The 55,622-nt window shown below is 58.5% G+C and carries 58 protein-coding genes and 1 other RNA gene (2 of these 59 cut by a window edge); 38 read left to right on the top strand and 21 right to left on the bottom strand.

Annotated features, from left to right (window positions below):
- Nucleotides 1-107 carry the 5' end (the start) of an A/G-specific adenine glycosylase gene (gene mutY, locus ACJBF3_RS11355; protein ID WP_173860535.1) on the bottom strand. It extends 946 nt beyond the left edge of the window, so 107 of the gene's 1,053 nt are visible here — the first part of the coding sequence; the start codon lies at nt 105-107; the stop codon falls past the left edge of the window.
- A 144-nt stretch (nt 108-251) separates the two neighbouring features.
- Between mutY and trmB the strand changes: the two genes are divergently transcribed.
- From trmB to ACJBF3_RS11340, 3 genes are read left to right on the top strand one after another with little or no spacing between them, the layout of a single operon-like run.
- Entirely contained in the window at nt 252-971 is a 720-nt protein-coding gene (gene trmB, locus ACJBF3_RS11350; protein WP_045329297.1) for a tRNA (guanosine(46)-N7)-methyltransferase TrmB, read from the top strand.
- Nucleotides 971-1,297: a YggL family protein gene (locus ACJBF3_RS11345; RefSeq protein ID WP_045329295.1), complete on the top strand. Its 327-nt coding sequence runs from the start codon at nt 971-973 to the stop codon at nt 1,295-1,297. Before trmB ends, ACJBF3_RS11345 begins: the two co-directional genes overlap by 1 nt.
- A gap of 56 nt (nt 1,298-1,353) precedes the next feature.
- Entirely contained in the window at nt 1,354-2,070 is a 717-nt protein-coding gene (locus ACJBF3_RS11340) for a DUF2884 domain-containing protein (protein WP_045329292.1), read from the top strand.
- Nucleotides 2,071-2,309: 239 nt separating this feature from the next.
- On the opposite strand, the gene hemW is transcribed toward ACJBF3_RS11340, so the two are convergent.
- From hemW to ACJBF3_RS11315, 5 genes are read right to left on the bottom strand one after another with little or no spacing between them, the layout of a single operon-like run.
- Complete coding sequence (hemW, locus tag ACJBF3_RS11335) at nt 2,310-3,452, bottom strand: radical SAM family heme chaperone HemW (protein ID WP_045329291.1); 1,143 nt, start codon at nt 3,450-3,452, stop codon at nt 2,310-2,312.
- A complete protein-coding gene (locus tag ACJBF3_RS11330; RefSeq protein WP_045329290.1) occupies nt 3,445-4,038 on the bottom strand; it encodes an XTP/dITP diphosphatase in 594 nt (197 codons plus the stop codon). The genes hemW and ACJBF3_RS11330 overlap by 8 nt, the downstream gene beginning before the upstream one ends.
- A 3-nt stretch (nt 4,039-4,041) precedes the next feature.
- Entirely contained in the window at nt 4,042-4,338 is a 297-nt protein-coding gene (yggU, locus tag ACJBF3_RS11325; protein ID WP_032643337.1) for a DUF167 family protein YggU, read from the bottom strand.
- On the bottom strand, nt 4,335-4,901 hold the full coding sequence (locus ACJBF3_RS11320; RefSeq protein ID WP_045329288.1) for a YggT family protein: 567 nt from the start codon (nt 4,899-4,901) through the stop codon (nt 4,335-4,337). The genes yggU and ACJBF3_RS11320 overlap by 4 nt, the downstream gene beginning before the upstream one ends.
- Before the next feature lie 21 nt (nt 4,902-4,922).
- A complete protein-coding gene (locus ACJBF3_RS11315; protein ID WP_045329287.1) occupies nt 4,923-5,624 on the bottom strand; it encodes a YggS family pyridoxal phosphate-dependent enzyme in 702 nt (233 codons plus the stop codon).
- Nucleotides 5,625-5,641: 17 nt separating this feature from the next.
- Between ACJBF3_RS11315 and ACJBF3_RS11310 the strand changes: the two genes are divergently transcribed.
- Complete coding sequence (locus ACJBF3_RS11310; protein ID WP_045329286.1) at nt 5,642-6,622, top strand: type IV pilus twitching motility protein PilT; 981 nt, start codon at nt 5,642-5,644, stop codon at nt 6,620-6,622.
- A 10-nt stretch (nt 6,623-6,632) separates the two neighbouring features.
- On the opposite strand, the gene ruvX is transcribed toward ACJBF3_RS11310, so the two are convergent.
- The 8 genes from ruvX to metK form a co-directional block, all read right to left on the bottom strand.
- On the bottom strand, nt 6,633-7,049 hold the full coding sequence (gene ruvX / locus ACJBF3_RS11305; RefSeq protein WP_021242076.1) for a Holliday junction resolvase RuvX: 417 nt from the start codon (nt 7,047-7,049) through the stop codon (nt 6,633-6,635).
- Nucleotides 7,049-7,609, bottom strand: a complete 561-nt coding sequence (locus ACJBF3_RS11300; protein WP_045329285.1) for a YqgE/AlgH family protein — start codon at nt 7,607-7,609, stop codon at nt 7,049-7,051. The genes ruvX and ACJBF3_RS11300 overlap by 1 nt, the downstream gene beginning before the upstream one ends.
- 89 nt (nt 7,610-7,698) lie before the next feature.
- Entirely contained in the window at nt 7,699-8,646 is a 948-nt protein-coding gene (gene gshB / locus ACJBF3_RS11295) for a glutathione synthase (RefSeq protein ID WP_045329321.1), read from the bottom strand.
- 19 nt (nt 8,647-8,665) lie between these two features.
- Complete coding sequence (gene rsmE / locus ACJBF3_RS11290; protein ID WP_032643329.1) at nt 8,666-9,397, bottom strand: 16S rRNA (uracil(1498)-N(3))-methyltransferase; 732 nt, start codon at nt 9,395-9,397, stop codon at nt 8,666-8,668.
- A 51-nt stretch (nt 9,398-9,448) separates the two neighbouring features.
- Nucleotides 9,449-10,156, bottom strand: coding sequence for a deoxyribonuclease I (gene endA / locus ACJBF3_RS11285; RefSeq protein ID WP_032643327.1), 708 nt, complete (start codon nt 10,154-10,156; stop codon nt 9,449-9,451).
- Nucleotides 10,157-10,250: 94 nt separating this feature from the next.
- Nucleotides 10,251-10,748, bottom strand: coding sequence for a SprT family zinc-dependent metalloprotease (locus tag ACJBF3_RS11280; protein ID WP_045329283.1), 498 nt, complete (start codon nt 10,746-10,748; stop codon nt 10,251-10,253).
- A 58-nt stretch (nt 10,749-10,806) separates the two neighbouring features.
- Nucleotides 10,807-12,204 (bottom strand): galactose/proton symporter, encoded by a 1,398-nt coding sequence (galP, locus tag ACJBF3_RS11275; protein WP_045329281.1) that lies wholly within the window; start codon nt 12,202-12,204, stop codon nt 10,807-10,809.
- Nucleotides 12,205-12,622: 418 nt separating this feature from the next.
- Nucleotides 12,623-13,777: a methionine adenosyltransferase gene (gene metK / locus ACJBF3_RS11270; protein WP_008499745.1), complete on the bottom strand. Its 1,155-nt coding sequence runs from the start codon at nt 13,775-13,777 to the stop codon at nt 12,623-12,625.
- Nucleotides 13,778-13,915: 138 nt separating this feature from the next.
- Between metK and ACJBF3_RS11265 the strand changes: the two genes are divergently transcribed.
- The 4 genes from ACJBF3_RS11265 (at nt 13,916) to speB (ending at nt 17,708) form a co-directional block, all read left to right on the top strand.
- Entirely contained in the window at nt 13,916-14,134 is a 219-nt protein-coding gene (locus ACJBF3_RS11265) for a hypothetical protein (RefSeq protein ID WP_139156891.1), read from the top strand.
- A gap of 306 nt (nt 14,135-14,440) precedes the next feature.
- Complete coding sequence (yqgB, locus tag ACJBF3_RS11260; RefSeq protein WP_127312443.1) at nt 14,441-14,572, top strand: acid stress response protein YqgB; 132 nt, start codon at nt 14,441-14,443, stop codon at nt 14,570-14,572.
- 8 nt (nt 14,573-14,580) lie between these two features.
- Nucleotides 14,581-16,557, top strand: a complete 1,977-nt coding sequence (gene speA / locus ACJBF3_RS11255; protein ID WP_008499744.1) for a biosynthetic arginine decarboxylase — start codon at nt 14,581-14,583, stop codon at nt 16,555-16,557.
- Between the two features lie 230 nt (nt 16,558-16,787).
- Entirely contained in the window at nt 16,788-17,708 is a 921-nt protein-coding gene (speB, locus tag ACJBF3_RS11250) for an agmatinase (RefSeq protein ID WP_014071686.1), read from the top strand.
- 3 nt (nt 17,709-17,711) lie between these two features.
- On the opposite strand, the gene ACJBF3_RS11245 is transcribed toward speB, so the two are convergent.
- Nucleotides 17,712-18,923, bottom strand: coding sequence for an MFS transporter (locus tag ACJBF3_RS11245; RefSeq protein WP_045329275.1), 1,212 nt, complete (start codon nt 18,921-18,923; stop codon nt 17,712-17,714).
- Between the two features lie 414 nt (nt 18,924-19,337).
- Here ACJBF3_RS11245 and ACJBF3_RS11240 point away from each other — a divergent pair, with 414 nt between their 5' ends.
- From ACJBF3_RS11240 to ACJBF3_RS11175, 14 genes are all read left to right on the top strand, one after another.
- Entirely contained in the window at nt 19,338-19,661 is a 324-nt protein-coding gene (locus ACJBF3_RS11240; RefSeq protein WP_003860044.1) for a non-heme iron oxygenase ferredoxin subunit, read from the top strand.
- On the top strand, nt 19,658-19,966 hold the full coding sequence (locus ACJBF3_RS11235; RefSeq protein ID WP_045329274.1) for a recombinase-like helix-turn-helix domain-containing protein: 309 nt from the start codon (nt 19,658-19,660) through the stop codon (nt 19,964-19,966). The genes ACJBF3_RS11240 and ACJBF3_RS11235 overlap by 4 nt, the downstream gene beginning before the upstream one ends.
- Nucleotides 19,967-19,976: 10 nt before the next feature.
- Nucleotides 19,977-20,999, top strand: coding sequence for an aromatic ring-hydroxylating dioxygenase subunit alpha (locus tag ACJBF3_RS11230; protein ID WP_045329272.1), 1,023 nt, complete (start codon nt 19,977-19,979; stop codon nt 20,997-20,999).
- Nucleotides 20,999-21,748: an SDR family oxidoreductase gene (locus ACJBF3_RS11225; RefSeq protein WP_045329270.1), complete on the top strand. Its 750-nt coding sequence runs from the start codon at nt 20,999-21,001 to the stop codon at nt 21,746-21,748. Before ACJBF3_RS11230 ends, ACJBF3_RS11225 begins: the two co-directional genes overlap by 1 nt.
- Nucleotides 21,749-21,760: 12 nt before the next feature.
- Nucleotides 21,761-22,549, top strand: coding sequence for an IclR family transcriptional regulator (locus ACJBF3_RS11220; protein WP_045329267.1), 789 nt, complete (start codon nt 21,761-21,763; stop codon nt 22,547-22,549).
- Between the two features lie 78 nt (nt 22,550-22,627).
- Nucleotides 22,628-23,554, top strand: a complete 927-nt coding sequence (locus tag ACJBF3_RS11215; protein WP_047717595.1) for a VOC family protein — start codon at nt 22,628-22,630, stop codon at nt 23,552-23,554.
- Nucleotides 23,551-24,738, top strand: a complete 1,188-nt coding sequence (locus ACJBF3_RS11210; RefSeq protein ID WP_045329264.1) for an NAD(P)/FAD-dependent oxidoreductase — start codon at nt 23,551-23,553, stop codon at nt 24,736-24,738. The genes ACJBF3_RS11215 and ACJBF3_RS11210 overlap by 4 nt, the downstream gene beginning before the upstream one ends.
- A 25-nt stretch (nt 24,739-24,763) precedes the next feature.
- A complete protein-coding gene (locus ACJBF3_RS11205; RefSeq protein ID WP_047717600.1) occupies nt 24,764-26,020 on the top strand; it encodes an MFS transporter in 1,257 nt (418 codons plus the stop codon).
- Nucleotides 26,021-26,030: 10 nt separating this feature from the next.
- Entirely contained in the window at nt 26,031-26,561 is a 531-nt protein-coding gene (locus ACJBF3_RS11200) for a cupin domain-containing protein (protein ID WP_045329260.1), read from the top strand.
- A 9-nt stretch (nt 26,562-26,570) separates the two neighbouring features.
- Nucleotides 26,571-27,341 (top strand): alpha/beta fold hydrolase, encoded by a 771-nt coding sequence (locus ACJBF3_RS11195; RefSeq protein WP_045329258.1) that lies wholly within the window; start codon nt 26,571-26,573, stop codon nt 27,339-27,341.
- Entirely contained in the window at nt 27,325-28,119 is a 795-nt protein-coding gene (locus ACJBF3_RS11190; RefSeq protein WP_045329256.1) for an SDR family oxidoreductase, read from the top strand. The genes ACJBF3_RS11195 and ACJBF3_RS11190 overlap by 17 nt, the downstream gene beginning before the upstream one ends.
- Before the next feature lie 9 nt (nt 28,120-28,128).
- The gene (locus tag ACJBF3_RS11185; protein WP_045329255.1) at nt 28,129-28,899 is read left to right on the top strand and encodes an aspartate dehydrogenase; all 771 of its coding nucleotides are present in this window, start codon (nt 28,129-28,131) and stop codon (nt 28,897-28,899) included.
- 9 nt (nt 28,900-28,908) lie between these two features.
- On the top strand, nt 28,909-30,378 hold the full coding sequence (locus tag ACJBF3_RS11180; RefSeq protein WP_045329252.1) for an aldehyde dehydrogenase: 1,470 nt from the start codon (nt 28,909-28,911) through the stop codon (nt 30,376-30,378).
- 13 nt (nt 30,379-30,391) lie between these two features.
- Nucleotides 30,392-32,032: a thiamine pyrophosphate-binding protein gene (locus ACJBF3_RS11175; RefSeq protein WP_045329250.1), complete on the top strand. Its 1,641-nt coding sequence runs from the start codon at nt 30,392-30,394 to the stop codon at nt 32,030-32,032.
- Between the two features lie 113 nt (nt 32,033-32,145).
- Here the strand turns inward: ACJBF3_RS11175 and ACJBF3_RS11170 are convergent, their stop codons facing one another.
- Nucleotides 32,146-33,414, bottom strand: a complete 1,269-nt coding sequence (locus tag ACJBF3_RS11170; RefSeq protein WP_047723570.1) for an OprD family outer membrane porin — start codon at nt 33,412-33,414, stop codon at nt 32,146-32,148.
- 210 nt (nt 33,415-33,624) lie between these two features.
- Nucleotides 33,625-34,383, bottom strand: a complete 759-nt coding sequence (locus ACJBF3_RS11165; protein WP_045329245.1) for a M48 family metallopeptidase — start codon at nt 34,381-34,383, stop codon at nt 33,625-33,627.
- Nucleotides 34,384-34,655: 272 nt separating this feature from the next.
- On the opposite strand from ACJBF3_RS11165, the gene tkt reads away from it, so the two are divergent.
- The 7 genes from tkt (at nt 34,656) to ACJBF3_RS11130 (ending at nt 43,026) form a co-directional block, all read left to right on the top strand.
- Entirely contained in the window at nt 34,656-36,647 is a 1,992-nt protein-coding gene (gene tkt, locus ACJBF3_RS11160) for a transketolase (protein WP_045329244.1), read from the top strand.
- Between the two features lie 326 nt (nt 36,648-36,973).
- The gene (gene epd, locus ACJBF3_RS11155; RefSeq protein ID WP_045329242.1) at nt 36,974-37,993 is read left to right on the top strand and encodes an erythrose-4-phosphate dehydrogenase; all 1,020 of its coding nucleotides are present in this window, start codon (nt 36,974-36,976) and stop codon (nt 37,991-37,993) included.
- Nucleotides 37,994-38,042: 49 nt separating this feature from the next.
- On the top strand, nt 38,043-39,206 hold the full coding sequence (gene pgk / locus ACJBF3_RS11150; protein WP_045329241.1) for a phosphoglycerate kinase: 1,164 nt from the start codon (nt 38,043-38,045) through the stop codon (nt 39,204-39,206).
- A gap of 92 nt (nt 39,207-39,298) precedes the next feature.
- Nucleotides 39,299-40,378, top strand: a complete 1,080-nt coding sequence (gene fbaA / locus ACJBF3_RS11145; protein ID WP_014885155.1) for a class II fructose-bisphosphate aldolase — start codon at nt 39,299-39,301, stop codon at nt 40,376-40,378.
- A gap of 186 nt (nt 40,379-40,564) precedes the next feature.
- Complete coding sequence (mscS, locus tag ACJBF3_RS11140) at nt 40,565-41,419, top strand: small-conductance mechanosensitive channel MscS (RefSeq protein ID WP_045329240.1); 855 nt, start codon at nt 40,565-40,567, stop codon at nt 41,417-41,419.
- Between the two features lie 148 nt (nt 41,420-41,567).
- The gene (gene argO / locus ACJBF3_RS11135) at nt 41,568-42,203 is read left to right on the top strand and encodes an arginine exporter ArgO (RefSeq protein ID WP_045329238.1); all 636 of its coding nucleotides are present in this window, start codon (nt 41,568-41,570) and stop codon (nt 42,201-42,203) included.
- 91 nt (nt 42,204-42,294) lie between these two features.
- Entirely contained in the window at nt 42,295-43,026 is a 732-nt protein-coding gene (locus tag ACJBF3_RS11130) for an oxidative stress defense protein (protein ID WP_045329236.1), read from the top strand.
- 44 nt (nt 43,027-43,070) lie between these two features.
- Here the strand turns inward: ACJBF3_RS11130 and argP are convergent, their stop codons facing one another.
- Nucleotides 43,071-43,964: a DNA-binding transcriptional regulator ArgP gene (argP, locus tag ACJBF3_RS11125; protein WP_008499727.1), complete on the bottom strand. Its 894-nt coding sequence runs from the start codon at nt 43,962-43,964 to the stop codon at nt 43,071-43,073.
- 127 nt (nt 43,965-44,091) lie between these two features.
- Here argP and rpiA point away from each other — a divergent pair, with 127 nt between their 5' ends.
- On the top strand, nt 44,092-44,751 hold the full coding sequence (rpiA, locus tag ACJBF3_RS11120; RefSeq protein WP_010435366.1) for a ribose-5-phosphate isomerase RpiA: 660 nt from the start codon (nt 44,092-44,094) through the stop codon (nt 44,749-44,751).
- A gap of 265 nt (nt 44,752-45,016) precedes the next feature.
- Nucleotides 45,017-46,249: a phosphoglycerate dehydrogenase gene (serA, locus tag ACJBF3_RS11115; RefSeq protein WP_045329234.1), complete on the top strand. Its 1,233-nt coding sequence runs from the start codon at nt 45,017-45,019 to the stop codon at nt 46,247-46,249.
- 96 nt (nt 46,250-46,345) lie between these two features.
- Here the strand turns inward: serA and ACJBF3_RS11110 are convergent, their stop codons facing one another.
- From ACJBF3_RS11110 to zapA, 3 genes are all read right to left on the bottom strand, one after another.
- The gene (locus ACJBF3_RS11110) at nt 46,346-46,942 is read right to left on the bottom strand and encodes a 5-formyltetrahydrofolate cyclo-ligase (RefSeq protein WP_045329233.1); all 597 of its coding nucleotides are present in this window, start codon (nt 46,940-46,942) and stop codon (nt 46,346-46,348) included.
- A gap of 24 nt (nt 46,943-46,966) precedes the next feature.
- Nucleotides 46,967-47,150: non-coding RNA, 6S RNA (gene ssrS, locus ACJBF3_RS11105), on the bottom strand.
- Between the two features lie 41 nt (nt 47,151-47,191).
- Nucleotides 47,192-47,521 carry a cell division protein ZapA gene (gene zapA / locus ACJBF3_RS11100; RefSeq protein ID WP_006811891.1) on the bottom strand — a complete coding sequence of 110 codons (330 nt, stop codon included), beginning with the start codon at nt 47,519-47,521 and terminating at the stop codon, nt 47,192-47,194.
- A gap of 168 nt (nt 47,522-47,689) precedes the next feature.
- Here zapA and ACJBF3_RS11095 point away from each other — a divergent pair, with 168 nt between their 5' ends.
- From ACJBF3_RS11095 to gcvP, 7 genes are all read left to right on the top strand, one after another.
- Nucleotides 47,690-48,268, top strand: coding sequence for a YecA family protein (locus tag ACJBF3_RS11095; RefSeq protein ID WP_072265689.1), 579 nt, complete (start codon nt 47,690-47,692; stop codon nt 48,266-48,268).
- Nucleotides 48,269-48,299: 31 nt separating this feature from the next.
- Entirely contained in the window at nt 48,300-49,613 is a 1,314-nt protein-coding gene (gene pepP, locus ACJBF3_RS11090; RefSeq protein ID WP_088475389.1) for a Xaa-Pro aminopeptidase, read from the top strand.
- Nucleotides 49,610-50,788, top strand: a complete 1,179-nt coding sequence (ubiH, locus tag ACJBF3_RS11085; protein ID WP_045329229.1) for a 2-octaprenyl-6-methoxyphenyl hydroxylase — start codon at nt 49,610-49,612, stop codon at nt 50,786-50,788. The genes pepP and ubiH overlap by 4 nt, the downstream gene beginning before the upstream one ends.
- A 12-nt stretch (nt 50,789-50,800) precedes the next feature.
- Nucleotides 50,801-52,003 carry an FAD-dependent 2-octaprenylphenol hydroxylase gene (ubiI, locus tag ACJBF3_RS11080; RefSeq protein WP_045329227.1) on the top strand — a complete coding sequence of 401 codons (1,203 nt, stop codon included), beginning with the start codon at nt 50,801-50,803 and terminating at the stop codon, nt 52,001-52,003.
- Between the two features lie 397 nt (nt 52,004-52,400).
- Nucleotides 52,401-53,495: a glycine cleavage system aminomethyltransferase GcvT gene (gene gcvT / locus ACJBF3_RS11075; protein WP_045329225.1), complete on the top strand. Its 1,095-nt coding sequence runs from the start codon at nt 52,401-52,403 to the stop codon at nt 53,493-53,495.
- A 23-nt stretch (nt 53,496-53,518) separates the two neighbouring features.
- A complete protein-coding gene (gene gcvH / locus ACJBF3_RS11070; protein WP_014885143.1) occupies nt 53,519-53,908 on the top strand; it encodes a glycine cleavage system protein GcvH in 390 nt (129 codons plus the stop codon).
- Between the two features lie 127 nt (nt 53,909-54,035).
- Nucleotides 54,036-55,622, top strand: the 5' portion of a protein-coding gene (gcvP, locus tag ACJBF3_RS11065) for an aminomethyl-transferring glycine dehydrogenase (protein ID WP_045329223.1). It continues 1,287 nt past the right edge of the window; 1,587 of the gene's 2,874 nt are visible here — the first part of the coding sequence; its start codon is at nt 54,036-54,038; its stop codon lies off the right edge, out of view.

The raw sequence follows: 55,622 nt of genomic DNA, 5'->3' as shown, positions 1-55,622 counted from the left end.
GAGAGCCATACTTTGTACGGCGTTTTTTCAATTTGCCAGGGCAGGGTTTTGCGCCCGTATTTGTCGTACCAGTCCAGCACCTGGGCTGAAAATTGAGAGGCTTGCATGGTCATCGATTCGCATAATCAGGGACGCAGATTGCAGCACAGCGCCAATCTGCTGTAAACCGGATCTTTCCCATGCTTGCATAGACGCCTTAACTTTGGATAATGCCCGTTTCCCGAACATTCTCACAAGCAGACAACTCTTTTATGAAAAACGACGTCATTTCACCGGAATTTGATGAAAACGGTCGCCCGCTGCGCCGTATTCGCAGCTTTGTCCGCCGTCAGGGCCGCCTGACAAAAGGGCAGCAACACGCGCTGGACAGCTACTGGCCGGTGATGGGCGTTGAGTTCAGCGAGCAGCCTCTGGATTTTAGCGAGCTGTTTGGCCGCGACGCACCCGTCACGCTGGAGATCGGTTTCGGTATGGGCACCTCGCTGGTGGCCATGGCGAAAGCGCGACCGGAGCAGAACTTCCTCGGTATCGAAGTCCACTCCCCGGGCGTGGGTGCATGCCTGGCAACGGCCCATGAAGAGGGCGTTGAGAACCTGCGCGTGATGTGTCACGACGCGGTGGAAGTGCTGCACAAAATGATTCCTGACAATTCTTTAACCATGGTTCAGCTCTTTTTCCCTGACCCGTGGCACAAAGCGCGTCATAATAAACGCCGTATCGTTCAGGCGCCGTTTGCCGAGCTGGTAAAAAGCAAGCTGAAGCTGGGCGGTGTCTTCCATATGGCGACCGACTGGGAACCGTATGCGGAACATATGCTGGAAGTGATGTCGTCGCTGGACGGTTACAAAAACCAGTCGGAAAGCAACGACTATGTACCGCGTCCGGAATCGCGTCCGGTAACGAAATTTGAACAGCGTGGCCATCGTCTTGGTCACGGTGTATGGGACTTAATGTTCGAGAGGGTGAAATAATGGCAAAGAATCGTAGCCGTCGTCTGCGTAAAAAAATGCACATCGAAGAATTCCAGGAAGTGGGCTTCTCCGTTGCGTGGCGTTTCCCGGAAGGCACCAGCGTTGAGCAGATCGATCGGGACGTGGACGCGTTCATCAACGAGGTGATCGAGCCTAACAAGCTGGCCTTCGACGGTAGCGGCTACCTGGCCTGGGAAGGTCTGATCTGCACCCAGGAAGTGGGTAAATGCACCGAAGAACATCAGGCCCTGGTGCGTAAATGGCTTGAAGACCATAAGCTCGAAGATGTCCGCGTCAGCGAACTTTTCGACGTTTGGTGGGACTAATAAAGCAGTAAGGGGCCAGCATTAGCTGGCCCATTTTGTCTGAGGGAGTGTTTAAGATGCGCAAAACGTTGCTGGCTGTTGCTTTGATGGCAACCGGATTTACCGCCCATGCGGATTATCAATGTAGCGTCACCCCGCGTGATGACGTGGTGTTGAGCCCGCAAACCGTGCAGGTCAAAGGCGAGAACGGCAATCTGGTGATTACGCCGGAAGGAAACGTCACCTATAACGGCAAGCAGTACAACCTGACCGCCGCACAGCGTGAGCAGGCGAAAGATTATCAGGCCGATTTGCGTACCGCGCTGCCATGGATTAATGACGGCGCGCTGACGCGCGTCGAAAAGAGCCGCGTCGCGCTGGATAAGATCATCACCAAAGAGGTGGGTGAGAGCAGCAACATGCGCACCCGCCTGACCAGGCTGGACAAGCAGCTTAAAGAGCAGATGAACCGCATTATAGAGACGCGCACCGACGGCCTGACGTTCCACTACAAGGCGATCGATCAGGTGCGTGCTGACGGACAGCAGCTGGTGAACCAGGCGATGGGCGGCATCCTGCAGGACAGCATCAACGAGATGGGCGCCAAGGCGGTGCTGAAAGGCGGCGGTAACCCGCTGCAGGGCGTGCTGGGCAGTTTAGGCGGCCTGCAAACCTCCATTCAGAACGAGTGGAAGAACCAGGAAGATGATTTCCAGCAGTTCGGCAAAGACGTGTGTAAACGCGTGGTGTCGCTGGAAGATAGCCGGAAGGCGCTGGTGGGGACGCTGAAGTAAGATCTCTGCGCGCTGGGCCCCTCACCCTATCCCTCTCCCCAAAGGGGCGAGGGGATGGTTTGCTCCCTCTCAGGGGGTACGGTCCGGGGACATGGTAGACAGGTGTTCGGGGACATGGTGAACACTTTTTAACATCCTTTACCCATGGTCATCGGCTGTTTCTTCAGGTCGATCATCCCCGCACTCTGCCAGCCTTTCCCTCAGCCGGCAGAACGGGATGCAAAATCCTGAATCAGCCTTCAGGAATCTTCGGCGAGGAACAGCTCAAGAAGGGAGTTTAAAAACAGTTTGCCGTGCTCGGTGATCTGCCAGTATTCCTCGCTCTCGGTGAGATATCCCTGAGCCAGCGCCTCGTCGATCTGCGGGCGAATCACCGACTCCGGCAGCCCGGTGTAACGGGTAAACTCCGCGCGCGGCGCGGCTTCCAGCAGGCGGAAGCGGTTCATAAAGAACTCAAACGGCTTATCCGCCGCCTCGACGTCGTGCTGACGCTCCAGGTAGCGGCCTTCCATATACCCGCGCGGGTGACGGGTTTTGGCGGTGCGCAGAATGCGCCCGTCCGGGAAGGTCACCTTGCCGTGCGCGCCGCAGCCAATCCCCAGATAGTCGCCGAAGCGCCAGTAGTTCAGGTTGTGCTGGCACTGGTAGCCCGGCTTCGCATAGGCGGACGTCTCGTACTGCTGGTAACCTGCGGCGGTCAAAAGCCTATGGCCCTGCTCGAAGATATCCCACAGCGCGTCGTCGTCCGGCAGCACCGGCGGGCGCGAGCCAAACAGGGTGTTGGGCTCGATGGTGAGCTGATACCACGACAGGTGCGGCGGGTTCAGTTCAATTGCCTGGCGCAGATCGTCCAGCGCCTCTTCGAGCGACTGGTCCGGCAGGCCGTGCATCAGATCGAGGTTAAAGCTGCGAAGATTAAGCCCCGTCGCCAGGTGTGCCGCGCGCTTTGCCTCTTCCGGGCCGTGAATGCGCCCCAGGCGCTTTAGCTTCGGCTCGCTAAAGCTCTGCACGCCGATAGAGATACGGTTCACGCCCGCGCGCTGATAGTCGACAAAACGGTCGGCCTCAACGGTGCCGGGGTTAGCCTCCATCGTAATCTCCGCATCCGCCGCCAGGTTCAGGCGCGCGCGCACGCCGTCCAGCAGCGTTTGCATCGCCGGGCCTGACAGCAGGCTCGGCGTACCGCCACCAATGAAAATGGTCTTAACTTCACGTCCCTGTGCGTAAGGTACATCGGCGTCCAGGTCGGCCAGCAGATGCGCAACGTAGTCATCGTGCGGCACTTCGCCCTTCAGCGCGTGCGAGTTGAAATCGCAGTACGGGCACTTCTGCACGCACCACGGGATGTGAATATACAGACTCAGAGGCGGCAAATTAGCCATTACGCAGTGCTTCCAGTAACAGTTTCAGCGCGCGTCCACGGTGGGAAATCGCGCTTTTCTCTTCGCGGGTCAGTTCCGCAGCGGTTTTGCCCTCGGTCGGGACAAAGAAAATCGGGTCGTAGCCAAAGCCGCCGTTGCCGGCCGCTTCACGGGTAATCACGCCCGGCCAGCTGCCGTGGCAGACGATAGGGGTCGGGTCTTCCGCATGACGCAGATAGACCAGCACGCAGTGGAACTGCGCGGTGCGCTGATCGTCAGGCACGTCCTTCAGGGCGACAAGCAGCTTTTCCAGATTCTGCTGGTCGGTGGCGTCAACGCCGGAATAGCGCGCAGAGTAAATCCCCGGCGCGCCGCCGAGAAAATCCACTGCCAGGCCAGAGTCATCGGCAATCGCGGGCAGGCCGGTAATCTGCGCCGCGTGGCGCGCTTTCAGGATCGCGTTTTCGATAAACGTCAGACCCGTCTCTTCGGCGGACTCCACGCCAAGATCGGTTTGGGCGACCACGTCCAGCCCAAAATCATTTAATAGCGAGGCCAGCTCGCGCACTTTACCGGCGTTGCCGGTCGCGAGAACAACTTTCTGCATGGTTTAGTCCTGTTCTTTCAGAGCCGCGACTTCCGTCGGGATAGCTTGCGGATTGAGGATTTTTACCTGTTTATGTCGCCCAAGTTCACCTTTTTCAATGATGACCTGGCTTTTGGCGACGCGAAACTGTTTTGCCAGATATTTGGTCAGATGGGCGTTAGCCTGGCCGTCAACCGGCGGGGCGGTGATGGCGACCTTTAACTCGTCGCCATGCAGCCCAACAATACTGTCGCGGCTGGCTTTGGGCTGAATATACAGCCGCAAAACCAGCCCGTCAGCGCAGGTGCTTACTGCACTCATAGCGCCATCCACAGCCCCGGCAGCAGCATGTTGCCCGTAGACTGTAACAGTTCAGCGATCCCCATGTTGATCACATAGAGCAGCAGAACCAGGATCATCGGCGAAAAATCGATGCCGCCCATGGACGGAAGCAGATTACGGATCGGACGCAGCAGCGGCTCGGCCAGCTGAATCAGGGCGTACTCCACCGGGCTACGCCCCTGGCTCACCCAGCTCATGATCGCCATGACCAGCAGCACCCAGAAAATCAGCAGGCCGACGGTTTTGATCAGAATCAGGACGGCAGCAATCCAGATAATCGGCTGGAAGGTGATGACCATAAACAGCACGATGGCTTTGATCACGCTGAGAATAAACGCCACCAGCAGAGACGAACTGTCAATGGGGCCCATGGCCGGGATAATGCGGCGCAGCGGCCCGACAACGGGCTGCGTGATTTTCACGACAAACTGCGAGAACGGGTTGTAAAAGTCACAGCGGGCCCACTGCATCCAGACGCGCAGCAAAAGCGCCATCGTATACAGCTCAAGCACAGTTGAGAGCAGGAAAGTCAACGTCTTCATGGCGTTCCTCAGGTTTCCTTATTATTTTGAGTAGTCGCGCGCACCGAAAATAGCCGTGCCGATGCGCACCATAGTGCTGCCTGCCGCGATGGCGGCTTCCATATCATCCGACATGCCCAGAGAAAGCGTGTCTACCGTTTCATAGCGCGCTTTAAGCGCCTCAAATGCTACAGCCATTTGCTGTGCCACGGCAAACTGCCTTTCATAACTTGACTCAGGGGCCGGAATGGCCATCAGCCCGCGCAGGGTTAAGCGCGGCAGTTCGGCCACCTCTGCTGCAAGCGCGTCCAGCTCGCTCAGCGCAATGCCGGACTTGCTGTTCTCGTCGCTGATGTTGACCTGAATCAGCACGTTAAGCGCAGGCATCTCTGCCGGACGCTGGTCATTCAGACGGGTAGCAATACGCAGACGGTCAATGGTGTGGCACCAGTCGAAGTGCTCTGCCACCAGACGGCTTTTGTTCGACTGCAGGGGGCCAATAAAGTGCCACTGCAGATTCGTATTCCCCTGTTCCTGGAAGTGGCGAATTTTATCCACGCCTTCCTGAACGTAATTTTCACCAAACGCCCGCTGGCCTGCATTAATGGCTTCTGCGATGGCGCTCGCAGGCTTGGTTTTGCTGACTGCAAGCAGCGTAATTTCTTCTGAAGCCCGCCCGCAACGCGTTGCGGCGGCTGAGATTTTGTCCCGGACCTGTGCCAGGTTATGCGCAATGTCGTTCATTTTCCGAGGAGTAGTCTATGGATGTGGAAGAAATTGTGGCCCTTAGTGTAAAGCATAACGTCTCCGATCTACACCTGTGCAGTGATTCGCCACCGCGCTGGCGAAGAACGGGCCGGCTTGAGCCCGCTCCCTTTCCGCCTCCTGACGTGGGGGCATTATTAAAGACGTGGCTCAACGATGAGCAGCAGGGGATATGGTGGGCAAATGGGCAGGTGGATTTTGCCGTGACGGTGGCGGGAGGCCAGCGCCTGCGCGGCAGCGCCTTTAAGCAGATGCGCGGCGTTTCTGTGACGCTGCGGCTGTTGCCGCGTACCTGCCCGCAGCTCGCTTCGCTGGGGGCACCGCGGGCAGTCCCGGAACTGTTGTGCAGTGACGCCGGGCTGATTCTGGTCACGGGGGCGACCGGCAGCGGCAAGTCCACGACGCTGGCGGCGATGGTCGATTTTCTCAACCACCATACTGACGGGCATATCCTCACGCTTGAGGATCCGGTGGAGTTTATCTACCAGAGCGAACGTTGCCTGATCCAGCAGCGGGAGATAGGTCAGCACAGCCCGTCATTTGCCGACGCGCTGCGCAGTGCGTTGCGCGAGGATCCGGACGTGATTCTGCTTGGGGAGCTGCGCGACAGCGAAACGATCCGCCTGGCGCTCACGGCGGCGGAAACCGGGCATCTGGTGCTGGCGACGCTACACACGCGCGGGGCATCGCAGGCGATCGAGCGGCTGGTGGATACGTTTCCGGCGCAGGAGAAAGACCCGGTGCGTAACCAGCTGGCCGGCAGCCTGCGGGCGGTGCTGGCGCAGAGGCTGCTTCCCGATCTCCAGGGCGGGCGCGTCGCGCTGTATGAACTGCTGGTGAACACCGGCGCGGCGGCGAATCTTATTCGTGAAGGAAAAACGTGGCAGCTGCCCGGCATTATTCAAACCGGTCAGCAGGCGGGAATGCAGAATTTTGACCAGAGCCTGGCGGAGAGGCGGGCGCAGGGGCGGCTGTAGGCCCCTGTGCTTAAAAGCCCTGCTCGAAATAGCTTTCGAGGATGATGACGGCTGAAGCGGAGTCCACGCTGCCTTTGTTGAGCGCCCGGAATCCACCGTGCTCGAACAGACCCGCACGCGCTTCGACGGTGCTGAGACGCTCGTCGTGCAGCTTCACGGAGACGCCAAAGCGGCCATGGATTTTATTGGCGAACTTACGCGCCCGGGCGGTCAGCGGCTGTTCCGTGCCGTCCATGTTGAGCGGTAACCCGACAATCACGTCATCCGGCTGCCATTCTTTGAGCAGACGTTCGATAAGGTTCCAGTCCGGCGTACCGTCGTTGGCCTTGAGGGCCGTAAGCGGACGCGCGGTGCCGGTGATGCGCTGCCCCACGGCGACGCCAATGCTTTTGGTGCCAAAATCAAAGGCCAGAAGCGTTCCGCTCATCAGGCGTGCCCCGCTACGCCAGGCATGGTCAGGATATCAATGCCAATCAGCTTCGCCGCGTCACGCCAGCGATCGGCAATAGGGGTTTTAAACAGGATATTCATGTCCGCAGGCGCGGTCAGCCAGGCGTTATCGAGGATCTCTTGCTCAAGCTGGCCTTTCTCCCACGACGAATAGCCCAGCGCCACCAGCACTTCAGAAGGCTGTTCTGCGGTGCCCAGCGTTTCGAGCACGTCGCGCGAGGTGGTAATGACGGTGTTGTCCGAAATGCGAATGCTGGAAGAGAACACCGGCGGCGTATGCAGGATAAAGCCGCGATCTTCTGCAAGAGGTCCACCCAGCATCACGGGTTTATCGAGCCGGATTTCCGGCAGTCGCGCGTCCGCCGGGATTTTCAGCTTGTCCAGAATGCCTTCAACCTGAAGATTTTCGAGCGGTTTATTGATGATAATGCCCATCGCGCCGTCTTCGTTGTATTCACAGATATAAACCACGGCGCGGCGAAAAATCGGGTCCTGGAGAGCAGGCATGGCAATAAGAAAGTGATGCTGTAAATTCATTGTCAGAGGTACTGTTTCCTGGTTTAAAAAGCGACAGCGCCCAGTATGGGGACAAACTCAGGCGCTGTCACTAATAGAGTATTGTAAGGTTATTTCTGTAAGCGTTTTTCGATAGCGTCCATCAGCATTCCGGTGATCGAGATCGGGAATTCCGCTTCAATTTCGCGAATGCAGGTTGGGCTGGTGACGTTCACTTCGGTCAGACGATCGCCGATGATGTCCAGACCGACGAAGATCAGGCCTTTGGCTTTCAGCGTCGGGCCAACGCGGCGGGCAATTTCCCAGTCGCTTTCGGTCAGCGGGCGCGGCTCGCCGCGGCCACCGGCCGCCAGGTTACCACGGGTCTCGCCACCCTGCGGGATACGCGCCAGGCAGTAAGGAACCGGTTCGCCATCTACTACCAGCACGCGCTTATCGCCGTCTTTGATCGCCGGAATATAGTTCTGCGCCATGCAGTAACGGGTGCCCAACTCGGTCAGCGTTTCGGCAATCACGCCAATGTTCGGGTCGCCTTCCTTCACGCGGAAAATCGACGCGCCGCCCATGCCGTCCAGCGGCTTCATGATAATGTCGCCGTGCTTCTGCCAGAATTCTTTCAGCTGCGCCTTGCTGCGGGTCACCAGCGTTTCCGGCGTCAGGTCAGAGAACCAGGCGGTGTAGAGCTTCTCGTTGCAGTCGCGCAGGCTCTGCGGCTTGTTGACGATCAGCGTGCCTTTCTCTTCGGCACGTTCAAGAATATAGGTGCAGTAGATGTATTCGGTGTCGAACGGCGGATCTTTACGCATCAGGATGACGTTGAGATCGGCAAGCGCAATGTCCTGCTCGGTGCCGAATTCGTACCATTTGTCGTAGTTCTGCTCGACGTTAACGATACGGGTGCGCGCGCGGGCTTCACCGTTGATCAGGTAAAGATCGTTCATCTCCATATAGTGGAGTTCATAGCCGCGACGCTGCGCTTCCAGCAGCATGGCGAAGCTGGAATCTTTCTTGATGTTAATGTTTGCGATGGGGTCCATCACGATGCCGAGCTTGATCATGTTCTTCTCCGTTAATGCTTCAACCCAGATCGCCAAACCGTACCTGTAGCGCGGTAATGGCCGTGAGTGCCGTTGTCTCAGTGCGCAGAACGCGAGGTCCCAAAAGAATATCAGTAAACTGGTAACGTGCCGTCATTGCAATTTCATCCGCCGACAGGCCGCCTTCGGGGCCAATCAGCAGGCGTACGCGCTCAACGGGCAGCGGCAGCGTATTGATGCTGGCGCTGGCGCGCGGATGAAGGTTGAGCTTCAGCCCACTGTCCTCTTCTGCGCACCAGTCCTCCAGATCCATCGCCGGGCGGATCTCCGGAATACGGTTGCGGCCGCTCTGCTCGCACGCCGCAATGGCAATTTTTTGCCACTGCTGGATCTTTTTGTTCAGACGTTCCGCATCCAGTTTAACGCCACAGCGCTCAGAAAAAAGTGGCGTAATGAGGCTTACACCCAGTTCAATGGATTTCTGGATCGTGAACTCCATTTTCTCGCCGCGCGACATCACCTGCCCCAGATGGATGTGCAGCGGTGATTCACGATCGTCCACTTCACCACGCAGGACGTTAACGTGGACGCTTTTTTTATCAGACCGCGTGATTTCCGCGTCAAAAACCTGGTTCGAGCCGTCGAACAGCTGTATGGCCTGACCGGCCCCCATCCGCAGCACGCGGCCAACGTGGTTAGCGGCGTCATCAGACAGGGCGATTTCGCGGCCTGCGGTAATCGGTTCAGGATGGTAGATGCGGGGAATGCGCATAGTCAGAAATTCCATGTGTCATGCGAGATAAGCGAATTGCCGTAGTGTAGGTTAGCTCTTTTGCGCCTGGCAAGCCCGCTGGACGTAAGGGTTGTGATTCCCCTGGACCCTGGCGATACGTTCGTCGCGCTGGCATTCCCACTCCGTCACCGGGTACTGCTTGTCCCAGGCGTTGAACAGCTGCGTCTGCTGACGGGAGAGGTTGAGGTCGTAACGGTCACGCATATAGAAGTAGGTGCGGGCGATACTGCCGCGCGCGCGGGCAGGAGGCTCGGCGACTTTCTCTTTAAAATCAACCTTCATACCGCACTGGCCGTACTGGCCTTCGCCACCGTTCCACTGGCCATACATGAAATTACCCCGGTCGCCGTTCACTTCACCCACGGCGGGCTGCAGGTTATGCATATCGCTTTCCATCTGGCGATAAACCGGATCTTTGGCGCAGTTTTTACGTCCACCATCCTGCCAGCACTGGCGCTGGTGGCCGAACTGCCATGCCGGAACGACATGCTCCCATTCGATGCGGCTGGCGCGGTTTTCGTTTTTACGCACCTTATAGCCGCAGGACTCAAGGTCAACCACCCCTTTTTTACCCTGCCAGTTAATTTTACAGCCGCAGTAGAAATCGCCCGGCACGTCGGCGTTCACCTTCACGCCAGCCGCCTTGGCCTGGGAAAAACTGTTGATACCGTCGGCCAGCGCGTGGCCGGAAAGCGCCGTCGTCAGAAAGGCGACCGCGAGAGAAATATTACGGGACATCTTACACTCCGTGTCAAAACGAGCCCGCAACGTAACGAATGTTGTTCCTGTATGCAATCAGTCAGATCAGGAAAGTTCCTGAAAGTTCAGATGATTATTCCGCCACCAGCGGCTCGCCGCATTTGACGCAGCGGTAGGTGGCCTCGCCGCGCACCACGCGATTATGGCGGCGGACGGTAAGCTGGTGCTGCTGACACTGGCAGCGATAGGGGAAGGTATTGCGGCGCACCGATTCCAGCTCAAACTGATGGGTCCGGCGTGCCGGTACGCCGAGCACCGCTTCCATCATCCACTTCCACTCTTTTCCGTGGGGGGCGACGCGTCCGAAGTGTTTCCACACCAGCAGATGGGCCAGCTCGTGCGGCACCACTTCCTCAATAAACGCCTGCTGGTTTTCCATCATCAGCACCGGGTTCAGGCGGATCTCGTACGATTCCAGCCAGGCGGTGCCCGCCGCGGTGCCGCGCTGTTGATAAACAACCTTAGGTTCAGGGTAACTGCGGCCGAGCTTCAGGTCCGCCTGGGCGAGCTTTTCCCGCAGGCTGCGCATAACGGCCTGCTGAAGGGCGATGGGGAGACGGGGTGCTTTCATAGGGGCAGAGCATAAAGCGCGAAGCGGGGAGGCGCAAGCGGCGCCTCCCGCATGAGGATCAGTCGTGGGCGCCGATTTCGCGCAGCGGACGACCTTTCATCAGGTTACGTTCAATATGTTCCAGCGAAACGTGCTTGGTTTCTGGAACCAGCCAGATGGTCAGCACAATAAAGAAGATGTTCAGACCGGCGTAGACCCAGAAGGTGTTCGCGTTGCCCAGGGTGTTGAGCATGGTCAGGAACGTTGCGCCGACGATCATGTTGGCAATCCAGTTGGTTGCGGTAGAGCAGGTGATACCAAAATCACGCCCCTTCAGCGGCTGGATCTCAGAGCACAGTACCCAAATCAGCGGACCGGCGCTCATTGCAAACCCGACGATAAACATCAGCAGCATGCCAACGGCAAAGTACTGGGCGGTTGGTGAGTGAATGCCCACATGCATCATGGTCCCGAGCACGCCCATACCGGCCGCCATCACCAGGAAGCCCAGCGTCAGGGTAGGCTTGCGTCCCCAGCGGTCCACCAGGCCGATAGCGATAAAGGTCGCCAGCACGTTGGTCAGGCCGACGATAACGGTGCCCCACATCTGCTCGGTGGTGTTGGTATAGCCCGCCAGCTCAAAGATTTTCGGCGCGTAGTACATGATGACGTTCATCCCGGTGAACTGCTGCATCACCTGAAGCAGCACGCCGAGGAACACCGCGCGGCGGAAGTTGCTGTTCTCTTTAAAAAGCGCCCAGCCGGACTGCTTCACCTTCAGGCTTTCGCGGATCTCTTCCAGCTCGTTTTTCGCTTCCGCGCTGGTGTCGCGCAGGCGCATCAGGACGCGCTCGGCATCGTGGAATCGGCGTTTGGCGGCAAACCAGCGCGGGCTGTCCGGCAGGAAGAAGACGCCAATCAGCAGCAGAATAGCCGGGATGATGATCACGCCAAGCATCCAGCGCCATGCGCCGCTGTAGCTGAACGCGGTGTCGGAAAGGTACGCGCCCAAAATACCGATGGTGATCATCAGCTGGTACATGGAAATCATGCTGCCGCGAATTTTCTCTGGCGCGATTTCGGACAGGTAAAGCGGGGCGGTATAGGACGCCACGCCCACGGCCAGGCCGAGCAGCACGCGAGAAACCAGCAGGACCTCAACGTTAGGCGCTGCGGCAGAGAAGAGTGAACCGGCAACGAACAGGATCGCGCCGATCATCAGGCTCTTTTTACGTCCGAGCTTGAAGGAGAGCCAGCCGCTGCCGACGGCCCCGACGGCAGCGCCAAACATCATCGAGCTGACCACCCACTCCTGGGTGTGAGCGCTGATCCTGAATTCGTCAGTGATGAAAGGTAACGCACCGGCAATCACGCCGATATCCAGGCCAAAAAGCAATCCTGCCAGGGCGGCGAGGAAACAGACGAAGAATGTCATCGCCTTGTTGGACGTACGCCCCTGTTTTTTATTGTCAGGCATTATGCCCTCCAGTTGGGTTATCAGTTTTATTGATGTTAAGGGTAGGTGAGTGACCCGTAAAAATATGTGAGATTAATCACATAGGTGTAATCGGTTACACTCGTGTGCAACCGTAAATAAAATTAAAGCCTTGAAAATATAGAGGTAAATGAGGTGATACGCATCGCGAAAGGACACATTTCAGACTTAACTGAAAGGGAATGTAACAGCATAAGAAATGGCATCACGCAAAGAGATTATTCTGAAAGCGGGATATATTCGGCATGGTGTAAGCGGTTTCAAACATTGCCAGGTGGCGGCTGCGCCTTACCCGGCCTACAAAAGCTCCGTACCCCGTAGGTCGGGTAAGGCGCAGCCGCCACCCGACACAAAAAAAGCCAGCACAAAGGCTGGCTTTTTTAACGCGCGTGTCAGTCGATTATTTCAGACCGGCAGCTTCACGCAGCAGCGCCGCTTTGTCGGTTTTTTCCCATGGGAAATGTTCACGACCAAAGTGACCGTATGCCGCGGTTTCTTTGTAGATTGGGTGCAGCAGATCCAGCATCTGAATCAGGCCGTACGGACGCAGGTCGAAGAACTCGCGCACCAGCAGCGTCAGCTGTTCTGAAGGCACTTTCTCGGTACCGAAGGTTTCAACCATGATGGAGGTTGGCTCAGCCACGCCGATAGCGTAGGAAACCTGGATCTCACAGCGGTCAGCCAGACCGGCAGCAACGATGTTTTTCGCTACATAACGTGCCGCGTACGCCGCAGAACGGTCAACTTTAGACGGATCTTTACCAGAGAATGCACCGCCGCCGTGACGCGCCATGCCGCCGTAGGTATCCACGATGATTTTACGACCGGTCAGGCCGCAGTCACCCATTGGGCCGCCGATAACGAAGCGTCCGGTCGGGTTGATGAAGAATTTGGTCGCAGAGCTCAGCCATTCGGTCGGCAGCACCGGCTTGATGATCTCTTCCATCACCGCTTCCTGCAGGGATTTCTGATCGATATCTTCAGCGTGCTGGGTAGACAGAACCACCGCGTCAATCCCGACGATTTTGCCGTCGTCGTACTGGAAGGTGACCTGGCTTTTCGCATCCGGACGCAGCCACGGCAGGGTGCCGTTTTTACGCACTTCTGCCTGACGCTGCACCAGACGGTGTGCGTAGGTGACAGGGGCTGGCATCAGCACGTCGGTTTCGTTGGTTGCATAGCCGAACATCAGGCCCTGGTCGCCCGCGCCCTGTTCCAGCGGATCGGCACGGTCAACGCCCTGGTTGATGTCTGGAGACTGTTTGCCAATCGCGCTCAGCACCGCGCAGGAGTTGGCATCAAAGCCCATATCAGAATGCACATAGCCGATCTCACGCACCGTGTTGCGGGTGATCTCTTCGATATCAACCCATGCGCTGGTGGTGATCTCACCGCCAACCAGAACCATGCCGGTTTTGACATAGGTTTCACACGCGACGCGCGCTTTTGGATCCTGCGCCAGGATCGCATCCAGCACCGCATCGGAGATTTGGTCAGCAATTTTATCAGGATGTCCTTCTGATACGGACTCGGACGTAAACAGGTGTTTTGCCATGTTTTATTTCACCTAAGAGGAATTTGGTTAGCTCAAGCTGCTGTGTGGATTAGCCAAAGGAGATAATTCTACCAAGGCCTGCAGGTTTTTGACACTGGCAGTATGAGTGTTAATCAGTATAGATGGATTAACATCTGGATGGCTATTTTAGGTCACTTCTTCGCCCGATTTCCAGTTTTTTTTGACTTACCTCTCACTGAGTTGAAAACACCGCTGGAAATATTTCCTGACGCTGCTGCCAACATGCGCATTTTTATTTTGCTTTTTAGCGGCCTTCTCGGTATAAAACGCGGCGCGCGGCTCATACAAAAAAAGCGCTCGATGAACTCATCGTGTCGCCACTTCCAGCCGGGTTGAGCAGTGAACTTTTAGCTTTGGCTTGGGGTCCGTTTCAGCAGAGGCGGCCGTGGAGGTGATACGAGATAATGAACCATCGTTTTCCGCTAATTCAGCGCTGCCGTTCTGGCGCGCATTTGATTCCCGCAACCCGCATTTCTAGTCTGCAAACCTGCCGATGTTATACCCATCTCGGCGCTTCTCAGGATTCCAGGGCCGGTCACGCTTTGTGAAAACTGAACAAGGGCGCTCTTGTTAATACAAGAGTTTTCTCGTGGTTTCGCCGAACCTTGTCATACAGAGTTCGGATACGTGTTTTACAATGATATGAATAAGAAACCGGTCGCACGGTCTGGATTTCAGCATACTCTGCTGGGAAACGGAGCCGTTTATGGGTTGTTATCGCCGTATAACGCTGCGATAGTAGTCAACTGTTTTACACTTAATACAAAGAGTTGAGGTTCGCTATGTCTGACGACATGTCTTCTTTTTCGCCTTCGTCAGCGGGCGAACAGGGTGTACTACGTTCTATGCAGGAGGTTGCGATGAGCTCCGAGGAAGCCAGCAAGATGCTGCGCACTTACAATATTGCCTGGTGGGGCAATAACTACTACGACGTCAACGAACTGGGCCACATCAGCGTCTGCCCGGATCCGGACGTCCCTGAAGCGCGCGTGGACCTTGCTAAGCTGGTGAAAGCCCGTGAAGCTCAGGGCCAGCGTTTGCCTGCACTGTTCTGCTTCCCGCAGATCCTGCAACATCGCCTGCGTTCGATTAACGCCGCGTTCAAGCGCGCGCGTGAATCCTACGGCTATAAGGGCGACTACTTCCTGGTTTACCCGATCAAGGTGAACCAGCACCGCCGCGTGATTGAATCCCTGATCCACTCCGGCGAGCCGCTGGGGCTGGAAGCGGGCTCCAAAGCGGAGCTGATGGCGGTTCTGGCCCATGCGGGGATGACCCGCTCGGTGATCGTCTGTAACGGCTATAAAGACCGTGAATACATTCGTCTGGCGCTGATTGGCGAGAAGATGGGCCACAAGGTCTATCTGGTTATCGAGAAGATGACTGAAATCGCGATCGTGCTGGAAGAGGCTGAACGTCTGAACGTGGTGCCGCGCCTCGGCGTGCGTGCGCGCCTGGCGTCCCAGGGGTCCGGTAAATGGCAGTCCTCCGGCGGCGAAAAATCCAAGTTTGGCCTTGCGGCAAACCAGGTGCTGCAGCTGGTGGAAATTCTGCGCGAGCGCGGTCGTCTGGACAGCATTCAGCTGCTGCACTTCCACCTCGGCTCGCAGATGGCCAACATTCGCGACATCGCCACCGGCGTGCGTGAATCCGCCCGTTTTTACGTTGAGCTGCACAAGCTCGGCGTGAATATTCAGTGCTTCGACGTGGGCGGCGGCCTGGGCGTGGACTACGAAGGGACCCGCTCGCAGTCTGACTGCTCGGTGAACTACGGCCTGAACGAATACGCCAACAACATCATCTGGGCGATTGGCGATGCCTGTGAAGAGAACGGCCTGCCGCACCCGACGGTGATCACCGAATCCGGTCGCGCGGTGACCGCGCACCATACGGTGCTGGTCTCTAACATTATCGGCGTTGAGCGCAGCGAAACCACCGAAGCGACGCCTCCGGCAGACGATGCCCCGCGTTCCCTGCAGAGCATGTGGGAAACCTGGCAGGAGATGCACGAGCCGGGCACGCGCCGCTCCCTGCGCGAATGGCTGCACGACAGCCAGATGGATCTGCATGACATCCACGTCGGTTATTCCTCAGGCACCTTCAGCCTGCAGGAGCGCGCGTGGGCGGAGCAGCTCTATCTGAACATGTGCCACGAAGTGCAGAAGCAGCTCGACCCGAGCAACCGCGCGCACCGTCCGATTATCGACGAGCTGCAGGAGCGTATGGCGGATAAGATCTACGTCAACTTCTCGCTGTTCCAGTCGATGCCGGATGCCTGGGGTATTGACCAGCTGTTCCCGGTTCTGCCGCTGGAAGGGCTGAACCACGCTCCGGAACGCCGCGCGGTGCTGCTGGACATCACCTGTGACTCCGACGGCGCAATCGACCACTACGTTGATGGCGACGGTATCGCCACGACGATGCCAATGCCGGAATACGATCCGGAGAACCCGCCGATGCTGGGCTTCTTTATGGTTGGGGCGTATCAGGAGATCCTCGGCAACATGCACAACCTCTTCGGCGATACCGAAGCGGTGGACGTGTTTGTCTTCCCTGACGGCAGCGTGGAAGTGGAGCTGTCCGACGAAGGGGATACCGTGGCGGACATGCTGGAATACGTTCAGCTTGATCCGAAAACCCTGCTCACGCAGTTCCGCGACCAGGTGAAAAACACCGGTCTGGACGATGCGCTGCAGCAGCAGTTCCTGGAAGAGTTTGAAGCGGGTCTGTACGGGTACACCTACCTGGAAGACGAGTAACCGCTGATGCCCGGTGGCGCTGCGCTTACCGGGCCTACGAATGTAGGCCGGATAAGGCGAAGCCGTCATCCGGCAGAATGCTATACTCACTTGAACCCGCATGCATTACCGGCGATAATTCGCCCCAATTAGCGATTTACGAATCAATCCCTTCCTCGTCGGGTTTAACGACGCGGAGGGGATTTTTTTTCATCTTTTTTTAATGTATCGACTTTAAAAGAGGTCAGGACATGAGCACTTTAGGTCATCAGTACGACAACTCTCTGGTATCTAACGCGTTTGGTTTTTTACGCCTTCCGATGAACTTCCAGCCGTACGACAGCGACGCTGACTGGGTGATCACCGGCGTGCCGTTCGACATGGCAACGTCAGGCCGCGCGGGCGGTCGTCATGGCCCGGCGGCGATCCGTCAGGTCTCCACTAACCTGGCGTGGGAGCACAACCGCTTCCCGTGGAACTTCGACATGCGCGAGCGCCTGAACGTGGTGGACTGCGGTGACCTGGTGTACGCCTTTGGCGACGCGCGCGAGATGAGCGAGAAGCTGCAGGCGCACGCCGAGAAGCTGCTGGCTGCCGGTAAGCGCATGCTCTCCTTCGGCGGTGACCACTTCGTGACCCTGCCGCTGCTGCGCGCCCACGCAAAGCACTTCGGTAAAATGGCGCTGGTACACTTCGATGCGCACACCGACACCTACGCGAACGGCTGCGAATTTGACCACGGCACCATGTTCTTCACCGCGCCGAACGAAGGCCTGATCGATCCGAACCATTCCGTGCAGATCGGCATTCGCACCGAGTTCGACAAAGACAACGGCTTCACCGTGCTGGACGCGGGCCAGGTGAACGATCGCGGCGTGGACGACATCATCGCGCAGGTGAAACAGATCGTCGGCGATATGCCTGTCTATCTGACCTTCGACATCGACTGCCTGGATCCGGCCTTTGCGCCTGGCACCGGTACGCCGGTGATCGGCGGCCTGACCTCAGACCGCGCCATCAAGCTGGTGCGCGGCCTCAAAGACCTGAACATTGTCGGTATGGACGTGGTGGAAGTGGCGCCTGCCTATGACCAGTCCGAGATCACTGCGCTGGCCGCAGCGACCCTGGCACTGGAAATGCTCTACATCCAGGCTGCCAAAAAAGGCGAATAAGCCCTACGCGCTGAGTGCTGCTGCGCGATGCATGCGCAGCAGCAATATTCCGCCCGCCAGCAGGGTAATTCCCTGCGACACGATCAGCACCGAAAAACCTGAACTCACCGACCCCGCCGATTTCATCACTATCCCCATCAGCAGCGGAATAAACGCCGCGCAAATATTCCCAATCCCATTAATGATGCCGTATGCGCTACCTACCGCTTCCCGCGCGGCGTGGTGCTGTAGCACCGCGGGTATCGCGGCACCCTGAAGTCCCCAGAACATGTTGGCGGACAGCATAAACAGCGCCAGCCATGCGGGCTGATGGCTGAGCATCAGCGCAACTACGGACAGCGTCGTCAGCGCTCCGCCCACCACAAACAGTACCGGTGCCTGCTCCGGGCGCATTTTGTCGAGCAGCACGCCGCCGAGGAACTTAGACCCCAGGCTCAGAAGGAAGGGAATGGCCGCAAGCATTCCCGTGGCCTGCAGCGAGAAGTGATGCTCGTCGCGCAGCCATGCGGGCAACCACGCGCTGCTGCCCCACAGATAGCTCAGCGTGGCGATTTCAACCAGCAGGATCCAGCCCAGCAGCGGCGTTTGCCAGGCAAGCATGAAGGTCTGCATAAGCCCCGGTTTTTTCAGCTTTATCGGATTTTCTGGCGCGGGCAGAAAGCGCCAGATTAACCCGCCGCCCAGCAGCAGATTGACTGCCGCCAGCGCATAGAACGAGCCGGCCCAGCCGAGATGGGCCATCAGCCAGGTGACCAGCGGAAAACCCACCGCCAGCCCGAGGGAAACGCCCAGGGCGGTCACGGCGTTGGGCTTGCCGATCTCCTCTGCGCGAAAGTTCTCGCTGATAAAGCGCGTTTTCATCGAAAAGAGCGGCCCTTCGGCAATACCCAAAATCACGCGGGCGATAAGCATCCCCATCAGCGAGCCCAGCAGCGGAGAAACTGCGCAGACCACGGCCCAAACCGCAATGCTGCTTAATAATCCCTGCCGATAATGGAGCTTGCTTTCAATAACTGGTGTTAATAATAAAGCCGAAAAACCATAACCCAGCAGAAAGCAGGTCATCAGCATTCCCTGTAACATTCTGTTTTCATTTAGCTGAAAATGTTCGGCAAATTCCGGATTTAAAATCATTATCGAGATATTTACCCGATCGACGTAGGAAATAATAATGAGTAATAACAGTGCAATTGTGCCTTGCCATCTTGCCGTCATAAATCCTGCCTTGTGCGCGCGGTTATTTATATTTTTATCTGAGTGATTGTCACGGAGCTAAAATGGTTCGCCTGTGAAACTCATTGTTTATTAAAAATAAAATAAAAATGAGTTTCACAGGTGAAACGCGGTGCTCTGCAACTCTTTTATTTTTAAGGAAGAAAAAGAAAAGAAGTCAATATCTCTTTCTTTAAATTTAAAACCATCGATAAAACGTATTCATTCACGCTGCAATAATGAAAATTTCATATCGCTGCATTTTTTCGTGATCCTTTGCACACTTAGTTAATTAATTGCCCATTAATTAACAAATTCGTCACATTGTCGCTTGACGAAACATTCACCGCTTTTATATTGACCGTATTAAATAAGAAACAGAGTTTCATATATGAAACAAAAGCCTGGAGGATCGTGATGAGCTGGATAGGCGTATGTGACGCAGAACAAGTACAGGAAGATTTCCCTTTTAGCGGCAACGTCGACGGTAAGGAGATCGGCGTTTACCTGATTGACGGCGAATATTACGCGCTGGAAGACGTATGCCCTCATGCCTATGCGCTGCTGAGCCAGGGCTTTGTGGAAGATGGCAAAGTAGAGTGCCCGCTGCATGAGGCGGTGTTTGACGTCAAAACCGGCCAGTGCCTCCACGGCCCGGGCGGCCGCAACCTCAACCGCTACCCGGTTCGGGTCTTTGAAAATCAAATTCAGATTACCTTCGTCGAGGAGACCGTGGCATGAGTGACACCCTGAACTACAACCCGGCGCTGCCGGAAAGCCGCCAGTTTACCCCGCCAGCCGAGGGCGGTAACGGTGCCATTCATAAGCCGGGTGAGTACCAGAACCTGATCTGGCAAACCCGCAGCCGCGTGCCGGAAAGCTGGGAGGTAAATCTCATTGCCACGCTGGAAGAACTCTTTGAGCAGGGCGTTGAAACGCTGCCGGAGCTGGTTAACGGCCTAAACGCGGTGCGCATGCATGACCAGCAGGGGGAGCCGTGGAGCGACGCCAGCTTCCGGGCTTTCTTACAGGTAAACGGCTACTGAGGACAACGCGATGACGACTACCGTACAAAACTATCTCGATAAAGGCCTGCGCGGCCTCTGGTATCCGGTACTGGCGAGCTGGGAAGTGCAGTCTGCTCCTGTGGGCATTACCCGTCTGGGCGAGCAGATTGTGGTCTGGCGCAATAAGGACGGCCAGGTGCAGGCGCTGGAGGACCGCTGTCCGCACCGCGGCGCGCGACTGTCGATGGGCTGGAACCTTGGCGACCGCATCGCCTGCTGGTATCACGGCGTGGAAGTGGCGGGCAATGGCGAGGTGAAGGACGTGCCCGCCGTGGACAAATGTCCGCTGGTCGGCCAGCAGTGCGTGCGCAGCTATAGCGTGCAGGAGGCGCACGGCGCGATTTTCCTGTGGTTTGGCGTCACCGCTGACCAGCAGCCGGACGCGCTGACTTTCCCGGACGAGCTCGCCGACGCCGAAAATTTCAGCAACTTTCTCTGCACCGCTGCGTGGAAATGCAATTACCAGTACGCGCTGGAAAACGTGATGGACCCGATGCACGGCACCTATCTGCATTCGTCGTCGCACTCGATGGCGGAAGGGGATCGCAAGGCCGACATGGTGCTTCAGCCGACCCAAACCGGCTTTATCTTTGAGAAAAAAGGGCAGAGCGGCGTCAACTTCGACTGGGTTGAGCTGGGTAATAGCGGAACCTGCTGGATGCGCCTCTCTATTCCCTATAAGAAACGCTTCGGGCCGGGCGGCCACTTCTTTATCGTCGGCATGGTGGTCCCGGAAGATAACGACAGCTGCCGCGTCTTCTTCTGGCGCATCCGCCGCGTGCAGGGCTGGCAGCGCGATATGTGGCGCTTTATGTACCGCAACCGCCTGGAAAAACTGCACTGGGAAGTGCTGGAGCAGGACCGCGTGGTGCTGGAAAGCCTGGCCCCGAACGCGCGCGAGCATGAATACCTGTACCAGCACGATGTCGGCCTCTCACGCCTGCGCCGCATGATGCAAAAGGCGGCGAAAGAGCAACTGGCATTGCGTGAAGAACAGCAGGGAGCCGCCTGATGAACGGGCTGCTGAACGGAAAGCGCATCGTGGTGACCGGCGCCGCGCGCGGTCTGGGCTACCACTTTGCCAAAGCCTGCGCGGAGCAGGGCGCGGCGGTGGTGATGTGCGACATCCTCGAAGGCGAGCTGGCTGAAAGCGCGCACGGGCTGCGCGAGCAGGGTTACGCGATCGAATCCCACGCTATCGATCTGGCCGATCCGCATTCCATTGGACATGCGTTCAGCGCCATCGGCGAGCAGGGGCAGATTGACGGGCTGGTCAACAACGCGGCGATGGCCACCGGCGTCGGCGGCAAAAACATGCTCGATTACGATCCGGAGCTGTGGGATCGGGTCATGCGCGTAAACGTCAAAGGCACCTGGCTGGTGACGCGCGCGGCCGTTCCGCTGCTGCGCGACGGGGCGGGGATTGTGAACGTGGCGTCCGACACCGCGCTGTGGGGCGCACCGCGCCTGATGGCCTACGTCGCCAGCAAGGGCGCGGTGATTGCCATGACCCGCTCGATGGCGCGCGAGCTGGGCGAAAAACGCATTCGTATCAACGCCATCGCCCCGGGATTAACCCGCGTCGAGGCAACCGAATATGTCCCGGCCGAGCGGCATCAGCTTTACGAAAACGGTCGCGCATTAGCGGGCGCGCAGCAGCCGGAAGATGTCACCGGCAGCGTGGTGTGGCTGCTCAGCGATCTGTCGCGGTTCATCACCGGACAGCTGATTCCGGTCAACGGCGGTTTTGTCTTTAACTAAGGTAGGGCGACGATGGCAAACGATCGGGAAGTGAAGTATCTGGTGCCGGGGCTGGAGCGCGGCCTGCAGCTGCTGTTAGCCTTCGGCGAGCAGCATCGCGAACTGACCTTTGCCGAGCTGCACCGGCTGGTGGATATGCCAAAAGCCACCGCCTACCGCGTGGTGCAGACCCTGGAGTTCATGGGGTTTCTGGAGCGCAACGCGCGCACCAACACCTTCTCGCTGGGCATGAACGTGCTGCGCCTCGGCTTTGAGTACATCGCCTCGCTGGACGTGGCGCAGGTCGGCCAGCCGGTGATTGAGCAGCTGCGCGACGTGAGCCAGTGCAGCAGCCATCTGGCGATCCGCGACGGGCGAGACATTATCTACATCGCCCGCGTCAGCGCCGCCGGGTCGCGCATTAATCAGGTCAGCATCGGTACCCGCCTGCCGGTGCACTGCACCTCGCTTGGCCGCATGCTGTTGACCGATATTTCCCGCGCCGATTTTGAACGGCTGTTCCCGCACGAGCGCCTGCCGGGCAACACGCCGGGTCAGATTCACGACCGCGAGGCCCTGTGGCAGATGGTGCAGCAGGATAAAGCCCGCGGGTACGTGATTGGCGAATCCTTCTTCCGCCACGGCATCTCCTCCATCGTCTATCCGGTATTTGACCGAAGCGGTCGCGTCGCGGCGGTGGTCAGCATCCTGGTGCCCTCGGAGGAGATCCCGCAGGCCGACCGCGAGCGTCTGCAAAACGAGGTTCGCCTCGCGGCGGATAAAATTTCTGGCTTCTTAGGATATCTGTCACAGGCCAGTTAAATCAGTGAGTTAACGCCAGGCGCTTGGCTGCGTCGGGCATGTTTTACGCCCAATTTGGGCCAGATGAGGCAACGAACGATGAGTGTAACCGGAATTGAAAAGCTGGAATTTGGCGTCGATGACCTGACGCACTGCGCCAAATTTATGCGTGATTTTGGCCTGACGGGCGATGCCAGCGGCCAGCGTTTTACCACCCTGAGCGGCGCGCGCGTGGAGCTTAACCCGATCGACAGCCCTGACCTGCCGCCCGCGTTTGAAGCAGGCAACACCCTGCGGCGCATGACCTGGGGCGTGGGCACAACGGAGGAGCTGGACGCGCTGCGTCCGAAACTCGCGCAGCAGCCCGGCTTTCGCGAAGTGGGCGACGCGCTGGAGTGCCTTGACCCGAACGGCATGACGCTGCGCGTGCAGGTCAGCCAGCAGACCGACGTCGAGCTGAACGTTGAGCCGATCAACCAGTGGGGCGACATGCGCCGTATCGACACGCCCAGCCCGGTTTACGATCGCGCCCAGCCGATCAACGTCGGCCACGTGGTGTTCTTCGTCGAAGAGCTGGCGGCGGTGGAGACATTCTACCGCGAGGTGCTCGGTTTCCAGGTTTCCGATCGCTACATCAACCGCGCCGTATTTCTGCGCTGCGGCCCGCGCGGCGGCCACCACAACCTGTTCCTGTTACAGCTGCCGAACCGCAGGCGCGGCCTGAACCACGTCGCCTTTACCGTGCGAGACATCCACGAGGTGATCGGCGGCGGCATCGCGATGAATAAAAACGACTGGAGCACCTTTATCGGGCCGGGCCGCCATCCGGTGTCGTCGGCGTATTTCTGGTACGTCAACAGCCCGACCGGCGGCGCGTTTGAGTATTACACCAACGACGACTACCTGACCGAGAACTGGCAGCCGCGCGAGCTGGAGCACTCTCTGGTCTCCTTTACCGAATGGGCCGTGGAAGGCGGGATTGATCACGACACCCGCCGCCAGCAGAAAAAGCCGGAGGCGGTATGACCTCGCGCATTGTCATTATCGGCGGCGGCCAGGCGGGCGGCTGGGCGGCGAAAACCCTGCGCGACGAGGGCTTCAACGGCGAGATTTGCGTAGTTGCGGAAGAAGAGTGGGATTTTTACGAACGCCCGCCGCTGTCGAAAGCCTCTCTGCTGGACGCCAATGCCGCCCTGCCGCGCCTGTTTTCAGAGGAGGCGCAGCAGGCGCTGCACCTGACGTGGTATCGCCCGCTGCGCGCGGAGCAGATCGATCGCGACGGCAAAACGGTGTTTTTGAGCAGCGGCGAGCGTCTTAGTTACAACATACTTTTAATCGCGACCGGTGGGCGGGCGCGCCTGCCGGGCGAGGCGTGGATGAATCATCCGCAGGTGTACACCCTGCGACACTGGCAGGACGCGCAGCGCCTGAAGGGGCGTTTGGCCGAGAGCGCAACGCTGGCGATTGTCGGCGGCGGCTGGATCGGCCTGGAGATTGCCGCCTCCGCGCGCAAAAGCGGCGTGGCGGTCACGCTGTTCGAGCAGCAGCCCGCGCTGTGCATGCGCTCGGTGAGCGCCGACGTGTCACAGCGGCTGGAGACAATCCACCGCGAGCAGGGCGTCGACATCCGCACCGGCTGCGGCGCGCTGGAGCTGGACGATAGTAACGGTCTGCCGGTCATTCACTGCGACGGCAGGCGGGAAACGTTCGATGCGGTTGTCGTCGGGATCGGCGTCGATCTCAACCTGGAGCTGGCGCGCGAGGCCGGGCTGAAAACCGATCGCGGGATCGTGGTTGACGCGCAGGGCCGCACGTCCGATCCGTCGATCTTCGCCGCGGGCGACGTGGCGCAGCACCACCGCTACGGCCTGTGCATTCAGTCCTGGGCCTTTGCCCAGAACCAGTCGGTGGCAACGGCGAAAGCGATGCTTAATGCGGACGCGCCCGGCTACGACGAAGCGCCGTGGCTGTGGTCGGATCAATACCAGCACAACATTCAGATCCTCGGCATTCCGCAGGCGGGAAGTAAAACCCTCGTCCGCGACGGCGCGCTCTTTTTCTCGCTGGACGAGAACGGACGCCTGACGCAGCTGGTGGCGTTTAACGACGCACGCACCGTCAAGCTGGCGAAGCGCTGGATGGCGGCCGGGCGGGATCTGTCCGACGTGCCGCTCGCCGACCCGGCCTTTTCACTGATGTCACTGCGATAGCAAACGCGCGCCCGTAGGGGGAGACATGACCACATTAGACACCAACGCCGCGCCGGAACAGGCGAGCGGCGAGGGCATTCATACGCCCGAAAAGGCGGTTCGCTGGGCGATCCCGCTGTCGCTGCTGGCCTGCGTGCTGCTGGCGTTTTTCGACAAAATCAGCATTGCGGCTCTGTTCTCTGACGGCCATTTCCAGCAGGCGATGGGCATCGATTTTGACACCACGCGCCTCGGCATTCTGATGAGCGCGTTCCTGCTGAGCTACGGTTTCTCGTCGGTCTTTTTAAGCGGCCTGGGAGACAAAATCCCCCCGCTGCGCCTGCTCACCGGCATGATGGCGGTGTGGTGCGTGCTGATGGTCGCGATGGGCTTCACCCATAACTACACGCTGATGATCGTTCTGCGCATCCTGCTCGGCGTGGCGGAAGGGCCGCTGTTCCCGCTGGCCTTCGCCATAGTCCGGCACAACTTCCCGCAGCACCTGCAGGCGCGCGCCACCATGCTCTGGCTGCTCGGCACGCCGGTGGGCGCGGCGATCGGCTTCCCGCTCTCGCTGTGGCTGCTTAACACCTTCGGCTGGCAGAGCACCTTCTTTGTGATGGCGATGCTGACCGTTCCGGTGCTGATCTTCGTGCGCATTGGCCTGCGCGGTATTCGCCTGGAGGCGAAACCGACCAGCACCCAGGCGTCTCAGGAAGAGCGGCGCGCGGCGCGGCGCGAGCTGTTTGTGAGCCCGCACTTCTGGATCATCTGCGTTTTCAACATCGCCTTTCTCACCTACCTGTGGGGCATCAACGGCTGGCTGCCGGGCTACCTGATCAAAGGCAAAGGCATTCATCTTGAGCACGCGGGCTGGCTGTCGTCGATGCCGTTTATCGCCATGCTGGCGGGGGAAGTGATTGGCGCCTGGCTTTCGGACCGGGTCGATAAGCGCGCGGCGGCCTGCTTTATCTCTATGGCCGGGGCGGCCGTCGGGCTGGCGGTGGTGATGCATCTCGATACGCCGCTCGCCATCATCGCGGCGATGAGCTTCAGCACCTTTATGTGGGGCACCGGCGCACCCAACATTTTCGCCCTGCTGGCGAAAGCGACCCACCCGCGGGTGAGCGCCACGGCGGGCGGTATTTTCAACGGGCTGGGAAACTTTGCGGGGGCGCTGTCGCCTGCGGTGATGGGGGCGCTGATTGCCTTCACCCACAGCATGGATTCCGGGCTTATTTTTCTGGCGGTGATGGCGGCGGTGGGCTGCGTCCTGTTACTGCCGCTGCTGAGACGTTACTGAGGAGAGTGTCATGACTGATTCAACCGTAACCAACACATCAGGCATCAAGCCTGACCACCTGACGATGGAAGAGTGGGTCGAGTCGCGCATTGCGCGCTTCGAAGGCCGTAAATACGACTGGAACGCGCTGAAGTTCCAGGCCGACTTCGACCCGAAATACCGCCGGGCGCAGATGCGCTACATCGGCACCGGCGCGACGGGCGTGGCGAGCGACACCAACACCGTCCAGGCGGAACATTTTACCTTCTCTACCATGGTGCTGCCGTCGAAGTGCGAAGGGCCGCTGCACCTGCACGACGACGTGGAAGAGGTGTTCTTCATGCTGAAAGGGCAGATCACGCTGATGATCCAGGACGGCGACAGCTACACCGAAACCGTGCTGCGCGAGCGGGACCTGATCTCCGTTCCGGCGGGCATTTATCGCGGGCTGTTTAACCACGGCGAAGAAGAGGCGCTGATGTGCGTGATGCTGGGAACCAACAAGCCGGAAATCCCGACCTACCCGGCCGATCACCCGCTGTCAAAAGTGAAGCGGAACTAAGGGGGCGTGATGACGGGCTTTCGTGAACAGGGAAGCGGCATCCCGCTGATGCTGCTCCACGGCATCAGCTCCGGCGCGGCCTCCTGGCATAAGCAGATGGCGCTGAGCGGCTTTCGCGTGCTGGCTTGGGACATGCCCGGTTACGGCGAAAGCCCGATGCTGGCGGTGGAGCGTGCTAGCGCGGGCGACTACGCCGACGCGCTGGCAGCGATGCTCGACCGCGCGGGCGTCTGGCAGACGGTGCTGGTGGGCCATTCGCTGGGGGCGCTGGTGGCCTCGGCTTTTGCTGCGAAGTTCCCGGCGCGCGTGCTGCACCTGGTGCTGGCGGATGCCGCGCAGGGCTACGGCCAGGCCGCGCCGGAGCAGCGCGAGCAGGTCTGGCGCAGCCGCGAGCAGCAGATGGCGCTGGGCGGTGAAATTCTTGCCCAGACCCGCGCGGCGAAGCTGCTGCGCCCCGGCGCGCGCGCGGAGGACATTGCCACCGTCGCGGCGGGCATGCGCAGCCTGCGGGCGGAGGGCTACCTGGCCGCCGCGTGGATGCTGGCGCACGACGATATTCACGGCTGGCTAAAGCGTTATTCCGGCGCGTTTGAGGTGTGGTGCGGCGAGCAGGACGCCATTACCCAGCCGGAGCTGGTTCAGGGGCTGGCGCTGCGCTACGGCATGCCGTTTACCGCGATCCCCCTGGCCGGGCACGCCAGCTATCTCGATAACGACGCGTTTTTTAACCAACGGCTTTTACGCATTAAAGAAGAGGTGCGCGATGAATGCACAAATTGACGGGCGCGTGGCTGTTGTCACCGGCGGGTCTTCGGGCATTGGCTTCGAAACGCTGCGCCTGCTGCTCGGCGAAGGCGCAAAGGTCGCCTTCTGCGGCCGTAACCCTGACCGGCTCGCCAGCGCCCACGCGGCGCTACAAAACGAATACCCCGACGGGGACATTTTCTCTTACCGCTGCGACGTGCTGAAGGCCGAAGAGGTGCACGCCTTCGCGGAGGCGGTGAAATCCCGCTTCGGCGCGGCGGACATGCTGATCAACAACGCCGGGCAGGGCTACGTGGCCCACTTCAGCGACACCCCGCGCGAGGCGTGGCTGCACGAGGCCGAGCTTAAGCTGTTCGGCGTCATCAACCCGGTGCAGGCGTTTCAGCCGCAGCTGGAGCAGTCCGATATTGCCTCGATTACCTGCGTGAACTCCCTGCTGGCGCTCCAGCCGGAGGAGCACATGATTGCCACGTCTGCCGCCCGCGCCGCGCTGCTCAACATGACGCTGACGCTCTCAAAAGAGCTGGTGGGCAAAGGCATTCGCGTCAATTCCATTCTGCTCGGCATGGTGGAATCCGGGCAGTGGCAGCGCCGCTTTGAAAACCGGGCGGATAAAAGCCAGAGCTGGCTGGAGTGGACGGCGGATATCGCGCTCAGGCGCGGCATTCCAATGGCGCGCCTCGGCAAGCCGCATGAGCCCGCGCAGGCGCTGCTGTTTCTCGCCTCGCCGCTGGCCTCGTTTACCACCGGCGCCGCGCTGGACGTTTCCGGCGGCTTCTGCCGCCATCTGTAAGGACGCATCATGAAAAAGGTCATGTTAATTGGTTTTGGCGCAATGGCGCAGGCGGTGATTGAGCGCCTGCCCGCGGGGGTGGCTATCGGTTGGATCGTGGCGCGCGAGCCACACCATGCGGCGATTAGGCAGCAGTTTGGCAACGAGACGGTTGCGCTGGCCTCGCCGATGGACTGCCCCGAATCGCCGGACCTGGTGCTGGAGTGCGCCAGCCAGCAGGCGGTCGCCGAGTATGGCGAAGCGATTCTCCGCCGCGGCTGGCACCTGGCGGTAATCTCAACCGGCGCGCTGGCGGACAGCGAACTGGAAGCGCGCCTGCTGAATGCGGGCGGAAAGCTGACGCTGCTCTCCGGCGCGGTGGCGGGCATCGATGGGCTGGCGGCGGCAAAGGAGGGCGGGCTTGAGCGCGTCACCTATCAGTCGCGCAAAAGCCCGGCCAGCTGGCGCGGCAGCTACGCCGAGCAGCTTATCGATCTCAATGCGGTGTCGGAAGCAAAGGTCTTCTTTGAGGGCAGCGCCCGCGAGGCGGCGCGACTCTTCCCGGCCAACGCCAACGTGGCGGCGACCGTGGCGCTCGGCGGCGTCGGAATGGACGACACCCGCGTGCAGCTGATGGTCGATCCGGCCACAAAGCGAAATACCCACACGCTGCACGTCGAGGGTTTGTTTGGCGAATTTCATCTTGAGCTGAGCGGGCTGCCGCTGGCGTCTAACCCTAAAACCTCCACCCTTGCGGCACTCAGCGCGGTACGCGCCTGCCGCGAGCTGGCCCTGCGCTGAGGAGTGACGATGGACGATCTGAAGATTTTTATTGGCGGTCACTGGCGACGCGGAGGCGGCAACCCGATGCAGAGCCACTTCCCGGCAGACGGATCGATCGCTGCGACGCTGAATGCGGCAAGCCTCGACGATCTGCATGACGCAATCGAAGCCGGAGAGCGGGCGTGGCGCGATCCGGCCTGGCGCAGCGCGCTGCCGCACATGCGCGCAAAGATCCTGCATAAGGTTGCCGATCTGATTGAATCCCGCGTTGACGCGCTGGCGCAGATGCAGAGCCGCGATAACGGCAAGCCGCTGGCGGAAGCGCGCGGGCTGGTGATGAGCGCGTCGGGCACGGCCCGCTACTTCGCCGCCGCCTGTGAACTGCTGGAAGGGGAACTTCCGACCCCGCGTCAGCCCGACCTGCTGACGCTGAGCCGCTACGAGCCGCTCGGCGTGGTGGCCGCCATCACGCCGTGGAACTCGCCGATTGCCAGCGAAATGCAGAAGGTTGCTCCGGCCATCGCGGCGGGAAACGCGGTGATCCTCAAGCCTGCCGAAGCGACGCCGCTGATGGCGCTGGAGCTGGCGCGCATTTTTGAGCAGGCAGGCCTGCCCGCCGGGCTGCTGAGCGTGCTGCCGGGCAAAGGTTCGGTGATTGGCGACGCGCTGGCGCGCCACCCTCGCGTGCGGAAAATTTCCTTTACCGGCGGCACCACTACCGGTCGCCATCTGGCACACGTGGCGGCGGAAAAGCTGATCCCGGCATCGCTCGAGCTGGGCGGGAAATCCCCGACTATCGTGCTGGAGGATGCGGACGTCGAGCAGGCCGCGCGGGGCATTTGCTATGGCATTTTCAGCTCGGCGGGGCAGGCGTGCATCGCCGGATCGCGTCTGTTCATCCACCAGAGCCTTTACGCACCGCTGATGGTGCGGCTGCTGGAACTCACCCGCGGCCTGCGCGTTGGGCATCCGTTTACCGAGGGTGTCCACGTTGGGCCGCTGATTAACGAAAAACACCGCCAGAGCGTCATGGAGTACGTTGCGCTGGCAAAACGCGAAGGGGGCCGCGTGCTGTGCGGCGGGGAGATCCCGGCCGATCCGTCTCTGACGAACGGCAGCTTCTTTCTGCCGACGATTATCGAAGGGCTGAGCAACGCCGCGCGCGCCTGCCAGGAGGAGATCTTCGGCCCGGTGCTGGTGGCGATGCCGTTCAGCGACGAGGCGGCGCTTATCCGCGAGGCCAACGACTCGGTATACGGGCTGGCGGCGGGCATCTGGACGCGCGATACCGGGCGCGCGCTGCGCCTGAGCGAGCAGCTGGAAGCAGGCACGGTGTGGATCAACACCTATAAAGTGTTTGCGATTTCGACCCCGTTCGGGGGCTTTAAGGAGAGCGGTCTGGGCCGCGAAAAGGGCATTCAGGGATTAAAAGCCTGGATGCAGCAAAAGAGCATTTATCTGGCGACGGGTAATAGCGTCAACCACTGGTGCGACTGAGAAAGGGTGAGCAATGAGCGAAATGATAACCGTCGGCGACGCCATCGCCAGAACGCTGGAGCAGTATCAGGTTGAAGCCATCTACGGCGTCATCTCCATTCACAATTTGCCGACCGCGGATGCGGTTGGGCAGCGCGGCAACATTCGCTTTGTGCCCGCACGCGGCGAAGCGGGGTCCGTCACCATGGCCGACGCGCACGGGCGGTTTTCGGGTCTCGGCGTGGCGCTGACCAGCACCGGCGCGGGCGCGGGTAACGCCGTCGGCGCGCTGATTGAGGCAATGAACGCCTGCACGCCGCTGCTGCATCTGACCGGCCAGGTTGAAAAGGCGTGGCTGGACGCCGACACCGGGTTTATTCATGAAACCCGCGATCAGCTGACCTTCCTCAAGGCCAGCTCAAAGCGGGCGTACCGCATCAGCAACGCGAATCAGGCGATCGCGATTTTGCACAAGGCGATACAGGAGGCGCAGACGCCGCCGTGTGGCCCGGTGTCGGTCGAGATCCCGATTGATATTCAGGGGGCAAAAATTCCGGCATCGCTGGTGACGGCGGCGGTGAAAGCGCCTGCGGCTTCACCCGCTGATGCTGGCGCTGTCGAGGCGCTGTGGGCGCAGCTGAAGCAGGCGAAACAGCCGCTGCTTTGGCTCGGCGGCGGGGCGCTGGCAAGCGCTGAGGCGGTGAAACGGCTGGCGGACGCGGGCGTGACGGTGATTTCCAGCACCCACGCGCGCGGCGTGCTGCCGGACGCTCATCGCGCCAGCCTGCGGGCGTTCCACAACTCGCCGTCCGTTGAAGCGCTTATCGTACAATGCGACTTCACGCTGGTCGCGGGCTCGCGCCTGCGCAGCAACGAAACCCGCTCCTGGACGCTCGAACTGCCGCACCCGCGCGTGCAGATTGATATCGATCCGGCGGCGGCAAGCCGTAACTATCTGATGGACAGTACGCTCATTGCCGACTGTTCCGCGCTGCTGACCGCGCTGGCTGAAAAAACGCAGGGGCGCGAGTGGGGCAGCGCCCGGTGGGATGCGCAGGTTCAGCAGGCGGTTGAGCAAGCCGAGCAGGGGCTGCGCGAACAGTGCGGGGCGTATGCGAAGCTTAACGATGCGATTGAAAAGGCGCTGCCGAAGGATGGCCTGCTGGTACGCGATATCACCGTGTCCGGCAGCCTGTGGGGCAGCCGCCTTTTTCGCGCCAACGGCCCGCTGATGAACATTCACTCTCTGGCGGGAGCGATTGGCATGGGTCTGCCGATGGCGATCGGCACCGCAATTGCCAACCCGCAGCGTAAGGTCGTGGGGCTGGTGGGCGACGGCGGCCTGAGCCTGAACCTGGGCGAGCTGGCGACGCTGGCGCAGGAAAAAGCCAACGTGACGCTGCTGATCATGAACGACGGCGGCTACGGCGTGATGCGCGGTATACAGGATAAGTATTTCGGCGGTCGTCAGTATTTTAACGAACTGCACACGCCGGACTTTACGCTGCTGGCGCAGGCGATAGGCCTCCAGGCCTGGAGCGTTGAGCGGGCGGAGGATTTTGATGCCGTGATGACCGAAGCGCTGGCAATGCCGGGGCCGTCGGTGGTGGAAGTGCGGATGGGGCAGATTGGCGCGCTGAAGTTCGCCGGACCGCCGCAGAAATCCCTTTATTGAGATCGTGGATATTGCCCGGTGGCGCTGCGCTTACCGGGCCTACGGTTTCTCTCTTAACCACAGCGAGAAAACCGTAGGCCGGGTCAGGCGAAGCCGCCACCCGGCCTGTTTCATCAGAACACGTTGAACGGGTACTCCACGTAAGCGCGGATCTCATCCCCGCCCACGTTGTACTCGCTGGCGTTGCTGGAGACGCGCAGCACCGAGTAGCGCAGTTTCAGCTTCAGATCTTTCGCCGGGCCATCCTGCACCTGGTACTGGAGCTGGTTAAACCACTCGTGCTCTTTGCCGTTGCTGGTTTCAGAGGTTTTGATATTGTCGCCGCGCACGTAGGCGGTGGTCCAGCTCAGGCCCGGCAGGCCAAGGCCGCCAAAGTCCAGACCGTAGGATGCCTGCCAGGAACGTTCATCCTCACCGTTAAAATCAGACCAGTAGGAGTTCGCCAGCCAGATGGTGTTACCGCCGTCACCCACGCCGCCCTTGTCGCGATAGCCGCCGTAGTTATAGCCGGTGCTGCCGCTGCTCTGCTGGTACGCCACTTTAAACGTGTGAATGTCCCAGATGTAGCTCGCCGCCAGGCTCCAGATGGTGTTGCTGCGGCCCGTGTTGAGGCTGTCAGCGTAACCCTGGTCCAGGCGGGAGTTATAGCCGTTGAAGTCGAGTACCAGCTGTTGCCCGGTGCTGAACGGCTGTTTGAAGTTCATGCCCAGGTACTGCTTGTTCATCACCTCTTCGTTATGCGAGGTGTACAGCGCGCCGCTGAACTGGTCGTTGAACTGGTAGCTCGCGCCGCCGAAGGAGAGGCTCTTCAGCCCGCTGTCGTGGCGATCGTCGCTTTTGCGCTGCTCGTCGGTGAAATAACCCGCGTTGATTTCCAGACCGTCGATCTCTTTTGAGGTCAACATAGTGCCGGTGTAGCTTTCAAACAGCAGGCGGGAGCTGTCGGCATTCACGATCGGCAGCTCAGGACGCTGGTTCCCGTAGCTCAGTACGGTATTCGAGATGCGCATTTTGGCGGTTGCGCCAAATTTCGCTAAATCGGATTTGGCCCGGCCATCGTCTTCCTGTTTGAAGAAGTCGATGCCGCCCGCGCCGCTTTTGCCGCGGCCGCCGTCCAGGCGCACGCCGTATTGAGCAATGCCGTCCACGCCAAAGCCCACCAGCCCTTCGGTGTAGCCGGATGCAAACGTGGCGATAATCCCCTGACCCCACTCGGCCTTGTCCTGCTGGCCCTGATGGTAGTCGCGGCTGATATACGCATTCCGTAAGAACAGATCCAGATGGCTGTCGTTAATAAAACCCTGGCTGTCGGATTGCTGGCTTGCAGCAGCAGGTAATGCGGTAAATAAGCTTAAGGCAATTAATGATAATTCTTTTTTCACGGAGGGAACGTCTCTGTCTGGATATATTAATTTGAATGATTGCGTGGTTGATAATTACCGTAAATATTAACGATTGCAATAAATATGTGACCAGACATTTCAGGGGCTAAATGCAGATGTGGCGGGGCTTGCTGGCGAGTTATCGATACGTGCTTTTAAATTAGCAATTCATGCGAAATAAAAGGGAGGCAAATATGCCTCCCGGTAAAATTATTTAATTCCGTCTGCGGCCATACGGTCGCGAATATGCTGTGCGCGTTCTTCCGAGGCCGGGTGATCGTCAAACATGGAGCTTTGGCGTCCCGCTTCCAGCTTGGCCAGCTTTTCGAAGCTGGTGGCTAAACCGGATGGATTAATGCCGCGTTTGCGCAACAGATCGTAGGAGTAGTCATCCGCCTCGGACTCCTGACGCTGGGAGAACTGGGAGTTAACCAGCTTTTCGCCCACGTCGCCAAGCTGTGACTGCGACAGGCTGCCCACGATACCGCCCGCCGAGGCAGCCGCTGCGCGGATGGCATTGGTGCCCAGCGCAACCTGCATCCCTTTCTTCACGTGGCCCAGGGCAACGTGGCCCATTTCATGGCCGATGACCGCCTCCACTTCGTTGTCGGTCATCATGTCCATCAGCCCGCTGTAGACGCGAATACAGCCGTTCGCCATCGCGAAGGCGTTCACGTCTTTCGCCACGTACACCTTGTAGTTCACCGGCTGGCCGTTGATGTTATCGCCCAGCGCGGAAGCAATCTTATTCAGACGCTGCGTGTAGGTACTGTCAGCCGGCGCAAGCGTGGCTTTTCCATCCATATCTTTACAGGCCTGGTCGCTCAGCGCTTTCACCTGCGCGTCGCTCAGGGAGTAGGCCTGAAAGGCTTCTGCGCCAGACGTCATCAGACCGTTAGAATCCATATTCTGACAGCCGCTCAGCAGGAGCGTTGTACCCAGGGCCAGCACTATTGCACGCATTTTCATGAGGTTGCTTCCGTACTCGTTAATCTGAATAAAATCTGAAAAGTGCACCGTCAGCGAAGCCGGTGTTGGGCTAAGTATAAGGAATATCCACAGGGCCGGGCGAGCAGATTGCGCAACATGCGAGCATGATCCAGAGATTTCTTAACAAGCAAAAGAATGCTCCATGTACATGACTTGCGGCTTGGGTTACATTGTTGGCACTTTTTTCCGGCGTAGCCCAAAACGCGCTGTCGTCAAGGGCATGGCCTTTAACAGTCCGATCTGGAGTTAAAATGTCCTCACGTAAAGAGCTTGCTAATGCTATTCGTGCGCTGAGCATGGACGCAGTACAGAAAGCCAAATCCGGCCACCCAGGGGCCCCTATGGGTATGGCTGATATCGCCGAAGTCCTGTGGCGTGATTTCCTGAACCACAACCCGCAGAACCCGGCATGGGCTGACCGCGACCGCTTCGTGCTGTCCAACGGCCACGGCTCTATGCTGATCTATAGCCTGCTGCACCTCACCGGCTACGATCTGCCTATCGAAGAGCTGAAAAACTTCCGTCAGCTGCACTCCAAAACTCCAGGTCACCCGGAAGTGGGCTACACCGCTGGCGTAGAAACCACCACCGGCCCGCTGGGACAGGGTATTGCGAACGCTGTAGGTATGGCGATTGCTGAGAAGACGCTGGCGGCGCAGTTCAACCGTCCTGGCCACGACATCGTTGACCACTTCACCTACGCGTTCATGGGCGACGGCTGCATGATGGAAGGCATTTCTCACGAAGTGTGCTCCCTGGCAGGTACCCTGAAGCTGGGCAAACTGGTGGCGTTCTATGACGACAACGGTATCTCCATCGACGGTCACGTAGAAGGCTGGTTCACAGACGACACCGCAGCACGTTTCGAAGCCTACGGCTGGCACGTTGTGCGCGGCGTTGATGGCCACGATGCTGACTCGATTAAACGTGCGGTAGAAGAAGCGCGCGCCGTGACGGACAAGCCGTCCCTGCTGATGTGCAAAACCATTATCGGCTTCGGTTCACCGAACAAAGCGGGTACGCACGACTCCCACGGCGCGCCGCTGGGCGACGCGGAAATCGCACTGACCCGCGAAGCGCTGGGCTGGAAATACCCTGCATTCGAAATCCCCTCTGAGATCTACGCTCAGTGGGACGCAAAAGAAGTGGGCCAAGCGAAAGAAGCGGCCTGGAACGAGAAGTTCGCTGCCTATGCGAAAGCTTTCCCACAGGAAGCGGCTGAATTCACCCGTCGTATGAAAGGCGACATGCCGTCTGACTTCGACGCGAAAGCGAACGAGTTCATCGCTAAGCTGCAGGCGAACCCGTCTAAAATCGCGAGCCGTAAAGCGTCTCAGAATGCGATTGAAGCGTTCGGCCCATGGCTTCCAGAATTCCTGGGCGGCTCCGCTGACCTGGCGCCATCTAACCTGACCCTGTGGTCCGGTTCTAAGCCAATTAACGAAGACGCTGCCGGTAACTACATCCATTACGGTGTCCGTGAATTCGGCATGACCGCGATTGCCAACGGTATCTCCCTGCACGGCGGTTTCCTGCCGTACACCTCTACCTTCCTGATGTTCGTCGAATATGCCCGTAACGCCGTGCGTATGGCGGCGCTGATGAAGCAGCGTCAGGTGATGGTCTACACCCACGACTCCATCGGTTTGGGCGAAGATGGCCCAACTCACCAGCCGGTAGAGCAGGTGGCTTCCCTGCGCGTCACCCCGAACATGAGCACATGGCGTCCATGTGACCAGGTTGAATCCGCGGTGGCGTGGAAATACGGCGTTGAGCGTCAGGACGGTCCAACCGCGCTGATCCTCTCCCGTCAGAACCTGGCGCAGCAGGAGCGTACGCCTGAGCAGCTGGCGAACATCGCTCGCGGTGGTTACGTGCTGAAAGACTGTGCGGGCCAGCCTGAGCTGATCTTCATCGCTACCGGTTCTGAAGTTGAGCTGGCGGTTGCCGCATGGGAAAAACTGACTGCCGAAGGCGTGAAGGCGCGCGTGGTCTCCATGCCGTCTACCGATGCGTTCGACAAACAGGATGCGGCTTACCGTGAATCCGTCCTGCCTAAAGCGGTTTCCGCTCGCGTGGCGGTGGAAGCGGGTATCGCTGACTACTGGTTCAAATACGTTGGCCTGAACGGCGCTATCGTCGGCATGACCACCTTCGGTGAGTCTGCTCCGGCAGAGCAGCTGTTCGAAGAGTTCGGCTTCACCGTTGAGAACGTGGTCGCGAAAGCGAAAGAACTGCTGTAATTGCCGTTTTGCCCGGTGGCGCTTACGCTTACCGGGCCTACAAATGGCACGAAAATTGGCCGGGTAAGCGCTAGCGCGCCACCCGGCTTTTTTGTAGACATTATTCCACCGAAAATGTGACGCAAGTCATATAGCTCGCTTATTCATCTGGACAGACATTCCTTTTATTCCCCGATTCGCTTATTCTTGCTGAAGCGTTTCAGTCGATTAAATGTTCGACAATTGACCAATCAATCGCAGTTTGTGACAGCAAGGATTCCCCTTCGGGCGTAGCTGGATTACTCTTTCAGCCACCTCAAACTCAGGGATTGCTTTGCAGGAGATCTATGACCGTACGCGTAGCGATTAATGGCTTCGGTCGCATCGGGCGTAATGTGGTTCGTGCTTTGTATGAATCCGGACGCCGGGCGGAAATCACCGTGGTGGCAATCAATGAACTGGCGGATGCTACGGGCATGGCGCATTTGTTGAAATATGACACCAGCCATGGACGTTTTGCCTGGGATGTCCGTCAGGAAAGAGAGCAACTGTTTGTCGGTGACGATGCCATCCGCGTGCTGCATGAAAGCAGCATTGCAGGGCTACCGTGGCGTGAACTGGGTGTGGATGTGGTGCTTGACTGTACCGGCGTGTACGGCAACCGCGAACATGGCGAAGCGCATCTGGCCGCAGGCGCGAAAAAAGTCCTGTTTTCTCATCCCGGCAGTAACGATCTCGACGCGACCGTCGTGTTTGGCGTCAACCAGCATGAGCTGCAGGCCGAACACCGCATAGTCTCCAACGCCTCCTGTACCACTAACTGCATTATTCCGGTCATCAAACTGTTAGACGATGCGTATGGCATTGAGTCCGGCACCGTGACCACGATTCATTCCGCCATGCACGATCAGCAGGTTATCGACGCCTACCATCCGGATTTACGACGCACGCGCGCCGCGAGCCAGTCAATCATTCCGGTGGATACGAAACTGGCGGCAGGGATCACCCGAATCTTCCCGCAGTTTAATGATCGTTTTGAAGCGATTGCCGTGCGTGTCCCAACGATTAACGTCACCGCAATCGACCTTAGCGTGACGGTGAAAAAGCCGGTAAAAGCCTGTGAAGTCAACCTGTTGCTGCAAAAAGCGGCACAGGGAGCATTTCATGGTATAGTTGACTATACGGAATTACCGTTGGTCTCAGTAGATTTTAACCACGACCCGCACAGCGCCATCGTCGATGGCACGCAAACGAGGGTCAGTGGCGCACACCTTATCAAGACGCTGGTCTGGTGTGATAACGAATGGGGCTTTGCTAACCGAATGCTCGACACCACGTTAGCAATGGCCGCTCAAGGTTTCAGGTAAGACGCATCGTGCGTCTGCAAAACTTTAAGAATCAACGAGAGGATTCACCATGTCTGTAATTAAGATGACCGATCTGGATCTGGCTGGTAAACGCGTTTTCATCCGTGCCGATCTGAACGTACCGGTTAAAGATGGCAAAGTGACCAGCGACGCGCGTATCCGTGCATCTCTGCCAACCATCGAACTGGCTCTAAAGCAGGGCGCTAAAGTGATGGTCACCTCCCACCTGGGTCGTCCAACTGAAGGCGAGTACAACGAAGAGTTCTCTCTGCTGCCAGTGGTTAATTACCTGAAAGACAAACTGTCCAGCCCGGTTCGCCTGGTGAAAGATTACCTGGACGGTGTTGACGTTGCAGCGGGTGAACTGGTTGTTCTGGAAAACGTTCGCTTCAACAAAGGCGAGAAGAAAGACGACGAAACCCTGTCCAAAAAATACGCTGCACTGTGCGACGTATTCGTGATGGATGCATTCGGTACGGCTCACCGTGCCCAGGCGTCTACCCACGGTATCGGTAAATTCGCAGACGTTGCGTGTGCCGGTCCTCTGCTGGCTGACGAACTGGAAGCGCTGGGTAAAGCACTGAAAGAACCTGCTCGTCCAATGGTGGCAATCGTTGGTGGTTCTAAAGTTTCTACCAAGCTGACCGTTCTGGATTCCCTGTCTAAAATCGCTGACCAGCTGATCGTTGGCGGTGGTATCGCGAACACCTTCGTTGCCGCTCAGGGCCACAACGTGGGTAAATCCCTGTACGAAGCAGACCTGGTTGATGAAGCCAAACGCCTGCTGAGCACCTGCGATATCCCGGTTCCAACTGACGTTCGCGTCGCGACCGAGTTCTCCGAAACCGCAACCGCGACCCTGAAATCTGTTAACGACATTAAAGACGAAGAGCAGATTCTGGACCTGGGCGACGTTTCTGCACAGAAACTGGCTGAGATCCTTAAAAACGCAAAAACTATCCTGTGGAACGGTCCTGTTGGCGTGTTCGAATTCCCGAACTTCCGCAAAGGTACTGAAATCGTTGCTAACGCTATCGCAGACAGCGAAGCGTTCTCTATCGCAGGCGGTGGTGACACCCTGGCAGCAATCGACCTGTTCGGTATCGCTGACAAAATCTCCTACATCTCCACTGGTGGCGGCGCATTCCTCGAATTCGTGGAAGGCAAAGTACTGCCAGCAGTAGCAATGCTCGAAGAGCGCGCTAAGAAGTAAGCCATTCAAGGGCAGGGAAACCTGCCCAATTTTCAGCGCGCTTTTAAGAGCTCGCACCTTTTCTAACGGCCGAAGATACAGGACTAAGCAACATGTCTAAAATTTTTGATTTCGTAAAACCTGGCGTTATCACTGGTGATGACGTACAGAAAGTGTTCCAGGTAGCTAAAGAAAACAACTTCGCTCTGCCAGCAGTTAACTGCGTGGGTACCGACTCCATCAACGCCGTACTGGAAACTGCTGCTAAAGTTAAAGCTCCAGTTATCGTTCAGTTCTCTAACGGCGGCGCTGCGTTCATCGCAGGTAAAGGCGTAAAAACTGACATTCCTCAGGGTGCTGCAATCCTGGGCGCTATCTCTGGTGCGCACCACGTACACCAGATGGCTGAGCACTACGGTGTTCCCGTTATCCTGCACACTGACCACTGCGCGAAGAAACTGCTGCCGTGGATCGACGGTCTGCTGGACGCGGGTGAGAAACACTTCGCGGCAACCGGTAAGCCACTGTTCTCTTCTCACATGATCGACCTGTCTGAAGAGTCGCTGCACGAAAACATCGAAATCTGCTCTAAGTACCTGGCGCGCATGGCCAAAATGGGCATGACCCTGGAAATCGAACTGGGTTGCACCGGTGGCGAAGAAGACGGCGTGGACAACAGCCACATGGACGCTTCTGCCCTGTACACCCAGCCAGAAGACGTTGATTACGCGTACACCGAGCTGAGCAAAATCAGCCCACGCTTCACCATTGCAGCGTCTTTCGGTAACGTGCACGGCGTTTACAAACCAGGTAACGTGGTTCTGACCCCAACCATCCTGCGTGATTCTCAGGAATACGTTTCCAAGAAACACAACCTCCCGCACAACAGCCTGAACTTCGTCTTCCACGGCGGTTCCGGTTCTTCTGCTCAGGAAATCAAAGACTCCGTCAGCTACGGCGTAGTGAAAATGAACATCGATACCGACACCCAGTGGGCAACCTGGGACGGTATTCTGCAGTACTACAAAGCGAACGAAGCTTACCTGCAGGGCCAGCTGGGCAACCCGAAAGGCGAAGACCAGCCGAACAAGAAATACTACGATCCGCGCGTATGGCTGCGCGCTGCCCAGACTTCTATGATCACTCGTCTGGAGCAGGCATTCAAAGAACTGAACGCAGTAGACGTTCTGTAATTTGAGCTGCTAACAGCGTCAGAAGGCCCGCCAATGCGGGCCTTTTTTTATGCTTTTTCAATACCCTGTCAGACCTGTTTTTGTGATCTGTTTGGCAAAGCCGGTGCTTTTTGTTTACCCTTTATTGACCTGCCTGTCTCCACGGGGGATGGATTTTGTGTTTTGGTTTAACAAAAGGAAGAATAAATGGAACAACTCGATGTTGTAGACAGCATCAATAATGCCGGTAACTGGCTGGTGCGCAACCAGGCCCTGCTGCTTAGCTACGCCGTGAACATCGTCGCGGCAATTGCCATCATCATCGTCGGGATGATCGTGGCGCGCATTGTCTCGAATACGGTTAACCGCGTGATGCTGGCCCGTCACATTGACGCCACGGTGGCTGACTTCCTCTCCGCCCTGGTGCGTTACGGCATTATCGCCTTTACGCTGATTGCGGCGCTGGGCCGCGTGGGCGTGCAGACGGCATCCGTTATCGCCGTGCTCGGTGCCGCCGGTCTGGCCATTGGTCTGGCGCTGCAGGGTTCGCTTTCAAACCTGGCGGCAGGCGTTCTGCTGGTCACCTTCCGTCCGTTCCGCTCCGGCGAATACGTTGATCTTGGCGGCATTGCCGGCACCGTGCTGCAGGTGCAGATTTTCTCAACGACCCTGCGTACCGTCGATGGCCGTATCGTGGTGGTGCCAAACGGGAAAATTATTGCGGGCAATATCATCAACTTCTCCCGTGAGCCGGTCCGTCGTAACGAGCTGATTATCAGCGTGGCGTACGACTCGGATATCGATCAGGTGAAGTCGCTGATTACCAACATTATTGCGTCAGACGATCGCATTCTGAAAGACAAAGAGCAGACGGTTCGCCTGAACGAACTCGGCGCTTCCTCCATTAACTTCGTGGTGCGTATCTGGAGCAAAAGCAGCGATCTGCAAACCGTATACTGGGACGTGCTGGAGCGCATTAAGCGCGACTTCGACGCCAACGGCATTAGCTTCCCGTATCCGCAGATGGACGTGAATCTTAAACGCGAGAAAGCCGCCGAGTAATCCCCGATGCTGTAGGCCCGGTAAGCGCTAGCGCCACCGGGCTTTAACTTCATAAGCTCCGCTAATACCCAATTAATATTATCCATTTCCTCTAATGTGATTCGCGCAGTATAGTCAGCTTCCAGAACAACACTGCGAGAAAATCTTCATGCTATCTTATTATTTTCAAGGGCTTGCCTTAGGTGCGGCCATGATCCTTCCGCTCGGCCCGCAAAATGCGTTTGTGATGAACCAGGGCATCCGCCGCCAGTACCATCTGATGATTGCTCTGCTGTGCGCGGTAAGCGATTTACTGCTGATCTGTGCCGGGATTTTTGGCGGCAGCGCGCTGCTGATGCAGTCTCCGTGGCTGCTGGCGCTGGTCACCTGGGGCGGCGTGGCGTTTCTGCTCTGGTACGGATTCGGCGCCCTGAAAACGGCGATGAGCAGTAACCTCGAGCTGGCGAGCGCGGAAGTCTTGAAGCAGGGCCGCTGGAAGATTATCGTCACCATGCTGGCGGTCACCTGGCTTAATCCGCATGTTTATCTGGACACCTTCGTGGTGCTGGGCAGCCTGGGTGGACAGCTGGACGTTGAGCCGAAACGCTGGTTTGCGCTCGGCACGGTCAGCGCATCGTTCCTCTGGTTCTTTGGCCTCGCCATTCTGGCGGCATGGCTGGCTCCTCGCCTGCGCACCGCCAAAGCCCAGCGCATCATTAATACCCTAGTGGGGCTGGTGATGTGGTTTATTGCTTTTCAGCTGGCAAAAGAGGGGATTCACCACGTTCAGGAATTGTTCAACTAATCCTTGTCTTATGGACATCTGAACAAGACCCGCTAAGCTTGCTGGCATGCGCCCTGTTAATGGGCACTCTTCGCAACATGGAGGAATAACAGTGAAGTTTAAGGTGATGGCCCTGGCGGCATTAGTCAGTTTCGGAGCGGTATCGGCGCAGGCAAACGAGCTGCCGGACGGCCCGCACATCGTCACGTCAGGCACCGCAAGCGTGGACGCGGTACCCGATGTTGCAACCCTGGCAATTGAAGTGAATGTGGCCGCGAAAGATGCGGCTACCGCCAAGAAGCAGGCTGACGATCGCGTTGCGCAATACCTCTCTTTCCTCGAGCAGAACGGTGTCGGTAAAAAAGATATCAACTCCGCGAACCTGCGTACTCAACCCGATTACGACTACCAGAACGGCAAAAGCATCCTGAAAGGCTACCGTGCCGTGCGTACCGTTGAAGTGACCGTTCGCCAGCTGGATAAGCTTAACTCGCTGCTGGACGGCGCGCTGAAGGCGGGCCTGAACGAGATCCGCTCCGTGTCGCTGGGCGTTGCGCAACCGGAGAAATACAAAGACGAAGCGCGTAAGGCGGCCATTGACGACGCTATTCATCAGGCTGAACAGCTGGCGTCCGGCTTCAAGAGCAAGCTTGGCCCGGTTTACAGCGTGCGTTACCACGTCTCTAACTACCAGCCAAGCCCGATGGTGCGGATGATGAAGGCTGATGCAGCCCCGGTATCCGCGCAGGAAACTTACGAACAGCCAACCATTCAGTTCGACGATCAGGTGGATGTGGTGTTCCAGCTGGAGCCCGTTGCAGCGCAGCCGAAACCGGCTCAGTAACCTGCAGGCCGGGTAAGGCGTTACCGCCACCCGGCTTTTTCTTTTTAATCCTGTCTTAACACCTTGTGCCCGTAAGCCAGCAGCGCGTCGGTGACGTTGCGCATCATGCGGCTTTCCGGCGCAAAACGGTGCCAGTAGAGCATCCGGCGCTGATACAGCCCCGGCGTCAGGTCAATCAGCTCACCGCTTTTCAACTCTTTCTCAATCTGCAGATGCGGGATCATGCAGCAGGTGGTGCCCTGGCGCGCAAGCTGCACGAAGGCTTCAGACGAGTTAACGATATGGCACGGCACGCTGCCCGGCGGCAGATCGAAGTTTTGCTGCAGGAACGCCTGATGCATATCGTCCAGATGGTCGAACGCCACGGCAGGGGCCTTCAGCAGCGCCGCGCGGGTGACGCCGTTCGGGAAGTAGCGCTCGGCAAAGGCTTTTGAACCCACAAACAGGTAGTCCAGGGCACCCAGCTGATCGACAAGGCAGCTCGGCAGCGCCTGAGGCTGGATACTGACCGCCCCAACCACTTCGCCGCGACGCAGGCGCTCCTGGGTGCGGGTTTCATCTTCAACCTGCAAATTAAGGCGGATAGGGGAATCGGCCAGTACCGGCGCAAGGGCCGGCAGCAGCCAGGTTGCCAGACTGTCGGCGTTGACCGCCAGAGAGAGCAGCAGCGGCGTAGAGCCCGTTTGTTCGTCACCCAGCCACTCGTCTTCCAGCAGTTCAACCTGGCGCAGCAGGGCGAGAAGCTTTTGCCCTTGCTCGGTTGGGCGAGGCGGCACGGTGCGCACCAGCAGCGGCTGGCCGAACATGTTTTCAAGCTGTTTGATACGCTGTGATACGGCGGACTGGGTGATGCAAAGCTTTTGCGCCGCGCGCTCAAAACCGCGTTCACGAATAACTGCATCAAGTGCCTGTAGTGTTCTGTAGTCCGGACGTTTCATTGCTCTGGGTGGCTCCTTAATTTTGCTTATTCTGCACTATGACACAATTTTCCCTTCGTGGCAGACGAATTCCATTCGACGTGTTCTATAATGCGCCCTGAGTTTTCACACCACAGGCAAAACGATCATGACGCAGGATGAACTGAAAAAAGCAGTAGGATGGGCCGCTCTCCAGTACGTACAGCCGGGTACCATTGTCGGTGTCGGTACGGGATCGACCGCGGCACACTTTATCGATGCGCTGGGCACGATGAAGGGGCAGATCGAGGGCGCGGTTTCCAGCTCTGATGCGTCCACGGAAAAGCTGAAAAGCCTCGGCATTACCGTTTTCGATCTCAACGAAGTGGATCGTCTGGGGATTTACGTTGATGGCGCGGATGAAATCAACGGCCACATGCAGATGATCAAAGGCGGCGGCGCGGCGCTGACGCGCGAAAAAATCATCGCCTCCGTTGCGGACAAGTTCATCTGCATCGCGGACGCCTCCAAGCAGGTCGACATTCTGGGGAATTTCCCGCTGCCGGTCGAAGTGATCCCGATGGCGCGCAGCGCGGTTGCCCGTCAGCTGGTGAAGCTGGGCGGTCGCCCGGAATATCGTCAGGGCGTCGTCACCGACAACGGTAACGTGATCCTCGATGTACACGGTCTGGAAATTCTCGACGCAGTTGCGCTGGAAAATGCCATCAACGCTATCCCAGGCGTAGTGACCGTAGGGCTATTCGCCAACCGGGGCGCGGACGTGGCGCTCATTGGCACCGCTGACGGCGTGAAAACCATCGTAAAATGATCTGACGGGGGGAGTCCTCCCCCCGCTAAAAATTTTTGAAACGCCAAATTCGGTGACTTGTGTCACGTTTTTCCGCCTCTTTTGCCGATCCTGCCACATTTGTAAATTTCCATAGCATTTTCCTCTGTCATTTTGCTCTGGATGACTTTACTTCAAGGTGCCGACGCAAACGTTCATATTGCTGCAATAGTTTTTTTTGATATGTTGGCTACAGCGGATTCATATCCAGCACAACATCAGTTCAGACAAAAACAGGGTCGGGTAAATGGCAAAGGTATCACTGGAGAAAGACAAGATTAAATTCCTGCTGGTCGAGGGCGTGCATCAAAAAGCAATCGATAGCCTTCGTGCGGCAGGCTACACCAACATTGAATTTCACAAAGGCGCGCTCGATACCGAAGAGCTGAAAGCGTCCATCCGTGATGCCCACTTCATTGGCCTGCGATCCCGTACTCACCTGACTGAAGAGGTTATTGCCGCGGCGGAAAAGCTGGTGGCCATCGGCTGCTTCTGCATCGGCACCAACCAGGTTGACCTGAATGCTGCTGCGAAGCGCGGTATTCCCGTCTTCAACGCCCCGTTCTCCAACACCCGTTCCGTGGCGGAGCTGGTGATTGGCGAACTGCTGCTGCTGCTGCGCGGCATTCCTGAGGCTAACGCCAAGGCGCACCGCGGCGTGTGGAACAAGCTGGCGTCTGGCTCATATGAAGCGCGTGGTAAAAAGCTGGGGATTATCGGCTACGGCCACATCGGTACGCAGCTCGGTATTCTGGCGGAATCCCTGGGCATGCACGTGTTTTTCTACGATATCGAAAGCAAGCTGCCGCTGGGCAATGCGACCCAGGTTCAGCATCTGTCTGACCTGCTGAACATGAGCGACGTGGTGAGCCTGCACGTGCCGGAAAATGCCTCCACCAAAAACATGATGGGCGCGGAAGAGCTGGCGCTGATGAAGCCGGGCTCACTGCTGATTAACGCCGCGCGCGGCACGGTTGTCGATATCCCGGCACTGGCGGATGCGCTGAAGCGTAAGCATCTGGCGGGCGCGGCCATCGACGTCTTCCCGACGGAGCCTGCGACCAACAGCGATCCGTTTACCTCTCCGCTGTGCGAATTCGACAACGTGATCCTGACGCCGCACATCGGCGGTTCTACTCAGGAAGCGCAGGAAAATATCGGTCTGGAAGTGGCGGGTAAACTGAGCAAATATTCCGACAACGGCTCTACGCTCTCTGCCGTTAACTTCCCGGAAGTGTCGCTGCCGCTGCACGGCGGTCGTCGTCTGCTGCACATCCACGAAAACCGTCCGGGCGTGCTGACCGCGATCAACCAGATCTTTGCCGAGCAGGGCGTTAACATTGCCGCGCAGTATCTGCAAACAAACTCGCAGATGGGCTACGTGGTTATTGATATCGAAGCGGATGACGATGTCGCCGAGAAAGCGTTGCAGAGCATGAAGGCCATTCCGGGGACGATTCGCGCGCGTCTGCTTTACTGATGGTGCGGGGTGTGGTGTCGGGTGGCGGCTGCGCCTTACCCGACCTACGTTGAGCTTTTGTAGGCCGGGTAAGCGTAAGCGCCACCCGGCTTTATTCTACCAGGTCCAAATCTTACTGGGCGTCACCACCGCCGGTAACGGCACATCCCACTTCTCCACCGGCAACGCCTCTACGCCCTGGCAATCATGCGCGTAACCCACCGGCTGCAACCCGTACTGCTGCCAGTTTTGCAGCGTCCTGTCATAGAAACCGCCGCCCATGCCCAGACGCTGACCCTGTTCATCAAACGCCACCAGCGGCGTAATCAGCACGTCCAGCTGTGACAGCGGGAGCACGTCGCGCACGTCGAGCTTCGGCTCGGTGATTTTCAGACGATTCACCACCAGCTCGCTGTGCGGGTGATAGTGTAGAAACAGCAGATTGCCTTCGCTAAATGGGTGCAGCACCGGCAGATAAACCTTCTTTCCGGCTCGCCAGAGCTGCTCTATCAGCGGTTGGGTATCCAGTTCGCCATCAAACGACAGAAACAGGGCAACCGTATGCGCCATCACGACTGGCGGGTACGCCATCATGCGGGCGGCGGCCTGCTGGGCAAAATGCGCTTGCTGAGCGGAGGTTAACGCACGGCGGCGTTGACGAATAAGCTGACGGATGTCCTGGCGTGAAGCCGAAACTTCAGGGAATTGAGTCATGGTAGCTGGTAGAAGAAAAGAGAGGGAATCTCCGAGATGCCGCCGCAGGCTGTAACCCTTGAACCCTTGGTTCAAGGTGAATGTGTCGTCATAGTTTTAAGGCTTCTCGGACGGACCGAGCATGCTCACCAACCATGGAGCGCCACATTCTTGTGGTATGAAATATCGGCTCAGGGGACTGGCCCGCTTGCGAACATCTCAGAGAAATTTTGTCTTCACAGTTACTCTACCATAGTCAACTGAGAAGTGTTATTCAAACTTTGGTCCCGGTCTTTCGGGATTGCGACCTTGATCAAGCAACGCCTGTTCTATGGTCTGCTGGAGCATTTTAATGCGCTGCTCCATGCTTGCCGCGTAGTCGCGGGTCTTCGCTTTTTCCTGAGTCAGTTCATAGCTGATGTTCAACGCGGCGATGAAAACCAGCTGCTCAGTATTTGTGACTCTAGTGCGTTCTTTTAGATCTTGCAACCGCTGATTCAAATCGTCCGCTGCCTGATTCAAAGCATCCCTTTGTTCAGGCGGACAATTCACTCGCAGTGAACGGCCAAAAATCTGGAGATCGACGGGTTGTGCAGACATGCCACCTTCCTGCTGATTGACTGCGCTACCTTCGCTCACTGCCCAGGGGGCTGCGAAGGGGCGACACTATAGCTACCCTGATATGAAGATACAAGCCCTTTTCTGGTATCACCAGGGTCCAAAGTGGTAGCATATCATGAAACTTCCCCCCTTTGACGACGAATGCTCATGTCTATACAGAACGAAATGCCTGGTTACAAGGATTTAAACCAGTTACTGAACCAGCAGGGAGTCGGACTTACCCCTGCCGAAATGCACGGTCTGATCAGTGGCATCCTGTGCGGCGGAAACAGCGACAGCTCATGGCAGCCGCTGATCCACGACCTCACGAATGAAGGGCTGGCGTTTGGTCACGAGCTGGCGGAAGCGCTGCGTAAAATGCACGCCGCCACCAGCGATTCGCTGGAAGACGATGGCTTTCTTTTTCAGCTTTATCTGCCTGAAGGCGACGACGTCAGCGTGTTCGATCGCGCCGATGCGCTGGCGGGCTGGGTAAACCACTATCTGCTGGGGCTGGGCGTGACGCAGCCTAAACTGGATAAAGTGACCGGCGAAGCGGGTGAGGCGATCGACGATCTGCGTAACATCGCCCAGCTCGGCTACGATGAAGATGAAGACCAGGAAGAGCTGGAAATGTCGCTCGAAGAGATAATCGAGTACGTGCGCGTGGCGGCACTGCTGTGCCACGACAACTTTACGCGCTCGCAGCCGACCGCGCCGGAAGTCCGCAAGCCAACCTTACATTAAGAAAAATAACGCACAGGAGGGTGTCATGGTTATCTCAAGTCAAGAGTATTCGCGCCGTCGTCAGGCGCTGCTGGCGAAAATGCAGCCGGGCAGCGCCGCGCTGATTTTTGCTGCGCCCGAAGTGACGCGCAGCGCCGACAGCGAATATCCCTATCGCCAGAGCAGCGATTTCTGGTACTTCACCGGCTTTAACGAGCCGGAAGCGGTCCTGGTGCTGATTAAAAGCAATGACACCTACAACCACAGCGTGATTTTCAACCGCGTGCGCGACCTGACGGCTGAAATCTGGTTTGGCCGCCGCTTAGGGCAAGAGGCCGCACCGGAAAAGCTGGGCGTTGACCGCGCGCTGGCGTTTAGCGAAATCAACCAGCAGCTCTATCAGCTGCTTAACGGCCTCGATGTGCTCTATCACGCGCATGGCGAATATGCCTACGCGGATGAGATTGTCTTCACCGCGCTGGACAAGCTGCGCAAAGGCTCGCGGCAAAACCTGTCCGCGCCGGCCACGCTGACGGACTGGCGTCCGGTGGTGCATGAGATGCGCCTGTTCAAGTCTGAAGAAGAGCTGAACGTGATGCGCCGCGCGGGCGAAATCAGCGCCCTGGCGCATACCCGCGCGATGGAAAAGTGCCGCCCCGGGATGTTCGAATACCAGCTTGAAGGTGAAATTCACCACGAATTTAACCGCCACGGCGCGCGTTATCCCTCCTACAACACCATCGTCGGCGGCGGTGAAAACGGCTGCATTCTGCACTACACCGAAAACGAAAGCGCGCTGCGCGACGGCGATCTGGTGCTGATTGACGCCGGCTGCGAATTTCAGGGCTACGCGGGGGACATCACCCGTACCTTCCCGGTGAGCGGCAAGTTTTCCCCCGCGCAGCGCGCGATTTACGACATTGTTCTCGAATCCCTGGAGACGGCGCTCGGGCTGTATCGTCCGGGAACCTCCATTCAGGAAGTGACCGGCGAAGTGGTGCGCATCATGATTACCGGTCTGGTCAGGCTCGGGATCCTGAAAGGGGAAGTCGACACCCTGATCGCTGAAAACGCGCATCGACCGTATTTCATGCACGGCCTGAGCCACTGGCTGGGGCTGGATGTGCATGACGTTGGCGCGTACGGCACCGACCGTTCGCGCATGCTGGAGCCGGGCATGGTGCTGACCGTGGAGCCGGGTCTGTATATCGCCCCGGATGCCGACGTGCCCGAAGCGTACCGCGGGATTGGCATTCGTATTGAAGACGACATTGTGATTACCGAAACCGGTAACGAAAACCTGACCGCCGGCGTCGTGAAAAACGCTGACGATATCGAGGCGCTGATGGCAGCGGCACGCGTATGAGCGTGATTATCGTTGGCGGCGGCATGACCGGCGCCACGCTGGCGCTGGCGATCTCGCATTTGACGAAGGGCCAGCTTCCGGTGCATCTCGTCGAGGCGGTTGCGCCACAGGCGAAGAATCATCCCGGCTTTGACTCTCGCGCCATTGCCCTGGCGCAGGGAACCTGTCAGCAGCTGTCGCGCATTGGGATCTGGCAGGCGATAGCCGATTGCGCTACGGCCATTAAAACCGTTCACGTCAGCGATCGCGGTCATGCCGGGTTTGTCACGCTGGACGCGCAGGATTACCGCATTGATGCCCTGGGTCAGGTTGTTGAGCTGCACGACGTCGGATTACGTCTGTTCCGCCTGTTGCAGGACGCGCCGGGCGTCACGCTGCACTGCCCCGCGCGCGTGGCAAGCGTGAGCCGCAGTGAAGCGTCGGTCAGCGTGACGCTGGAAAACGGCACCGTCCTTGAAGGCCAGCTTCTGGTCGCCGCGGACGGCTCGCGCTCGTCGCTCGGTGCCCAGTGCGGCGTGGAGTGGCGTCAGCAGCCTTACGGTCAGGCTGCGGTGATTGCGAACGTCTCTACCGCCGCAGAACACCGCGGCAGGGCGTTTGAGCGCTTTACGCAGCACGGTCCGCTGGCGATGCTGCCGATGTCGGACGGGCGCTGTTCGCTGGTCTGGTGTCATCCGCAGGATAAGGCCGAAGAGGTGAAGGCCTGGTCAGACGAACGTTTTTGTACCGAGCTGCAGAAAGCCTTTGGCTGGCGGCTGGGGCGCATTACCCATGCAGGCCAGAGGGCGGTCTACCCGCTTTCGCTGACTACCGCATCTCAGTCCATCACCCATCGTCTGGCGCTTGTCGGTAATGCCGCGCAGACGCTCCACCCTATCGCCGGGCAAGGGTTCAACCTGGGCTTACGCGACGTCATGAGCCTCGCGGAAACCCTTTCCCAGGCGTGGGGCGAACAAAAAGACTGTGGCGCATACCCGGTACTCAGCCATTACCAGAAGCGCCGTCAGGCGGATAAAGAGGCCACCATCGGTGTGACCGATGGTCTGGTGCATCTTTTTGCCAATCGCTGGGCACCGCTGGTTGCGGGCCGCAACCTCGGGCTGATGGCGATGGAATTATTCATTCCGGCACGTGACGTGCTGGCGCAGCGGACTCTTGGTTGGGTCGCGCGTTAAGGAGTTATCACCGTGCAAAATGTTGATGTCGCCATCGTTGGCGGCGGAATGGTCGGACTGGCATTGGCCTGTGGTTTGCAGGGCAGCGGCCTGCGCGTAGCGGTGCTGGAGCAAAAGCTGCCTCAGCCCGTAGCTCACGATGCCCCGCCTGAACTTCGCGTCTCGGCGATCAATGCCGCCAGCGAGAAATTGCTCACGCACCTTGGCGTCTGGTCAGATATTGTGGCGAACCGCGCCAGCTGCTATCACGGTATGGAAGTGTGGGATAAAGACAGCTTTGGGCATATTGCTTTTGATGATGCAAGCATGGGCTATAGCCATCTGGGTCACATCGTTGAAAACGCGGTGATCCACTACGCGCTGTGGCAGAAAGCTCAGCAGTGCAGCGACGTGACGCTGGTTGCGCCCGCGCAGATCCAGCAGGTGGCGTGGGGTGAAAACGAGGCGTTTATCACCCTGCAGAGCGGCGACATGCTGACCGCGCGTCTGGTGGTCGGTGCTGACGGTGCCAACTCCTGGCTGCGCAACAAAGCCGATATCCCGCTGACCTTCTGGGATTACCGCCACCATGCACTGGTCGCGACGATCCGCACCGAGGAGCCGCACGGCGGCGTGGCGCGGCAGATTTTCCACAACGACGGCATTCTGGCGTTCCTGCCGCTTGCCGATCCGCACCTGTGCTCGATTGTCTGGTCCCTGGTGCCGGAAAAAGCGCAGCTGATGCAGGAGGCGACGCCGGAGGCCTTTAACCAGGCGCTGTGCGTGGCGTTTGATAACCGCCTTGGCCTATGCACGCTTGCGAGCGAGCGTCAGGTGTTCCCGTTAACCGGCCGCTACGCGCGTCATTTTGCGGCGCACCGTCTGGCGCTGGTGGGGGATGCGGCGCATACCATTCATCCGCTGGCCGGACAGGGCGTTAACCTCGGCTTTATGGACGCGGCAGAGCTGGTCGAAGAGCTGCGTCGTTTGCACCGCGAAGGCAAAGATATTGGGCAGCATTTGTATCTGCGTCGCTACGAGCGCAGCCGCAAGCACAGCGCGGCGATGATGCTGGCGGGGATGCAGGGCTTTCGCGAGCTGTTTGCAGGTGCCAATCCGGCGAAAAAATTGCTGCGCGATATCGGTCTTAAACTGGCCGATACGCTTCCTGGCGTCAAACCTCAACTCCTCCGTCAGGCTATGGGTCTTAACGACCTGCCGGACTGGCTACGCTAATTTAGACCCCTGTCACACTTTCTTTTCCCGGCCTCTGCGCCGGGGAAATTTCCTCGTTTGAAATAATCTAATTTCACGTCATTTTTCGCATTAGATAATCTAATGTCGCGTTTTTCTCGTTACGGAAATTCGGCCCGATTTTCCGCACGAAATATCACCATGTGCTAAATCCTGTTAGATCATTGTTAATTTTGTGCGGGGTTAATCGCATTTTTCCAGTGAATAACTCTGTAGGCTTTTTAGCGTTTTTTGGTCATAAGCTAATGTGATGACCCGTTTTACCTTATGGTTAACCGCCGGTTTCGGTGGTAAGTTCAGGTAAAAGAGAACGTTTGCGTCGGCATTCGGGAACGAGGTCGATACCGGGTTTCACGGTGAATTTTTCAACGAGGACAAGATGGCTCAACAGACTCCTTTGTACGAACAGCACGTGTTATGCGGCGCCCGCATGGTGGACTTCCACGGCTGGATGATGCCGCTGCACTACGGCTCGCAGATTGATGAGCACCACGCGGTGCGCACCGATGCCGGTATGTTCGACGTGTCCCACATGACGATTGTCGATCTGCGCGGTAGCCGCACCCGGGAGTTTTTGCGTTATCTGCTGGCCAACGACGTCGCCAAACTGAAGACGCCGGGTAAAGCGCTCTATACCGGCATGCTGAATGCCTCGGGCGGCGTGATTGATGACCTTATCGTCTACTACTTCACCGAAGATTTCTTCCGCCTCGTTGTCAACTCCGCCACCCGCGAAAAAGACCTCTCCTGGATCGCCCAACACGCCGAACCGTATGCCATCGACATCACCGTCCGTGACGATCTGTCGCTGATCGCCGTGCAGGGGCCGAACGCGCAGGCGAAAGCCGCGTCACTGTTTAACGACGAGCAGCGCAAAGCAACTGAAGGCATGAAGCCGTTCTTCGGCGTGCAGGCGGGCGATCTGTATATCGCCACCACCGGCTACACCGGTGAGGCGGGTTACGAAATTGCGATGCCAAACGAGAAGGCCGCTGATTTCTGGCGCGCGCTGGTGGAAGCGGGCGTGAAGCCTGCGGGTCTGGGGGCGCGCGATACGCTGCGTCTGGAAGCGGGGATGAACCTTTACGGTCAGGAGATGGACGAAGGCGTCTCTCCGCTGGCCGCCAATATGGGCTGGACCATCGCGTGGGAACCGGCCGATCGTGACTTTATTGGCCGTGAAGCGCTGGAGATGCAGCGCGAGAAGGGCACGGAACAGCTGGTTGGCCTGGTGATGAAGGAAAAAGGCGTGCTGCGCGGCGAGCTGCCGGTGCGCTTTACCGATGCCGACGGCAATCCGCGCGAAGGCGTGATCACCAGCGGAACCTTCTCCCCGACGCTGGGCTACAGTATTGCACTGGCACGCGTGCCGGCTGGCATTGGCGAAACGGCGGTGGTGCAAATCCGCAACCGTGAAATGCCGGTCAACGTAACCAAACCGATTTTTGTTCGCGCCGGTAAGCCGGTCGCCTAATCATTTTTATCAGGAGAACTTCAATGAGCAATGTGCCAGCAGAACTGAAATACAGCAAAGAACACGAGTGGCTGCGCAAAGAGGCGGACGGCACTTACACCGTAGGGATTACCGAGCACGCGCAGGAGCTGCTGGGCGACATGGTGTTTGTTGACCTGCCGGAAGTCGGCGCAACCGTGAGCGCGGGCGACGACTGCGCCGTGGCGGAGTCCGTTAAAGCAGCATCCGACATCTACGCCCCGGTAAGCGGTGAAATTGTTGCCGTTAACGACGCGCTGAGCGATTCGCCGGAGCTGGTGAACAGCGAGCCTTATGAAGGCGGCTGGATCTTCAAGATCAAAGCCAGCGACGAATCTCAGGTTGCCGCGCTGCTGGATGCGACCGCATACGAAGCATTACTGGAAGACGAATAACGTTTTGCCGGATGGCGCTGCGCTTATCCGGCCTACAGGTCAACGTAGGCCCGGTAAGCGTTAGCGCCACCGGGCAACAGCGTTACAGATAACTACGATTCACTGCACGTTTCAGGAACCATCGCTCATGACACAGACTTTAAGCCAGCTTGAAAACCGTGGCGCCTTCATTGAACGTCACATTGGGCCGGATGCTCAGCAACAGCAGGAGATGCTGAAGACTGTTGGCGCGGATTCATTAAACGCACTGATCGGCCAGATTGTGCCAAAAGACATCCAGCTTGCTACGCCGCCTCAGGTGGGGGAAGCCACCACGGAATTCGCCGCGCTGGCGGAGCTGAAGGCCATCGCTGGCCTGAACAAGCGCTATAAGTCTTACATTGGCATGGGCTATACCAACGTGCAGCTGCCGCCGGTGATCCTGCGTAACATGCTGGAAAACCCGGGCTGGTACACCGCTTACACCCCTTATCAGCCGGAAGTGTCCCAGGGCCGCCTGGAAGCGCTGCTGAACTTCCAGCAGGTGACGCTGGACCTGACCGGCATGGATATCGCTTCCGCCTCGCTGCTGGATGAAGCGACCGCGGCAGCCGAAGCGATGGCGATGGCTAAGCGCGTCAGCAAGCTGAAAAACGCCAACCGCTTCTTCGTGGCGGCGGACGTGCATCCCCAGACGCTGGACGTGGTGCGCACCCGTGCGGAAACCTTCGGCTTTGACGTGATCGTTGACGACGCTGACAAAGTGCTGGATCACCAGGACGTCTTCGGCGTGCTGCTGCAGCAGGTTGGCACCACGGGCGAGGTTCACGACTACAGCGCGCTGATTGCCGAGCTGAAGTCCCGCAAGGTAGTGGTCAGCGTTGCCGCCGATTTTATGGCGCTGGTGCTGCTCACCGCACCGGGCAAACAGGGCGCAGATATCGTCTTCGGTTCAGCGCAGCGCTTCGGCGTTCCGATGGGCTACGGCGGCCCGCACGCGGCGTTCTTCGGCGCGAAAGATGAATTCAAACGCTCCATGCCTGGCCGTATTATCGGCGTCTCAAAAGATGCCGCCGGTAACACCGCGCTGCGCATGGCGATGCAAACCCGCGAGCAGCACATCCGCCGCGAGAAAGCGAACTCCAACATCTGCACCTCTCAGGTGCTGCTGGCAAACATCGCCAGCCTGTACGCCGTGTTCCACGGCCCGGCGGGCCTGAAGCGTATTGCCAGCCGCATTCACCGCCTGGCCGATATTCTGGCCTGCGGCCTGCAGCAGAAGGGCCTTAAGCTGCGCCATGCCCACTACTTCGACACGCTGTGCGTGGACGTGGCGGACAAAGCGGCCGTGCTGGCGCGCGCGGACGCGGCAAAGATCAACCTGCGCAGCGACATCCACAACGCCGTCGGCATTACGCTGGATGAAAGCACCACCCGCGACGATATCCTGAACCTGTGCAGCGTCCTGCTGGGTGACGCGCACGGCCTGGACATTGACGCGCTCGACAAAGAGGTCGCGCTCGACAGCCGCTCCATTCAGGAGAGCATGCTGCGCAATGACGCGATCCTGACGCATCCGGTGTTCAACCGCTATCACAGCGAAACCGAGATGATGCGCTATATGCACTCTCTGGAGCGCAAGGATCTGGCGCTGAACCAGGCGATGATCCCGCTGGGCTCCTGTACCATGAAGCTCAACGCTGCGGCAGAGATGATCCCCATCACCTGGCCTGAA

The organism is Enterobacter sp. PP-008-ECC_S150 (assembly GCF_045257065.1).
Classification (GTDB): Bacteria; Pseudomonadota; Gammaproteobacteria; order Enterobacterales; family Enterobacteriaceae; genus Enterobacter; species Enterobacter chengduensis.
Note: the sequence above shows the minus strand (reverse complement) of the source record. Positions and strands in the feature narration are given on the sequence as shown.

Excerpts from the sequence above, each read along its gene's own strand:
- trmB (WP_045329297.1), top strand. The coding sequence starts at position 252 with ATGAAAAACGACGTCATTTCACCGGAATTTGATGAAAACGGTCGCCCG.
- ACJBF3_RS11345 (WP_045329295.1), top strand. The coding sequence starts at position 971 with ATGGCAAAGAATCGTAGCCGTCGTCTGCGTAAAAAAATGCACATCGAA.
- ACJBF3_RS11340 (WP_045329292.1), top strand. The coding sequence starts at position 1,354 with ATGCGCAAAACGTTGCTGGCTGTTGCTTTGATGGCAACCGGATTTACC.
- hemW (WP_045329291.1), bottom strand. The coding sequence starts at position 3,452 with ATGGCTAATTTGCCGCCTCTGAGTCTGTATATTCACATCCCGTGGTGC.
- ACJBF3_RS11330 (WP_045329290.1), bottom strand. The coding sequence starts at position 4,038 with ATGCAGAAAGTTGTTCTCGCGACCGGCAACGCCGGTAAAGTGCGCGAG.
- yggU (WP_032643337.1), bottom strand. The coding sequence starts at position 4,338 with ATGAGTGCAGTAAGCACCTGCGCTGACGGGCTGGTTTTGCGGCTGTAT.
- ACJBF3_RS11320 (WP_045329288.1), bottom strand. The coding sequence starts at position 4,901 with ATGAAGACGTTGACTTTCCTGCTCTCAACTGTGCTTGAGCTGTATACG.
- ACJBF3_RS11315 (WP_045329287.1), bottom strand. The coding sequence starts at position 5,624 with ATGAACGACATTGCGCATAACCTGGCACAGGTCCGGGACAAAATCTCA.
- ACJBF3_RS11310 (WP_045329286.1), top strand. The coding sequence starts at position 5,642 with ATGGATGTGGAAGAAATTGTGGCCCTTAGTGTAAAGCATAACGTCTCC.
- ruvX (WP_021242076.1), bottom strand. The coding sequence starts at position 7,049 with ATGAGCGGAACGCTTCTGGCCTTTGATTTTGGCACCAAAAGCATTGGC.
- ACJBF3_RS11300 (WP_045329285.1), bottom strand. The coding sequence starts at position 7,609 with ATGAATTTACAGCATCACTTTCTTATTGCCATGCCTGCTCTCCAGGAC.
- gshB (WP_045329321.1), bottom strand. The coding sequence starts at position 8,646 with ATGATCAAGCTCGGCATCGTGATGGACCCCATCGCAAACATTAACATC.
- rsmE (WP_032643329.1), bottom strand. The coding sequence starts at position 9,397 with ATGCGCATTCCCCGCATCTACCATCCTGAACCGATTACCGCAGGCCGC.
- endA (WP_032643327.1), bottom strand. The coding sequence starts at position 10,156 with ATGTCCCGTAATATTTCTCTCGCGGTCGCCTTTCTGACGACGGCGCTT.
- ACJBF3_RS11280 (WP_045329283.1), bottom strand. The coding sequence starts at position 10,748 with ATGAAAGCACCCCGTCTCCCCATCGCCCTTCAGCAGGCCGTTATGCGC.
- galP (WP_045329281.1), bottom strand. The coding sequence starts at position 12,204 with ATGCCTGACAATAAAAAACAGGGGCGTACGTCCAACAAGGCGATGACA.
- metK (WP_008499745.1), bottom strand. The coding sequence starts at position 13,777 with ATGGCAAAACACCTGTTTACGTCCGAGTCCGTATCAGAAGGACATCCT.
- ACJBF3_RS11265 (WP_139156891.1), top strand. The coding sequence starts at position 13,916 with ATGGCTATTTTAGGTCACTTCTTCGCCCGATTTCCAGTTTTTTTTGAC.
- yqgB (WP_127312443.1), top strand. The coding sequence starts at position 14,441 with ATGAATAAGAAACCGGTCGCACGGTCTGGATTTCAGCATACTCTGCTG.
- speA (WP_008499744.1), top strand. The coding sequence starts at position 14,581 with ATGTCTGACGACATGTCTTCTTTTTCGCCTTCGTCAGCGGGCGAACAG.
- speB (WP_014071686.1), top strand. The coding sequence starts at position 16,788 with ATGAGCACTTTAGGTCATCAGTACGACAACTCTCTGGTATCTAACGCG.
- ACJBF3_RS11245 (WP_045329275.1), bottom strand. The coding sequence starts at position 18,923 with ATGACGGCAAGATGGCAAGGCACAATTGCACTGTTATTACTCATTATT.
- ACJBF3_RS11240 (WP_003860044.1), top strand. The coding sequence starts at position 19,338 with ATGAGCTGGATAGGCGTATGTGACGCAGAACAAGTACAGGAAGATTTC.
- ACJBF3_RS11235 (WP_045329274.1), top strand. The coding sequence starts at position 19,658 with ATGAGTGACACCCTGAACTACAACCCGGCGCTGCCGGAAAGCCGCCAG.
- ACJBF3_RS11230 (WP_045329272.1), top strand. The coding sequence starts at position 19,977 with ATGACGACTACCGTACAAAACTATCTCGATAAAGGCCTGCGCGGCCTC.
- ACJBF3_RS11225 (WP_045329270.1), top strand. The coding sequence starts at position 20,999 with ATGAACGGGCTGCTGAACGGAAAGCGCATCGTGGTGACCGGCGCCGCG.
- ACJBF3_RS11220 (WP_045329267.1), top strand. The coding sequence starts at position 21,761 with ATGGCAAACGATCGGGAAGTGAAGTATCTGGTGCCGGGGCTGGAGCGC.
- ACJBF3_RS11215 (WP_047717595.1), top strand. The coding sequence starts at position 22,628 with ATGAGTGTAACCGGAATTGAAAAGCTGGAATTTGGCGTCGATGACCTG.
- ACJBF3_RS11210 (WP_045329264.1), top strand. The coding sequence starts at position 23,551 with ATGACCTCGCGCATTGTCATTATCGGCGGCGGCCAGGCGGGCGGCTGG.
- ACJBF3_RS11205 (WP_047717600.1), top strand. The coding sequence starts at position 24,764 with ATGACCACATTAGACACCAACGCCGCGCCGGAACAGGCGAGCGGCGAG.
- ACJBF3_RS11200 (WP_045329260.1), top strand. The coding sequence starts at position 26,031 with ATGACTGATTCAACCGTAACCAACACATCAGGCATCAAGCCTGACCAC.
- ACJBF3_RS11195 (WP_045329258.1), top strand. The coding sequence starts at position 26,571 with ATGACGGGCTTTCGTGAACAGGGAAGCGGCATCCCGCTGATGCTGCTC.
- ACJBF3_RS11190 (WP_045329256.1), top strand. The coding sequence starts at position 27,325 with ATGAATGCACAAATTGACGGGCGCGTGGCTGTTGTCACCGGCGGGTCT.
- ACJBF3_RS11185 (WP_045329255.1), top strand. The coding sequence starts at position 28,129 with ATGAAAAAGGTCATGTTAATTGGTTTTGGCGCAATGGCGCAGGCGGTG.
- ACJBF3_RS11180 (WP_045329252.1), top strand. The coding sequence starts at position 28,909 with ATGGACGATCTGAAGATTTTTATTGGCGGTCACTGGCGACGCGGAGGC.
- ACJBF3_RS11175 (WP_045329250.1), top strand. The coding sequence starts at position 30,392 with ATGAGCGAAATGATAACCGTCGGCGACGCCATCGCCAGAACGCTGGAG.
- ACJBF3_RS11165 (WP_045329245.1), bottom strand. The coding sequence starts at position 34,383 with ATGAAAATGCGTGCAATAGTGCTGGCCCTGGGTACAACGCTCCTGCTG.
- tkt (WP_045329244.1), top strand. The coding sequence starts at position 34,656 with ATGTCCTCACGTAAAGAGCTTGCTAATGCTATTCGTGCGCTGAGCATG.
- epd (WP_045329242.1), top strand. The coding sequence starts at position 36,974 with ATGACCGTACGCGTAGCGATTAATGGCTTCGGTCGCATCGGGCGTAAT.
- pgk (WP_045329241.1), top strand. The coding sequence starts at position 38,043 with ATGTCTGTAATTAAGATGACCGATCTGGATCTGGCTGGTAAACGCGTT.
- fbaA (WP_014885155.1), top strand. The coding sequence starts at position 39,299 with ATGTCTAAAATTTTTGATTTCGTAAAACCTGGCGTTATCACTGGTGAT.
- mscS (WP_045329240.1), top strand. The coding sequence starts at position 40,565 with ATGGAACAACTCGATGTTGTAGACAGCATCAATAATGCCGGTAACTGG.
- argO (WP_045329238.1), top strand. The coding sequence starts at position 41,568 with ATGCTATCTTATTATTTTCAAGGGCTTGCCTTAGGTGCGGCCATGATC.
- argP (WP_008499727.1), bottom strand. The coding sequence starts at position 43,964 with ATGAAACGTCCGGACTACAGAACACTACAGGCACTTGATGCAGTTATT.
- rpiA (WP_010435366.1), top strand. The coding sequence starts at position 44,092 with ATGACGCAGGATGAACTGAAAAAAGCAGTAGGATGGGCCGCTCTCCAG.
- serA (WP_045329234.1), top strand. The coding sequence starts at position 45,017 with ATGGCAAAGGTATCACTGGAGAAAGACAAGATTAAATTCCTGCTGGTC.
- ACJBF3_RS11110 (WP_045329233.1), bottom strand. The coding sequence starts at position 46,942 with ATGACTCAATTCCCTGAAGTTTCGGCTTCACGCCAGGACATCCGTCAG.
- zapA (WP_006811891.1), bottom strand. The coding sequence starts at position 47,521 with ATGTCTGCACAACCCGTCGATCTCCAGATTTTTGGCCGTTCACTGCGA.
- ACJBF3_RS11095 (WP_072265689.1), top strand. The coding sequence starts at position 47,690 with ATGTCTATACAGAACGAAATGCCTGGTTACAAGGATTTAAACCAGTTA.
- ubiH (WP_045329229.1), top strand. The coding sequence starts at position 49,610 with ATGAGCGTGATTATCGTTGGCGGCGGCATGACCGGCGCCACGCTGGCG.
- gcvT (WP_045329225.1), top strand. The coding sequence starts at position 52,401 with ATGGCTCAACAGACTCCTTTGTACGAACAGCACGTGTTATGCGGCGCC.
- gcvH (WP_014885143.1), top strand. The coding sequence starts at position 53,519 with ATGAGCAATGTGCCAGCAGAACTGAAATACAGCAAAGAACACGAGTGG.